The sequence below is a fragment of the Enterococcus sp. AAFC-DPL-5182 genome, from assembly GCF_058216605.1.
The window spans coordinates 2,652,884-2,710,554 of the sequence record NZ_CM177101.1 but is presented as its reverse complement, the minus strand read 5'-3'; the positions used below and the strand labels follow the sequence as shown (position 1 = coordinate 2,710,554).

Here is a 57,671-nt window from a genome sequence, read left to right as displayed (position 1 = left end):
CAGTTTTCGGGCAAATTTAAAGAAGTTCCGTTTGGAGAAGGGTGTGTTGATTTTTTAGGATGTCTTAAAACCTTAAAACGATTGGAATATAATGGACCATTCCTAATTGAGATGTGGAGTGAAAATAGCCAAACACCTGAAAAAGAAATTGAAAACGCAAAGTCATTTCTATTTCCTTACTTGAAGGAGGCGGGATATAATGATCAATAAATTGTTAATTAATGAAATGAAGGAACGAGTTTTTGCTGCAAATCTAGCCTTACCTGAAGCAGGATTAGTAAAACTTACTTGGGGAAATGTTAGTGAAATCAATCGAGAAGCAGGGTTGATTGTAATTAAACCAAGTGGTGTTCCTTACCAGACGATGAAGGCACAAGATATGGTGGTAACTGATTTAAATGGGGATGTGTTGGAAGAAGGAATGAAGCCTTCGTCTGATTTAGCGACACATGTTGAATTATACAAAGCCTTTAAGGAAATCAACTCAGTGGTACATACACATTCAAAACATGCCGTAATGTGGGCACAAGCAGGTAGAGAAATACCAGCATATGGTACGACTCATGCGGATACTTTTTATGGTGTTGTTCCCTGCACACGCCAATTAACATCGGAAGAAGTAACCTCTGCATATGAATTTGAGACAGGAAAAGTAATTATTGAAACGTTTAAAGATGGAGCTCTTGATCCTCTGGCTGTTCCTGGGATACTAGTATACGGTCATGGACCGTTTACGTGGGGGCAAACCCCTAAAAAAGCTGTAGAAAATAGTATTGTATTAGATGAAATAGCTGAAATGGCATGTGTAACGGAAGCTGTAAATGAAGCCGTCCGGCCAATTCCTCAATATCTTTTAGATAAACATTTTTTTAGAAAACATGGTACAAATGCATATTATGGGCAAATTTAAAAGAATAGTTTCGGTTAATGGTACAGATAGGTCTGATAAAGGCTTTATCTGTATTTTTTATTTTATGGAAATCTGTTCTGAACATTTATGAAATACTTGAATTTAAATTCAGAAAAGCTATACTAGAAAAATAACTTAAAAGAGAGAATGAGGAGAAGTATGAACGAGAATCGATTAAAGCGGGAAATTTCACTATTTGGTGCTTTTGCAACAGTGATGGGGACTGTTATTGGTGCAGGTGTTTTTTTTAAAACAGCAAGTGTGGTCAGTTTTGCTCAATCACCAAGCCTAACAATTTTTGCTTGGGTACTAGGTGGTATTTTAACTTTATGTGCAGGTTTGACAAGTGCTGAATTGGCTACGGCTATTCCAAAAACAGGAGGCGCAGTTAAGTACATCGAGTATACTTACGGTAAGTTACCAGGCTTTTTGTTAGGATGGGCGCAAAGTGTGATTTATTTTCCTGCTAATATTGCAGCATTATCGATTATCTTTAGTACGCAATTTATTCACTTATTTCATTTATCTACTGATTTTCTTATACCGATAGCACTAGGAACAGGTTTAAGTGTAACTATAGTTAATTTGCTAGGAACTAAGTTGGCAGCCAATTTACAATCCTTTACATTGATAATAAAAATGCTGCCTATTGCTTTGATTGTAGTAGTTGGTCTTTTGATGCCAACGAATGTAGAAGTTTCACTATTTCCTGTAAAAGCTGGTGGAGATAATAATTTTATTCAGGCACTTAGCGGGTCTTTATTGGCAACCATGTTTGCTTATGATGGGTGGTTAGGTGTTGGTGCTGTAGCAGGTGAAATGAAGCAGCCAGAAAAAGATTTGCCTAAGGCAATATTTTTTGGATTGACATTTATTACGATTGTTTATGTTTTAATCAATTTTGTTTTCCTTAAAACATTGCCAATCGAGCAACTTTCGGGAAATTTGAATGCAGCTTCAGAAGCTTCCAATCAAATATTTGGTTCAATGGGTGGTAAGTTAGTAACCATTGGGATATTGATTTCTGTTTATGGTGCTCTAAATGGCTACACGATGACGGGGATTAGAGTTCCTTATGCATTAGCTTTGGAAGAAATGATTCCTTTTAGTCAGCAGTTCCAGAAACTATCTAAAAAGTATGTTGTTCCTTATGTGTCGGGAATTTTTCAATTTAGCATCGCTGCGATCATGATGTTTGTGGGGAGTTTTGATTTGTTAACAGATATGTTAGTTTTTGTTATGTGGCTATTTAGTCTGTTGATTTTTTTGGGAGTATTGATTTTGAGAAAAAAAGAACCAGAACTGAGTCGCCCTTACAAAGTACCTTTTTATCCAGTAATCCCTATTATAGCAATTGTTGGAGGCCTGTTCATTTTGATCACGACATTATTCACACAAACACTATTAGCCAGTATTGGTATTGGGGTGACATTATTGGGAATCCCAGTTTATCTGCTCAACAAAAAAATGAACGAGTCAAAAATCTGATAAGGTTTATTTTTTGTCAAAAATTTATCACTTCGGACTAAGAGATTGAGAAAACTATCAAGAATAATTTGGTATAATGGTTTTGATCTAAGTCTTTGTCACTAGATAAAGCAGTGCTCCTGCCTAACCCTTTTAAGCAGGAGCTCCTTTTTCTCAAAAATTTTAATAAAATTAACAATTTCTGAAAGTTATTCCGGTCAATTTTTTAGTATAATAGGTATATCAAAACGATAAACTATTTTGGGGAAGATAGTGCATCAGAACTCTTGGTAAAGCTGTAAGTGTTGATATTTCAACATTTACAGCTTTATTTTTTACTGTAAAAGTTAAAAATAAGTGGAAATAAATGAGGTTCATTTACTTGTTTTCACTACTAAATAAGTAATTTTCAATAAATAATAAGCTAATATAAGTCAAATGCAGAATAGGAATTTGAAAATATACTTGATTAAATAAATAATTAACTCTTTATTTCATAAGCAAACCTAGGACAAAACTTAAAAAGTTTTGTTCTAGGTTTTTTTCAATAATTTTTTATTTAATTGCGTATATTACTATAAGGAGGGGAAAAAATGGATATTAAAGAGTTTTCACTGAAATTAATTGAATGGGGTGTAGCAGAGTGCATACAAGATATCTATGTTTTACCTATTGAGAATAAAATCCAAGTTTTTGCGAGGAAAGGGAAAAGTCGAATTATTTATAAAGAGTTAAATGAACATGAAGGAGAAAAATTAATTTTTCATTTTAAATTTATGGGAAGCATGGACGTTGGTGAAAGAAGGAAAGCACAGGTTGGAGCTGCGACGTACGCAATCAATCAAAAGGAAATACGATTAAGATTGTCAACAGTTGGTGATTTTAGACAAAGGGAGAGCTTAGTTATTCGCTTTTTGCATGTTTTTGGAAACAGTCAAGAGAATTATTTTTTGCCGCAGCAATTAACGATTGTTAGAAGGTATATCAGACGCCGCGGATTACATTTATTTTGTGGACCTGTGGGATCTGGTAAAACAACGTTGATGTATAAACTAGCGAAAGAAACAGATCAATTTCAGCAAGTAATCACAATAGAAGATCCAGTCGAAATCGAAGAAGAGACCTTTTTACAATTACAGACTAACACTAAAATTGATTTAACTTATGATGTGTTGATCAAGGCTTGCTTACGTCATCGTCCTGATATTTTGATTATTGGAGAAATTCGAGATGGTCTCACAGCGCAAGCAGCAATCAGAGCGGCACTTACTGGGCATACGGTATTTGCGACGATCCATGCAAGAAGTATTACTGGAGTGTATGAACGGTTAGCTGAATTAGGGGTTCAACAAAGAGAAATAATTGAATGTGTATCTGGGATCATCTATCAAAGATTGTTACCATTTCAGTCGACTAAGAAAGAAGAAATCAGCGGGCTGCTGATAGATTTTATATTTTCTAATAAAATGACATCTAAGTGGTCGAAAGATTTAAGAAAGGTTTGGGCATATGGATTTATCGACAATCAAACATTTGAGGAAGAAAAAGAGCATTAAACTATCTAAACAACAGCAACCATTGTTTATTCAATTACTGGCAGACTTATTAAGTAATGGATTTACAGTTCAAGAAAGTTTGATCTTTATGAAGAAATCGCGATCAATTTCAAAAATAACAATCGACTATTTGATTGACATTATGGAAGGAGGAGAGTCTCTCCATAATGGGTTAGCACAGATTGGGTTTAAGACAACGATCATTACCCAAATTGAGTTTGCCCAAACGCATGGAGATATAGCTGGGACACTAAATAAAATCAAAGAACACATGAAAATTGTGGATAAGCAACAGCAAAGTTTCTATAAAGTAATCAGTTATCCTGTACTATTATTACTTTTTTTGACAGTTGTTTTGATTAGTATTCGTCAAATTCTCTTGCCTCAATTGATGACAAATGGAACGATTCAAACAGATAATCTAGGGATTCGATTTATTCAGCAAAGTCCTTATTATATCCTGACTTTTTTATTCAGTTTAGCAATATCAACGGTTGCGTTTCGCTTTTATTTGAGTAAAAAAACTTTTTTGCAAAGAGCTATGTTTGTTGCTAAGGTACCTTTTTTAGGGAATTTTTATAAAGAATACAATTCAGCTTTTTTTGCACTTGAATGGGGAAAATTATTTTCTCAAGGTTTGGAAATCAAAATGATTATTCAATTGATGCAAACAACAGGTCAACAATCACTAATGAGCGAATTAGCGAAAATGATTGAGGAGCAATCGATATCAGGGCAAACATTTTACGAACAATTACCCAATTTTTCTTTCTTTTCCCCAGAGCTGTCTTTGATTATTCAACAAGGGCAAGTCAAAGGAAACTTAGGGAAAGAGCTGATTTTGTATAGTGAACTCTGCTGGCAACGTTTTTTTAAGCGAATGGAAAAAATGATTCAATGGATTCAACCAATTATTTTCTTAGTTGTTGCATTATTGGTTGTGAGTATTTATGCTGCAATGCTATTACCAATTTATGGTGGAATGGAGGAATTTTTGTGAAAAAGAAAAAGCAACGACTCAATTACAATGGGTTTACTTTACTAGAAATGCTCGTCGTACTTCTGATAATTTCTGTTTTGATTCTATTATTTGTTCCAAACCTTTCAAAACATAAAGAAGGCGTTGATAAAAAAGGAAACGATGCGATCGTTAAAATAGTCGAAACACAAATAGATCTGTATATTTTAGAAAAAAATCAAACTCCTACAGTCGATCAACTGCTGAAAGAAGAGTACATTACACAAGAACAATATGACAAATATCAAGAAAGCAAGAAATGATAATGAATAATATGAAAGGTTTTACTTTAATCGAATCTTTATTCGTTGTATTCATATGTTCGATTTTTATAATGTTACCAACACTTTCGATAAGAAACTGGCAACATATGTTAGAAGTTGAACATTTTTTATCTTCTTTTGAAAAAAAAATCTTGTTTACTCAGCAAATGGCTGTTGTAAATACAATGGATACACAAGTTTTATTTTACGAACATAGCCAGCAGTTTAATTTTTTGATTCCTAAAAATACTAACGCAATGGAGGAAAAATTAGTGGAGATCCCAACCAGACTAAAGGCTGTTGGGCCAGATAAGATTACCTTCAAGAACGGTTCTGGAAATAACGGGAAATTATCAAAATTTTCATTTTTATGGGCAGAAAAAAATCAATTGATTGAATTCCAATTTCAATTGGGGAGTGGTCGCTATGTTAAAAAAATCAAATCATTATAAAGGGTATATTTTGCTTGAAAGTCTTATTGCATTAAGTCTGATTTGTGTAGTGATCGGAAGTTATATTTCATTAAATACATTCTTATTAAAAAAGAATAAACAATCATCAGATCAATTAGTACTTTACAGGGTCTTATATGAAGAGATGAAATACTATGAAAATCATGGTGGACCTTTGATTCAAGAAAGATACTTAGATCATAGGAGTTATCAATTACGTTTCAATAAAGTCGGGACCAAGTTGATTGAGGTGGAGATTATAGATGGAAAAGAGAGGGTTACAATCAAGAAAGAGTGATCTGAAAAATAATTTTTTAGGATTTACGTTAATAGAATGTTTGCTCGCATTATTTTTACTATCAATTATATGTTTGCTTTTTTCGGCCTCACTCAAGAATGCTGCTGTGATAACAAAACATTTAAAAAATGAAGGGGAAAAAGAATGGCATATATTTGTGATTCAATTAGAAAATGAGTTGAAGCATTGCATTTATGAGAAAACACAAGCAAATAAAATTATTCTTAAAAATAAAAAGAATAACAAGACGGTTTGGATCGAGCATAAGTTAGGGAAAATTGTAAAGGTAGAAAATGGAGGCTATCATCCACTTCTGATGGGAGTAAGACAAGTAAATTTCATTGAGGAAGGGAAATCGATCATCGTAAACGTAACCTTTGAAAATAACTTGAAGGTTATGACTAAATGGATCATTACACAGGAGCATGAACATGAATAATAAGTATAAAGGCGGGGTTTTATTTACGGCATTACTATTTGTTTTTTTATTCAGTTTTATTTTTATGCTAGTTTTGGAGGACTTTCAATTGACACAACGATTTACTAAAAAGACTAGAGATTACTACGTAGCTAAAACAATGGTAAGTATGTTTCTTTCCGATGTTAAACAAGAACAGCGACCGCTTGAAAAAAGTTGTCAGTTGAGGTACTCAGTAGGTCTGTTACAGTATGAATATGATCAGTCAACAATAAATTTTTTAGTTCATGTAAATCAAACCACTTACAGATTTCAAGAAATTTATCGAAAAGAGACAACGGATTAATCATACACATGGATGCAGTTAGTGAAATAGCAAAAATAACGACCATTGAAAATTTGTGAAACGTGTATCAAACTGGAAATAAAAAAACTAATACAGAGGTTGATTTTTTACTCAGAATTTGATTACCTCGGTTTAGTATTCGAGTGGAAATAAGAGTTGTTCATTGATTTATAAATATTATTAGGAAATTGATTGATTATTGTCTGGTTTTTCGTTAAAATAGAACAGGTATGAAAATTGTTATATTATAGATGGAAATTGAGGTGTTTCTTTTGTTCCCTGAGAAAATAGAAAAGGCTTTCGGTTTAATGGAACAAGCTATAGGATTGCTTAAACGATCTTTAGATACTTCTTTTCTAGATGCATATACTGAAAATGGTGAAAATATCATTGATAATTACCAAGTACGTGTGTTGGATGGAGTACCAGATGAGCAAACGGTTCAAAAACTTAAAACCATTTATCAACAACTACAAGCAATCGAATTGGAACCAGAGGAAATGAGACGTTTATCTCAGTTGATTTTACTTAAAGGGAATAAAGCAGAGTCCTTACAGGCAAATCATCAACTAACACCAGATAGCATAGGTTTCTTGTTTGTTTATTTGATTGAACAACTATTCAGCCCAGAACAATCGTTAAAAATATTAGATATTGCAACAGGTATGGGCAATCTTTTGTTGACGACTGTCCTCAACTTGAACATTGCGAAGTATTCAGTTCAAGGTTTTGGTGTAGATATTGATGATACATTACTTTCAGTTTCAGCTACCAATAATGAGTGGACTAAGGCTGCAATACAACTATTCCATCAAGACGGATTGCAGGACTTACTTGTTGATCCTGTTGATGTAGCGATCAGTGACTTACCAATTGGGTACTATCCAAATGATGAGAAGGCCAAAGAATTTGATTCCGCGGCAGAAGAGGGTCATAGTTATGCTCATCATTTATTGATGGAGCAAGCGATGAAATTTGTTAAACCTGATGGCTATGGACTATTTCTGATACCAACCAATATTTTGGAAACAGAACAGAGTACGTATTTCAAGAATTGGCTGCAAAAGAATGTTTATCTGCAAGGGATGATTCAATTGCCAGACGAATTGTTTAAATCAGTACAATCAAGAAAGAGCATCTTATTTGTCCAAAATAAAGGTGAACATAGTGAACAAGCGAAAGAAGTACTTGTAGCAAAATTAGGTTCATTAAAAGATCCTGCTAAAATCACACAATTTTTTCAACAATTTGAGGCTTGGAAGTCTTCAAATTTAAAATAAAACAACTGATAAAGAGGAGAGTATTATGTCTAAAACAATTGCAATCAATGCTGGAAGTTCAAGTTTAAAATGGCAATTATATCAAATGCCAACTGAAGAAGTTATCGCTAAAGGAATCGTTGAACGTATTGGTTTGAATGATTCAATCTTTACAATCAAATATGGCAATGACGAAAAATATGAAGAAATCGTTGATATCAATGATCACGATGTTGCTGTAAAAATGTTATTGGATAAATTAACTGAATTGAACATTTTAGCATCTTTCGATGAAATTACAGGTGTTGGTCACCGTGTCGTTGCAGGTGGAGAAGACTTTAAAGATTCTGTTGTTATTGATGACGAAGTTTTAGCAAAAATCGAAAAATTAGCAGATCTTGCACCATTACACAATCCAGCGAATGCAATGGGAATCAAAGCATTCAAAAAAATCTTACCTAATATTATCAGCGTTGCTGTTTTTGATACTGCTTTCCACACAACAATGCCAAAACACAACTTTTTATATAGTATTCCGACTGAATACTATGACAAATATGCAGCTCGTAAATATGGTGCACACGGTACAAGCCACAAATATGTTGCAGATCGTGCAGCAGAAATGCTTGGTCGTCCAATCGAAGAGTTAAAAATCATTACTTGTCACTTAGGCAATGGTGCATCGATTACGGCAGTTGATGGTGGTAAATCAGTAGATACATCAATGGGCTTCACACCACTTGCTGGTGTAACTATGGGTACTCGTTCTGGGGATATCGATCCTTCTTTACTTGCTTACCTAATGGAAAAACTTGAATTGACAGATATCAAAGACATGATCGATATTTTAAATAAAAAATCAGGTCTACTTGGTTTGACTGGTATTTCTAGTGATATGCGTGATTTAGAAGCAAACATGGATAAGGAAGCCGTTCAAGTAGCTTACGACATCTTTACAGATCGTATCCGTAAATATATCGGTAGTTATGTAACTGTTTTAAACGGTGTGGATGCAATCGTCTTTACTGCTGGAATCGGTGAAAATGATTCACACGTTCGTAGTGAAGTAATCAAAGGCATGACTTGGTTTGGTTGTGAACTAGACGATGAGAAAAATAATGTTCGTGGAAAAGAATCAGTGATTTCAACAGAGGATTCTAAAGTTAAAGTATTATTGATTCCAACTGATGAAGAATTAATGATTGCTCGTGATGTTGAGCGTTTAAGAAAATAATAATCATAAGCAAAGAAGCAACTCGATTTTAGTCGAGTTGCTTCTTTTTATTGTCTATAAAGTTAGTCTTCATCTTGTGGAGCAGGTATTTTATTTTCTAAATCAGTACGAACGACTAATACATCACAAGCCGCATTACGGATAACATATTCAGAGACAGATCCAATAAACAATCGTTCAACAGCGTTTAAACCAGTTGCTCCTAACATGATTAAATCAACTTCTTGATCTTGTGGTAGTTGTTTTGCGATCAAGGGTTTTGGAGAACCATATTCAATGATGGTCGATACTCTTTCACAGCCATGTTCTTTAGCTTGTTTTTTGTAACCTTCAAGTGTTTGTTTTGCCATTTCTGTTGCTTGTTCTGCTAAGACACCGTCAAAGGAAGAAACTGATTGAAATGCTCGTGTATCAATAACATGAGCGAGTAATAATTCTGCATCATTTCTCATAGCGACATTCATTGCTTTTTGAAACGCTAGTTCTGCCTCAGATGATCCGTCAACAGCAACCATGATTTTACGATAATTTTGTAACATTGTGACCACTCCTTTTCAAATAGTTTAAAATAAATCGTTCTTGACAGTTTAATTGTAGAACAAAACAGTGAAAAAGGAAAATAAAAAAGAAGATACTGTTATAGAATCTTCTTGGCAAACATAACACTAAATACAGCAGAAATCACAAGCAAACTAAAAATGTAAAACAGTGAAAAAAACTTTAAATTAAAGAGACCAACCAAAATACCAATGGCAGCTAAAATAAGATAAAAAACACCAAATTGATGTAAAAACTGTTTGTTTTCATCTGGCTCGCCGTTGTGCATGATTGGTAGAAAGACAGTTGCTTTTTTTAATAAATAAATACCAATAATAACTAACAACGCTACAGAGACAAAAATAAGTACGCGAATCATGTGTTGAACCTCCATCAAATAAAAAACAATTTGCACTTCGCAAATTGTTCGATAATCTAAATAAAAATGGTAAAATCCGTCGATGCCGTTATTCGTCCTATAGTATTGAACCCGCAAACAAAGCAGGTGGGTTCCACGACTGACAGCTTCGAACTACCAAATGATAAGGCATGTTACCAGCTTAGGTACCAGAAGGATCCCTAGATATCAATAAAATGTTCGGTCAACACACAAAAAAGACAACGCGTACATCACAGATTTACCATCTTTATAATAGCACAACATGGAGCAAACAGCAACGAGGGTGCTTGAATTTGAAAGCGGATTATTTTTTGTTTTTCTTTCCCTTTTTCCAGTCTTGAATTCTCTGATATTGTTGGTGCAGTGCTTGTTCATATTTTCCTGTATCGATTGCTTCATAGTAATGGGCGTTTTTTATTTTATCTGGAAGGTACTGTTGATCGACCCAAGCATTTTCAAAGTTATGAGGATACTGATAACCGATTCCACGATTCAATTCTTTAGCGCCAGAATAATGACTATCACGTAAATGATCAGGAACCTCTCCAGCTTTTCCTTCACGAATATCGGCTAAGGCAGCATCGATTGCACTGATGGATGAGTTTGATTTTGGTGATAAACACAAATCGATAACCACACTTGCAAGCGGAATACGTGCCTCAGGAAAACCAAGTTTTTCAGCTGCCTGAACAGCTGTTATGGTACGAGCAGCAGCTGGTGGATTACCTAAACCAATATCTTCATAAGCGATGACCATCAAACGGCGACAAATAATCGGCAAGTCACCTGCTTCAACTAATCTAGCTAGATAGTGGAGTGCAGCATCCACGTCACTGCCACGAATCGATTTTTGAAATGCTGAAATTACATCATAATGTGCATCACCATTTTTATCATGAGTTAAGGCTTTACGTTGGACACATTCTTCAATGATTGAAAGTGTGATTTCAACTTTTTTATCGTCATTTTCAGGAGTTGATTTCACAGCTAATTCCAGTCCATTTAGGGCACTCCGCAAATCCCCATTTGTCGCACGAGATAAATGTTGCAGCGCTTTTTCTTCTAAGATAACTGGAAATTCACCTAAGCCTCGTTCTTTATCTGCTAACGCATCATTAATGGCTTTTTGAATGTCTAATTCAGTCAGTGGTTTGACTTCAAAAATTTGCGTCCGACTTCTAATCGCTGGATTGATTGTAATATAAGGGTTCTCAGTTGTTGCCCCGATCATAATGATCCGGCCGCTTTCAAGGTGAGGCAACAGAAAATCTTGTTTTGTTTTGTCTAAACGATGGACTTCATCTAATAATAAAATCACTGTACCACTCATTTTGGCTTCTTCTGCGACAATTTGCAAATCTTTTTTAGTGTCAGTTGCTGCATTCAACAGACGAAAGGCATAATTTGTAGAACCTGCGATCGCACTAGCAATACTTGTTTTACCAGTACCAGGGGGGCCATATAAAATCATGGATGAAAGCATCCGAGCTTCAACCATTCGACGAATGATTTTCCCTGGACCAACAAGATGTTGCTGACCAACGACTTCATCTAAATTACGTGGTCGCATGCGATAAGCTAATGGTTTTTGCATCGTTGAACCTCCTTATTTTAAAAGCGAAGCGGCCTCGTTTAGCCTTGACAGAAAAATAGGAAAATAAGAGTGGGGTGCTTTTTACCCCAGTCGTATTTTATCTTTTTTCCGAAAGGCAAGCCCGCGTAGCTAGATAATATAAAAGCGAAATGTGCTCGTTTAGCCTTGACAGAAAAATAGGAAAATAAGAGTGGGGTGCTTTTTACCTCAGTCGTATTTTATCTTTTTTCCGAAAGGCAAGCCCGCGTGGCTGAATAATAAATTCTGTATCCATACATTATACCACAAAGAACGTACGTTTGTATTTTCTGCATAACCTCCCAACAAAAGCAAGAAACAACAAGTATTTATCTTACTAATCGTTTGTTATTTCAATGGATAATGAACTTAGAATCGTGTATTATAGAAGGTGGTGAAAAATAATGAATGAAACGATAAAGTTTTTTAATACAAAATCAACAGAAGAAATCGCCCAATTTTTATTAGGCATGTACTTAGAACATGAAACGGAGTCGGGCATACTAGCAGGTTATATTGTGGATACAGAAGCATATCTAGGACCAGAAGATGAAGCAGCTCATAGTTTTGGCTTACGAGACACACCACGACTAAAAGCGATGTATGAGAAACCGGGAACGATTTATTTATATACAATGCATACTCATCTGATTTTAAATATGGTGACTCAAGAAAAAGGCAAACCTCAAGGAGTCATGATTCGCGCTATTGAACCTGTTGAAGGAATCGAAAAAATGGAAGCAAATCGCAAAGGACGAAAAGGAATTGAGCTATCTAATGGACCAGGCAAATTGGTAGCGGCGTTAGGTATTGATAGAGAATTATACGGACAATCGATCTTCGACAGTACATTGCGAATTGTTCCTAAAAAAAGAAAAACACCTAAGGAAATTATTTCACTTCCTAGAATTGGAATTCCTAATAAAGGAATCTGGACAGACTTACCATTACGTTATGTCGTTTCAGGAAATCCTTATATTTCTAAACAAAGAAGAAGTGATATCGATCAAAAGGCCTTTGGCTGGAAGGAAGAATAGAAATGAAAAAAGAAACAATGCTGACTTATTTAGATCAACAAATCACTAAAAAAATTACAGAGTACGATGTAGCTCTAGATTGGAACACAAGAAACCATTCAATCGAAGTCGTTTTCCGCTTGTTTGCTGAAAATACGGCTCACGAACAAATCGATGATGCTACAGGGACTGTTTCAGAAGAAGAAATTATTGAATTTGAAGATGGAATTTTATTTTATAACCCTGAAAAAACTAGTGTAGAGACAGAAGAGTATTTGGCTGTAATTCCTTATGAAGGAAAAAAAGGCCTCAAGCAATCTGTACTAGATGGTTTTGTTGAGTATTTAAATGAAGTTTTAACAGAAGGTCAAAGTGATCTATTAGATTTTTTAACGGATGAAGAACAAGAAGTATTTGAGCTGAAATGGTCTACTGAGGACTTTGAAGCAGCAGTACAAAAGTATCAAAAAGTAGATAGCGACGTGTATATCGCTTATCCTAGCTATTAGAAGAGGTGATCATATGAAGTGGACAGAAGTAAAAGTTGAAACAGCCAGTGAAGCAGTTGAAGCTATCTCAAATATTATGATGGAAGCAGGAGCCAGTGGTGTTGCTATCGAAGATTCTTTAGATGTAGAAAATTTTCAAAGTGATTTGTATGGCGAATTGCTGGATAAAGAACAATTTACTCATATCAAAGATGGGGCTTTAGTAATGGCTTATTTCCCTGAAACAACATTTTTACCAGAAATACTTCCTTTCATCGAAGAGAGTATCACTCGTTTACCAGAATTTGGACTTGAAATTGGTAAGAATGAAGTAAGTGTTAGTGAAGTAGCAGAAAGTGATTGGGCGACTGCATGGAAAAAATATTATCATCCAGTTCGTGTAACTCGCTTTTTGACAATCGTTCCAAGTTGGGAGAAATATGAGGCGCAAGATGCCGTTGAAAAAATAATCACTTTAGATCCAGGAATGGCTTTTGGAACAGGTACGCATCCTACAACACGTTTAACATTACAAGCATTGGAAACTGTTTTGCGAGGCGGTGAAACGCTGCTTGATGTTGGAACTGGATCGGGTGTGCTAAGTATTGCCAGTAAATATTTAGGTGCAAAAGAAGTTTATGCTTATGATTTAGATGAAGTGGCTGTGAGTGCGGCTAAAGAAAATATGGACATGAATCCGATCGCAAGTGAGGTTCATGTTTCTGCAAATGATTTGCTAAAAGGGGTAACAATCGAAGCGGATGTCATTGTGGCAAATATTTTAGCTGATATTATCACATTAATGATTGAAGATGCTTGGCGTTTATTGAAAAACGACGGAACATTGATTGTTTCTGGAATTATTCATGAGAAGAAAGCCATGATCGTGGAAAAAATGACAGAGGCAGGTTTTCTTGTGGATCAGGTTTTCCAACAAGGAGATTGGTATGCGATCATCTTAAAGAAAACAGAGGAAGAGTAAAATGCAACGTTACTTTTTAACGGAACCTTATGAAACTAAAGAACAATATATCGTCACAGGAGAAATCTATCATCATATTGTACGGGTGATGAGGATGGAACCGAAACAGCAAGTTTTCTTAGCTTTTAGTGATCGATTGGCCATCATTGCTGAAATTACTGAAATTACTGAAGACGCGGTTTATTTAAAAGAACTTAGTAAAGAACTGGCTGAAAAAGAATTACCAATCAATGTCACCATCGCCTGCGGCTATCCTAAAGGCGATAAATTTGAATGGGTCGTTCAAAAAGGAACAGAGCTTGGCAGTCATAAATTTATTGGGTTTCCGGCTAAATCATCTGTTGTGAAATGGGACCGCAAAAAGTTGGCGAAAAAGACGGAGCGATTGAAAAAAATTGCAATAGAAGCTGCTGAGCAATCTCATCGTCAGTTTGCACCAGATATTGTATTATTAGAGAAAGAACAAGCGTTGATCGATGTTTTTTCTAATTATGACAAAGTGTTGATCGCATACGAAGAGTCTGCCAAAGTTGGGGAACGCAGCCGCTTTGCAACAGCACTTTCAGAGTTAACTGCTGGAGAATCGATTCTGATTATTTTTGGTCCAGAAGGTGGTTTTGCACCAGATGAAATAGCCGTTTTTCAAGAGCACAACGGTATCATTTGTGGATTAGGTCCGCGTATTTTACGTGCAGAAACGGCGCCTTTGTATGTATTGAGTGCCATTAGTTATCAATTTGAATTAGTGTAAGGTTTAGGGGGTTATTTATGGAGTTAGAGTTACAAAGACTTTCAATAATGTTGATGGATCCAACATTTACAGATCAACAGTTCACAGAAGAAATTCTTTTTTTAAAAGAATTTCCTATTCGTTCAATTTTTGTTTTACCTTATAATGTTGCAAGGGCAAAACAGTTATTAACTGGAACGATGATCCAAGTGGGGAGTTTCGTTGATTTTCCGCTTGGTGGAGGGACTTTAGCAAAAAAAGCGTTTGAGACAGGACAGTTATATAGAGATGGTGCGTCAGATGTTTTTGTGACTATGGCGCCTGAGCAATTGAACCTTTATGGAAATCAGAGTTATGAGGCATTAGAGCAGTTGTCGTTTGGAAGAAATGCTCTAGGGTTCTTTATAGATAGCAGCCATTTAACAGAGAATCAAAAGCAGATACTAACAATGGATCTTGCAGAGTTGAATGTTAGTGCTATTTCCTTAGGAGTGAACTTGACCATGGAGCAAGCGATTTATGATATGAGTATTTTCCGAAGCGGTCGAAAAAAACGAATGACCTTTCAAGTAAATGTTAAAGCGCCGACTTTACTTGAAATTGAACTTCTTTTTCAAGCTGGAGCATCGTATATTGGGATTAGCAATGGTCGAGAAATTTTGCCGTTGATTTCGAAATGGAATTAACAATTTGAGGAATTGAAAATCCAGAAAAATGTTAGTATAATAAAAGATGTTGGAAGTGCTACTGTTTCAAGTGGTGCTTTTCTTTTTTTAAATAATTTAAGTATTTACATAAACATAAGGGACATTGTCATAAATTACGAAGTGGAAAGTATTTTGACGATACGCCATACAAACAGTTAAAAAGATAAGAAACTTCCTGTAGGCTTTAAGCGATTAAAGCAAGAATAGCGGGAAATTAGACCCATAAGTAAAAGGAGTGAGAATCATGCCAAAAGAGGAAATCATGACAGGTCCAGGAGTTATTAAACTCGTGTCAAAATATATGGCGCCTCAACATGTTGCTTTCGTTCAAAAAGCATGTGATTATGCTGAAAAAGCGCATGAAGGTCAAATCAGACAATCAGGTGAGCCCTATTTTATCCATCCGATCCAAGTGGCAGGAATTTTAGCTGAATTACGGATGGACCCACATACAGTTGCAACAGGTTTTCTACACGATGTAGTAGAAGACACAGATGTAACGCTCGAAGATTTATCAAATGAATTTGGTGCGGATGTCGCAATGTTAGTTGACGGCGTGACAAAGCTTGGAAAAATAAAATATAAATCTCACGAAGAACAACTAGCTGAAAATCACCGTAAAATGTTATTAGCAATGGCTCAAGATCTACGTGTAATCATGGTGAAATTGGCTGACCGTTTGCATAATATGCGTACCTTAAAGCATTTACGCGAAGATAAACAGCGACGAATCGCACAAGAAACAATTGAAATTTATGCGCCGCTTGCTCATCGCTTAGGGATTAGCCGCATTAAATGGGAGTTGGAAGATACGGCATTGCGCTATATCAATCCAAATCAGTATTATCGAATCGTTAATTTGATGCAAAGTAAGCGGGATGAGCGAGAAGCATACGTTGAAGAAGCTGTTGAAGACATTCGTTTGGCTACAGAAGATTTAGATATTTACGCCGAAATTTATGGTCGTCCTAAACATATCTACTCCATCTATCGCAAAATGAAAGATCAAAAAAAACAATTTAATGAAATTTATGATTTATTGGCTATTCGTGTGATCGTAGATTCTATTAAGGACTGTTATGCTGTATTAGGTGCGATCCATACAAAATGGACACCGATGCCTGGACGATTTAAAGATTACATTGCGATGCCTAAAGCAAATATGTATCAGTCTATTCATACGACTGTTATCGGGCCTAAAGGCAATCCAGTAGAAGTACAGATTAGAACGCATGAAATGCATCAAATTGCTGAGTTCGGGGTTGCTGCTCACTGGGCATATAAAGAAGGTAAGACAGAAAAAGTCGATGAAGATAATGATACAAAACAATTAAGCTGGTTTCGTGAAATACTTGAACTACAAGATGAAAGTTATGATGCCTCTGAATTTATGGAAAGCGTCAAAGGCGATATTTTCAGTGATAAAGTGTATGTTTTCACTCCGACTGGTGAAGTAACAGAATTACCTAAAGGTTCGGGCCCTCTAGATTTTGCATATAGTGTGCATACTGAAATCGGCAATAAAACAACTGGGGCTAAAGTCAATGGGAAAATGGTTCAGTTGGATTATACACTGAAAAATGGCGATATCATCGAAGTTTTGACTTCACCAAATTCTTTTGGACCAAGTCGAGACTGGTTGAAAATGGTTGCCACAAGCAAAGCACGAAATAAAATCAAACGATTCTTTAAAGTTCAAGATCGTGAAGTCAATATTATCAAAGGCCATGATGCAATTAGTAAATATTTGAGTGAACATGGTTTTGCAACAAAGGAATTTTTAGGTAAAACCAAAATGGCTGAAGTGTTGGATCGTTTTAATTTCCAAACAGAAGATGATTTGTATGCAGCTGTTGGTTATGGTGAAATCAGTGCTCAAGTTGTCTTTAATCGTCTGACTGAAAAAGAACGTAAAGAACAAGAAATTGAACGCCAAAAACAAGAAGCAGAAGAATTGATGACACAACCTGTCAAAAAAGAATCAGATAAAATGAAAGTTCGTCATGAAGGCGGAATCGTGATTCAAGGCGTTGAAAACTTACTTGTCCGTATCAGCCGTTGCTGTAATCCAGTACCAGGAGATGAAATCGTCGGTTATATCACGAAAGGGCGCGGTGTATCAATTCATAGGGCAGATTGTCCTAATGTTCAGCACCAAGAAGAGCTTGCTCAACGTTTGATTGAAGTTGAATGGGAAGATACGGATAATTCAAATAAAGAATACGATGCTGATTTAGAAATTTACGGCTATAATCGCAGTGGCTTATTGAATGATGTCCTGCAAGTTATTAGTTCTATGACTAAAAATTTAGTCAGTGTAGAAGCTAAGCCGACAAAAAATAAAATGGCGATGATTCATGTTACTGTAAAAATCCAAAATCTAGCCCATTTAAAAACAATCGTAGATAAAATCAAAAATATACCGGACGTTTATAATGTCCGTCGAACCAACGGCTAGGAGGGGTAGTTATGAGAGCAGTCATCCAACGAGTCAGTCAAGCTGAAGTCAAGATCGACCAAAAAAGTGTTGGAAAAATAGAGCAAGGATTTATGATTTTACTAGGAATCCATCAAACAGACAGTATAGAAGATGTTGCCTATTTAGTCCGTAAAATTAGTAAACTTCGAGTATTTGAAGATGGTGATGGTAAAATGAATCTGAGCATTCAAGAAATTAAAGGAAGCATTTTGAGTGTTTCTCAATTTACATTGTATGCAGATACTAAAAAGGGGAACCGCCCTAGTTTTATAGAAGCAGCAAGACCTGAGGTAGCCATCCCTTTATATGAACAATTCAATGAACAGCTTAAAGAACTGGCTATTCCTGTAGAAACTGGGGAATTCGGTGCGGATATGGCTGTTTCCTTGATCAATGATGGTCCAGTAACAATCATTATTGATACAAAAGATAAATAGTCAAAAACATCATTCTTACAATGTATAGCAGTAAGAATGATGTTTTTTTATAAGTTACTGAAAAAACACATAGGAAGAGCAAATAATTGGTATAATAAATGTAAAGTGATTGTTGAGGTGTAAGATGGAAAAATATAAAGAAGAATTATTACCAAAACTAAAGAAATTACCTGTACCAGAATTACACGAAACCCTTGTTGCATTAAGTGAGTGGCTAAGACCATTGGTTACATTAGAAGAATTAAAAGACTTTCAAAAAAGAGCCATAGCATTTAGCGTATCGGATGGTATATTATTGCAAAAAGATTTGGTAGCGCATGCAAAAAATAGAACTGGAAGCTGGCTAGCACCCTTTTGGGAAGAGAGCTATTTAGAAAATCGCGGCTATTTACAAAGTGACTCAAACTTTGCCTTGATCATTGATGAAAGTTATTATGATCAAATTGAATCGAAAGAAATGCGAGCAGCTCAGCTGATTTATCAAATGACCAATCGTTATCTGAGTTTAGTGAATGGAACATATCCAATCGAATATACAAAAAAGAATCGAAATGTCGATATGTCATTTTATTTGAATTTCTTCAAAAGTTGCAGAATACCTGGAAATGAACGAGATTCTTTTTACAGAGGGGAAATAACAACTGCTGGAAACTACATTGTGATTTTTATAAACGGACTCTATTTCCGCTTAGATGTGACAAATGATTTAGGAGAAATCTATTCTGTGACGCAAATACTGGAAAATTTGAACTATTTATTATCTATAGACACTAGTCCCACACAAGGGGAGCATCTAATTCCATATCTGACAGGCGTTGAAAGAGAACAGTCGAATTTGCTTTATCAACAGCTCAAAAAAGAGGAACGGAACAATCAAAATTTCAAGGAAATCGAAGAAGCATTATTTATTTTGAGTTTTTCTGATGGGGAAGATCAATCAAAAGAAGAACGAATCACAGATGTTTTATTGAATACAAATCATCAATTTCTAACAAAAACGACACAAGCAATTATCACGAAAAACGGTCATATCGGTTTTAATATGGAGCATACCGCAATCGATGGTGTGCCAACATTAAACCTACTGACTAAAATTTTTGAACCTTTTAATGACTTCAAGCAAGAAGAAATTAAAAAACGTTCTTCTGATTTGGTTCAAAAATTTGACTGGGTATTGGATAGTCACATGATCGATAGCTTAGAAGAGGCTAAACGGCTGGTAGACACTGAGAATAATTCATATACTATTAAACACCGAGTTGTTTCAGAAATTGGTAAAGAACGGATGAAAAAAGCAAAAGTAAGTCCGGATGCTTATTTTCATATTGCGTTGACAATGGCGCAGCAAAAGGTTTTTGGCTCATTAAAATCTGTTTATGAGCCAGTTGCTATGCGGATGTATTATGAAGGTCGAACCGAATCAGCACGTTCAGTAAGCCAAGAGAAAAAACAGTTTGCAGAAGCCTTTTATAATAAAACAAAGCCAATGTCTAAGGCGAAATTAAGAGAACTGTTCGTAGAAGCTGCGGAGGCTCATTCTGATCGGATCGTCCAATGTCAAAATGGTAAAGGATTAGAACGCCATTTGTTTGGCTTACAAAAAATGGCACTTAATCCAGAAGAAGGGGCGAAATTCTTTTCAGCGAAAGCACTTAGCTTATTAGGTGAGGATTTTATCTCTACCACAGGACTTCCATATGAGTTAATAGAATCATTTAGTTTTGGGCCCGTCAATAAAGAGGGGTTTGGGATTTATTATGGTATTCTAGATGAAAAAGTAATTTTGACTCTCTCCGTAAAAACAACATATGATAATAACGCAACTCAACTACTTGAAGCAATTTCAGAAGCACTGATTTCATTAACTGACCTTTTAGGCATTTAGTAAAAAAATAATACTGCACATAATAAGTAGGGGGATTTTCGTGTCCGATCATTATGTGTAGTTTTTATATTTCTACTGAAAGAATTAGATAATTGAACAACTTATTATAAGAGTGATTTATTCGGTTCTGATATTGTTCATGATATGTTGTACCATCAGTAAACATAGAAAAAGTGATTGGGAGATAACTCTATGAGTTATCTCCCAATCACTTGGAATCTGTTCCACTTAACTTAACTAAACAGTCTGTCAATTCGTTGATAATCCTCTGTGGTCAAATGAACCTCTAAGGCTTTTGCATTGTTGATGACTTGTTCTGGTTTTTTCGCACCTGGAATAACAACGTCGACAAAAGGGTTCTTGATATACCAAGCGAGTACGATTTCTGCCACACTCGCATTATAGTCAGCGGCAATCAATTTAAGATGGCTGACTTTTTCTATAATGGCTTTAAAGCGTTCACCTTGAAAATCTGGTTTTTTACTACGCAAATCTTCTGGTGAAAAAGTTACGCTACTTTCATATTTACCAGTCAATAAGCCAGATGCTAATGGGAAATAAGGCACAAAAGAAATCTGATTTTCTCTAAGATAAGGCAGCAGTTCATGTTCTGCTGCCCGATGAATCAAGCTGTATTCATCCTCAACAATATCTACATAACCATCTTGATTTGCTTCTTTAATTTGGTCTAAACTAAAATTAGAAACGCCGATTGCTCTGATTTTTCCGGCTTCTTTTAACTTTTTTAAGGCAGCTGTTGCTTCATTTTTAGGTGTTGCTTCATCTGGGAAATGAATATAAAAAATATCGATATAATCTGTTTGCAGTCGTTTTAGCGCTTCCTCAACAGAACGAGTTAAAAATTCAGGTGTATTATTATATGAGCCAGCTTTAGCGGGGGCATGAGCAGCTTTTGTGGCGATTACCACTTTACTGCGATCAAAATCTTTCAAAACTTCTCCAATCAATTCTTCAGAACGTCCCATTCCATAAGCAAAAGCTGTATCCAGTAAGGTGATGCCATTAGTTAATGCTGTTCGGACGATTTCTTTTCCTATCTCATCATTTAAATTTGGAAACAAGTTATGACCGCCAACAGCATTTGTCCCTAAACCTAAAGGGGTTGAATAAACTTCAGTTTTTCCAATTTGTATCGTTTCTGTCATTATGATTCCTCCTGACTTTCTATTACTAGTGTAGTTGATTAAAGATAAAGAAGAAAGTTTTTCCGCTTACTTCTAGAATTTATTTTAACAAAATGACGTAAAAAGCAAGAATCTAAAGTTTTCAGCCATTTCTATAGTATAATGATTGCAACTGAATTTTTCAGCAAGAAAATGGATAAAGGATGGGAGCAAATTGGGGAAAATTAGAATCAATAACATGAAGTTTTACACTAAAAATGGAGTCTTACCAGAAGAACGAATTTTAGGGCAGCAATTGGAAGTTGATGTCGAATTAAGGTTAGCTTTAGATCAGGCTGGTAAAACCGACGATGTAAATGATACAGTCAGTTATGCTGAAGTCAATGATCAAATTGCTGAACGTTTAGCAACTCATTCTTACAACTTAATAGAAGCTGTGGCTTCAGCTATTTTAGATGATATTGAAACAGAACATGGCAAAAAGTTGGAAAGTGCTCTTGTTCGAGTTCGAAAATATAGTGTACCGATGCCAGGAGTATTTGATAATATTGAAATCGAAATGGAAAGAGATTTCATATGACGATTAGTTATTTAGCTTTGGGCAGTAATTTGGGAGATCGTTTAGAGACGCTGCAAAAGGCAGTTGAATTGCTGGATCAAGAAAACGATATTCAAGTAATGAAGAAATCAAAACTTTACGAAACATTACCTTATGGAGACGTTCCACAAGAAAATTATTATAATGCTGTGATTCAAATCAGCACAACTTGTGAACCTCTTCAATTACTCGAAAAAACCCAAGCAATTGAAAAAGCTCTTGGTAGAGAGCGTTTGATTCATTGGGGGCCGCGAACGCTGGATATCGATATTTTATTGATGGGTGCTGAACAAGTAGCAACAGAACGTTTGACTATTCCGCATAAGGAAATGCTTAAGCGGTCATTTGTGCTAGTTCCATTAAAAGATATCTATCCAGAAGCTACCTTCCAAGGAAAGTCTTTTGATGAGCTGATTACAAGTACAGGGAATCAAGCTGAGGTTTGGCTTAGTAAAGAAAGTTGGTAAAAATATGGATGAAAAACAACTAGAAGCAATCGAGCAGGCAGTTAAACAAATTCTAAATGCGATCGGCGAAGACCCCGATCGAGCGGGTGTTAAAGATACGCCAAAACGTGTAGCCAAAATGTATAACGAAGTATTTTCTTCTTTAAGAGCGCCAGAATTTGATGATTATGCTCTATTTGATAGTCTGAATGAAGACGATATGGTGTTAGTCAAAGATATTCAATTTTATTCTATGTGTGAGCATCACCTATTACCATTTTATGGGAAAGCGCATATCGCTTATATTCCTGATGAAAGCAAAGTATTAGGCTTAAGTAAGTTACCACGATTGGTAGAATATTGTGCCAAACGTCCAAGTGTTCAGGAAGATTTAACGATAATGATCGCAAACAAACTTGTCGAACATGTACCTGTTAAAGGTGTGGCAGTTGCAATTGAGGCGGAGCATATGTGCATGACGATGCGTGGTGTAAAATCACCGCACAGTTTAACGAAAACCTTCCATTATCAAGGGGTTTTCAAAACGAATCGAGAGTGTAAGGATGACTTTTTAAGAGCGATTGAAGCGTAAAGGATGAATGGAATGGATATTATTGTCGGCACAAATAATCAAGGGAAGCTACAAGAAATACAATCTGCCTATCCTAAAGAGGAAATCACATTTGTTCCATACACGAACTACACACAAAAAAGCTATGATGTAGCAGAAACAGGCAAAACATATACAGATAATGCGCTGATCAAAGCGCAATTTTATGCTAAAATGCTTGGAAAGCCAGTATTGGCAGATGATGGTGGTTTAGAAATTGAAGCTTTTCCTGATCTTTTGGGAGTTGAGACTGCGCGATTTTTTAAACCGAATATGACAGATTCAGAAAAGAACCACCAGCTGTTTACATTATTTGAAGGACACGAATCATTCACACGAGGGATCAGTCTGCATGCTGTAGTAGTCTATGCTTGGCCAAATGGGGAGTATCTTATTTCAGAACAAGAACTTAAAGGAGAACTAACAACAAAAGAAGTCGGCGAAATGGGTTATGGTTTTGATAAAATTTTTTATTTACCGGAAAAACATAAAACTCTTGCTCAACTACCTAAAGTGCAACGGAATCATTTAAGCCCAAGAGTATCGGCTTTAAAACAATTAATTGAAACATTAAAGGAGCAACAAAGAGGATGAAAGAGGGATATTTTACTAATAAAACAACTCAAATCATGGGGATTTTAAACGTGACACCAGATTCATTTTCAGATGGCGGGTATTTTAATCAGCTAGATAAAGCACTAGCCCATTGTGAAGAAATGTTGGAGGCAGGCGTTGACATCATCGATATCGGCGGACAATCCACACGTCCGAACTATCAAGAAATTTCAGCGGAAGAAGAAAAAGAGCGGATCTTGCCAATAGTAGAAGCTATCAGAAAAAGAACAGACAAACCTATTTCTATTGATACGTATTTTCCAGAAGTTGCAGATGCGGCATTAGCAAAAGGCGCCAGTATCATCAATGACATCAAAGGGTTGGATACAAAAGGAATGATCGAAGTTGCGCAAAAATACCCAGATAGCGGCTTAGTGATCATGCACTCACGTAAAAGACGTAGTGAGCTGTCAGTAGTCGCGGATATTCAACAGTTTTATCAAGAAAAAATCGATCTCTGTCAAAAGGTCGGGATTGATTCGACACGGATTTGTTTTGACCCGGGGATTGGTTTTGGCAAATCACAGGAAGAAAATATTGAGATTTTAAAATATCCTGAAGTGTTTCGCTATAAAGAGTATCCCTTGTTGTATGGTGTATCTAGAAAAAGAACGATCGCTGCATTGACGAATGAAAAAGATCCATTAGAGCGGGACTTTGGTTCAATTTCCGCTTCATTATTTGCTGCCAATAAAGGTGTAGAAATTGTTCGAGTTCACAATGTTGAAGGAATGCGGGATGCGTTAACTGTTTGGGAAACCTTGAGTAGTCAGTAATAATTGTTACTTGCTTTACATTGTTTATTGTAAACTAAACTGAAATTCTGCTTGACTTTATATACAATCTCTAGTAATTTATAGATACTATAAAAAAATCGATGAAAGAACGAGTAGATTTTTAACTGATCGTAGAAGAGAAAGTTGCCAAGGCTGAAAGCAACTTCGTTAGATAAATCGAAAGACATTCTGGAGATGAACGGAGGAAAAGCCGTTCCGTTGCGAGCGTTAATCGTTGGAGGAAAGAGCAATCTTTCGAACTTAGGTGGTACCGCGTGTGTCTATTCACTCGCCCTTGTATTTATACAAGGGCGAGTTTTTGTTGTGAATCACCACGATTGGCTCCGCCAGAGTGGATGATGAACAATACTTGGCGAACGAAGTGAGAGAAGTTCCCGTACTAGAGAATCACCAAACGCTTAAGCTAGAATAAGAAGCGGTGATGACTATTTAAGTTGTTTATTAGGTCTTGAAGTACCACGATTGGCTCCGCCAGAGTGGATGATGAACAATACTTGGCGAACGAAGTGAGAGAAGTTCCCGTACTAGAGAATCACCAAACGCTTAAGCTAGAATAAGAAGCGGTGATGACTATTTAAGTTGTTTATTAGGTCTTGAAGTACTACGATTGGCTCCGCCAGAGTGGATGATGAACAATACTTGGCGAACAAAGTGAGAGAAGTCACCGTACTAGAGAATCACCCAACGCTTAAGGCAGAAAAAGAAGCGGTGAGAGCTATTTAAGTTGTTTATTAGGTCTTGAAGTACTACGATTGGCTTCGCCAGAGTGGATGATGAACAATACAAGGCGTTCAAAGTGAGAGAAGTCACCGTACTAGAGAATCACCAAACGTTATAATCCAAACCAAACATTGAGTCGATCAATTAAAAAGCGCTACCTACTCTTTCAAGTAAGCATAGAGTAATCAAATTCTTAACCGATCTTTACCAAAATAGAATACAAACAATGAACAATAATTAGGAGATGAAAAAAATGAGTTATCAAAAACCAAAAGGAACCAATGACTTATTACCAGGAACTTCAGAAAAGTGGCAATTTGTTGAAGAAACAGCTCGTTTGATTTTTCGCGATTATCAATATGAAGAAATCCGTACGCCGATTTTTGAACATTATGAAGTCATTTCTCGTAGTGTAGGAGATACGACAGATATCGTTTCAAAAGAAATGTATGATTTTTACGATAAAGGAGATCGTCACGTAACACTTCGCCCAGAAGGAACAGCGCCGATCGTTCGTTCGTTTGTTGAAAACAAATTGTTTGGACCTGAATTTGCAAAACCGTATAAAACATATTATATGGGACCGATGTTTCGTTATGAACGCCCTCAAGCTGGACGTTTAAGACAATTTCACCAAATCGGAGCAGAAGCTTTTGGTAGTGTAAATCCAGCCGTGGATGTTGAAAGCATGGCAATGGCTCTAGACTTTTTCAAACAATTGGGAATCAATCAAATTCGATTAGTGATCAATTCTTTAGGAGATAAAGCAACTAGATCAGCTTATCGTCAAGCTTTGATCGATTATTTAGAACCGAGATCAGCTGAACTGAGTGAAGATTCAAAACGACGTTTGCATGAAAATCCTTTACGAGTTTTAGATAGTAAAGATAAAAAAGATCAAGCAATCGTAGCTGATGCACCCTCGATTTTGGATTACTTAAGTGCTGAGTCAAAAGAGCACTTTGAAACAGTTCAAACGATGTTGAATGAATTGAATATTCCATTTGAAGTGGATAGCAATATGGTTCGTGGATTAGATTATTATACGAACACGATTTTTGAAGTCATGAGTGAAGCACCAGGAATGGGCGCTCAAGCTACGATTTGTGCGGGTGGACGTTATGATGGTTTAGTAGAAGAATTAGGTGGACCTGCAACTCCTGGTTTTGGTTTTGCAATGGGGATCGAGCGTGTCTTGATTACGATGGAAGCAGAAGGTGTTGTCGTTCCAGTCATCAATGAAATCGATGCTTATGTGGTTGGAATCGGTGAACAAACGAATATCGAATCGCTAAAATTGGTTCAAGCAATCCGTAACTTTGGTTTTTCAGCGGATCGTGATTTTATGGATCGTAAAGCAAAAGCGCAATTTAAAACAGCTGCTAAATTAAATGCTAAACTTGCCCTCACTTTAGGTGAAACAGAATTAGCAGAAGGCATTGTCAATGTAAAATCAATGGCTAATCGTAATGAAAAAGCATTTCCACTTTCAGATATTTATGAAAGATTTGATGAAGTCTATGATGAAATGATGACAGTGATGTTTGATTAATAATAAGCAAAAAATGAAGAGGAGCAAAGGCTAATGACAAAAAGAACAGTATACTGCGGGGAAGTCTCAGCAGATTTAGTAGGTCAGGTAATCACATTAAAAGGGTGGGTCCAAAAACGTCGTGACCTAGGCGGAGTTATTTTTATCGACCTACGTGATCGTGAAGGAATCGCACAAGTTGTGTTCAACCCGGCACATTCAAAAGAAGCGTGGGAAATTGCGGATAAATGCCGTAGTGAGTATGTGATTGAAATTACTGGAGAGTTGACTTATCGTGATAAAGAAGCAATCAACCCTAAAATGAAAACCGGTGAATTTGAAGTGATGGCAACGGCTATCACGATTTTAAATACAGCGAAAACACCGCCATTTTTAATTGAAGATGAAAATAATGTCGGCGATGAAATTCGTATGAAATATCGCTATTTAGATTTACGTCGTCCGCAAATGACAGCAAATCTAAAATTACGTCACGAAATCACAAAATCGATTCGTCACTATTTAGATGACACTGATTTTATTGATATCGAAACACCTTATTTTGGTAAATCAACACCAGAAGGCGCTCGTGACTATTTAGTTCCTTCACGTGTGCATGCAGGACACTTTTACGCATTACCGCAATCACCGCAAATTTTCAAACAGTTATTGATGAACGCTGGTTTTGATCGTTATTACCAAATCGTTCGCTGTTTCCGTGATGAAGATTTACGTGGGGACCGTCAACCAGAATTTACTCAAGTGGACTTAGAAACAACCTTCTTGTCACCAGAAGAAATTCAAACAATGACTGAAGAGATGCTAGCAAAAGTGATGCGTGAAACAAAAGGTATCGAAGTTACATTGCCATTCCCACGTATTAGCTATGATGAAGCAATGGCTCGTTATGGTAGTGATAAGCCAGATACTCGTTTTGATATGGAATTGATCGATATCGCTGATGTAGTAAAAGATGTTGATTTCAAAGTCTTCCAAATGGCTTTAGAAAATGGCGGACACGTGAAAGCTTTGAATGCTAAAGGTGCTGCAGATAAATATTCAAGAAAAGATATGGATAACTTAGGTACTTATGTAAGCCAATTTGGTGCCAAAGGATTAGCTTGGTTAAAAGTGGAAGAAGATGGTCTAAAAGGCCCAATCGCAAAATTCTTAACAGAGGTTTCTGACGAGTTGATCAAAGCAACGAATGCTGAGGTCGGTGACATTTTGATGTTTGGTGCAGATAAACCAGAAATCGTTGCCGCAGCATTAGGTGCCGTGCGTTCTCGTTTAGGGAAAGAACTAGGCTTGATCGACGAGTCTAAATTCAACTTCTTGTGGGTCGTTGACTGGCCATTGTTTGAATATGATGAAGAAGCAGGTCGTTATGTTTCTGCTCACCATCCATTCACGCAACCTAAAGAATCTGATATTGAATTACTTTCAACAGACCCAGCGAAAGTTTATGCTGAAGCATACGATATCGTTTTAAATGGTTATGAATTAGGTGGCGGTTCATTACGTATCCACAAACGTGAGTTACAAGAAAAAATGTTTGAAACATTAGGGTTCACTAAAGAGTCAGCCCAAGAACAATTTGGTTTCTTATTAGATGCTTTAGATTATGGTTTCCCTCCACATGGCGGAATTGCGTTAGGTTTAGATCGTTTAGTGATGTTGTTAGCTGGTGAAAACAATATCCGCGAAGTGATTGCCTTCCCTAAAAATGGGAAAGCAGCCGACCCAATGACAAGTGCTCCAAGTGTGGTTTCACCATTACAATTATTTGAATTGAACATCGATGTAACAGCGATTGATGAGTAGAGAGTAGAAACAGTAAAGCGAGGTTGGGAAGAAAGCGCCTAGCTCAAATAATTTAAGAAGGATCTGTTTTTTACCACCGTTTAGTCGGATTTTAAGGGGCTGAGATATAACTCGAAGAGTTATATCTCAGCCCCACTTTTTTTATTTTCCATGCTTGTTTATGAAATGATAATAAGCGCCAATCAAGTTGGCATCATTACCTAATGAACTTAAAACGACATTTGGAGCAATGATACTAGCAAGTGGGCCAATATTTAGACTAGTCACGTTTTTTTGCAGACTCTGCTTAATATAATCCAATAGAATCGCTTGACTACTGATACCGCCTCCAATCACGATTTTTTCTGGATCCAAAATGGCTTGTAGATTCCAAATTTGCACAGCTAATGAATCACAATAGTCTTGTAAAATAATTTGTGCAGCGGGCTCTTCATTTTTGATTGATTCAAAAAAAGCTTCGCCACTAACTTTATCCACTGGTTTATTCAGCATTTTAGCGAAGGGTTTTAATAAACTATAGACACTATTTTTTACAGCGAATAAATCAGTAAGGCGCATAGCTGAATCTGTTTGAACTAAGGAGAGCTCTCCAGCTGCTTGATGGAAACCTTTAACTAGCTGACCATTCACGATCAAGCTTCCACCAACACCTGTACCTAAAACAATCATAGCGGCATTTTCAATTCCTGTTAGTTGACCTTGATTCATTTCCCCGAGGATTCCACTGCGTGCATCATTTTCCACTGCAACGGTGCAATCAAAAATGGTTTCGTAAAATGTGCGAATATCCATCTGTCGAACAAATTCAAGTGAACCACCATGAACAGCAAAACCATTTTCAGCATCAATAATTCCTGGCATGCAAATTGAAACACCGTCAAAAGGCTCTGGAAATTCCTTTTTTATCCTATTTAAACAAACGTTAAAAGCATCCATAGTTTTAGGGGTCGCTTGTTTTTTTACCTGTTCTAATTGACCAGATACAACCAGTCCATATTTAATAAATGTCCCACCTATATCCAAAACAAGAATTTTTTTCATCAGAATCGATCTCCTTCATTTTTAAATTTGCGTAATATGAATTTGGTTCCTTTACTTATATCAGTGGCTCCACTATAATGTACACATAAATTTTAACGTAAGTAGGTTAAGCCAATGCTAGAAAAAATCTCAGCAGTCAAGAATTTATCTGATGCCGACGAAGTGCTGCAAAATTATATTTTTAGAAATTTAGAAACGATCTTTACTCTTTCTGCTCGTGAAATCGCGACTCAAATTCCTTGTTCTCCTTCCACTGTAACACGATTCGTAAGAAAATGCGGGTTTGATTCTTACCACGATTTTCAGCGCTATGTTAAAAATGAAGTGAGTAAACTTGCAGGTAAAGGGATAACCGACACCATTTCACTTGAGCAAATCTTTGTCAATCAAGTATTTGCTGAGAATGTTATTGAGCAAGTAGAAATAGTGAGTAGTCTCTTGAAGCAATCAAGTTTCATTTATTGTGTAGGAATGGGTTCATCTGGAATCATGGCTAGTTATGCTGCTAGAAAATTTAACACGATCGGTTTTAAAGCAATGCATTCAAATGAACCGTATGCGCCATTTCTTTCTACTCAAATGAAAGAAGATAACAGCGTCATCCTTATATTCTCTAGTTCAGGTGAAACAGCTGAAATTATTGAGATGGTTCAACTTTTGAAATCAAGTAGTAGGCAAATTATCAGTATTACAAATACACATGACAATACCTTAGCCAAGCTTTCTACGATCAACATTCCATACTACATTGAAAATCAACGGCTACCGTATAACTTTGATTTATCCTCTCAGATTCCAACTGTGGCTTTAATTGAATATTTAGTGGCTTTTTGTTTTAACAAGCAATAATCATCCTTACGTTTTCTAAGGAAAAGTGTGTTTATAGTTTGTTTATATTTATGTCTTATACTGAATATAAATAAAACTAAAGGAGGATGCTTATGCGTAGGAAAAAAAATTTGCTAAAGATATCATTACTGATATCACTGGTCCTTATTTTTTCGGCGTGCCAATCTAAAAAAGCGAATCTAAACCAACCAATAAAGGAGAGTACAAGGATGACGACTGATAAAAGTAGTACAAAACAATCAAGTGAAGCGAAAGATGAACAGGCAATGAACGCAACCGAATCATCAACTCCACCTTTTCCAGCAGGTTCTTTGATTCAAGCAGTAACGGATAATGATGCTGCAAAAGTGCAAGCGATATTGGCAGATAAAAACTATACGATCGATGAAGTCAACGCTCAAGGTGAAACGCCACTTTTAGTTGCAACGCATCAAAACTTCGTTGCTATTGCAAAGATGTTGATCGATGCAGGAGCCGATATTAACTTACAAGATCACATTTCCGATAGTCCATACTTGTACGCCGGAGCTCAAGGAAAAACAGAAATTCTGGCTCATATGCTAGAAAAACAAGTACCAGATCAGCAAAAAGTGAATCGCTTTGGCGGGAATGCCTTGATTCCAGCAGCTGAAAAAGGCCATCTTGAAAATGTTAAATTGCTGTTAAAAGATGGAAGAGCAGCTATCGATCATCAAAATAATTATGGCTATACCGCTTTGATCGAAGCCGTTGCGTTAAGAGACGGATCTGAAATCTATCAACAAATCGTCAAAGTTCTGTTAGAAGGCGGCGCAGATAAGACATTGAAAGACAATACTGGACGAACAGCTGAAGATTATGCTAGAAGTTTAGGTTATTCTGAAATGTTAAATACACTTAACGCTTATTAATAGCGGCAAAACAGCAGGGGATTAAACCTCTGCTGTTTTTGCGTTTTCTTGTTCTAACAGATACTCTTTTTTATCTGCCATTTTAAAGAATGGATACCACACAAGTACATTCACGATCAATAAAACAATGAAGATCAATAGGTAATTAAATCCACCTTTCAAGGCCATCGCAATTGGTGCTGGTGTTGTCCAAGGTAGAGCGATCAATGGATTGTATTTGGAAAAGTCTAAAATCGATAACATACCCCAAGCAATGCCGCCCATTAATAAAGGAGAAGCGACCATTGGTACAAAGAAGAATGGGTTTAGCATCAACGGCATACCGAAAATCAACGGCTCATTCACGTTAAAGATAACTGGCGGACCTGCTAATTTAAACAACGATTTGTATCGCTCTGATTTTGCAGTAAACATGGAAATTACTAAGCCATACGTACTTCCTTGACCACCAAAAGAGTTTCCGCAAACATAAGAAACAACGGCCATGGCAAGATACGGTAGTTCTTGGTGTTGTTGGTACGCAGTCATATTTGCCAGCATATTGGCTGTCATCACAGGCATCACCACACCATAAACCATATTTGGATGAATCCCGAAAAACCACAACATATTTGCTAACGTAAAAATAAGGATGATGGCGATTGGAGAGCCTGTCAATGATTGCAATGGTGCTTGGATCAAGGTAGTAATGAATGCGAAAATACTACCGAATGGTGTAAAGGAGAAAACGACTCTAACAATGAAGAAGAAAGCTAGAATCACGCCAGATAGGATAGCAGGACTTAAAGATTCTGAAACATTTGAAGGCACTGTATCAGGCATTTTGATCGTTAGATTTTTTCTGATTAAAAATCCATATAAAACAGCAGTGAAGTAGCCAACAATAATAGCTACGAAAAGTCCAGTTCCACCAGTATATTGACTAGCAAAAGCTTCCACATTATTGCTTGCAGTTACAACCGTTTGAGCTGGGAATTCTGTAACAGCTTTTTCAAGTGTATACGTTTGGATCATTTGCGGCATTAGGATGAAAAACGAACCAATTGCCAAAAGTCCAGCAGGCAGTGGATCGTATCCTTCTTTTTTAGAATAAATATAAGCAAAGTTGAAGGTCACGTAAACTGAAAGTAAATTGATCGTAGCACCTAATGCGGCATTAAAGTGAGCAGTCATACCTGTTTTAGCTAAAAATTCGATCCATTGAGGGATTGGGAAATTCCCAATGATCATGAGCAAAGCGACACCTAATGTAATTGGTGTTGTTCGCATAAATGCTTCGGCTAATGCACTGAAAAATTTACTACCATTCATTTTTTGAGCAATCGGACCAATAAATTTATTCAGAAATTTTTCTAAAGCTTCCATCATTTGTTCCCCATTTCATTTAAGTATTCACCGTTTGTTTCAATCACTTTTTGATACCAATAAAAACTCTCTTTTTTGTAACGATTTAAAGTACGCTCAGAACGTTCATCCCGATCAATATAAACAAAACCATACCGTTTTTGATAGCCATTCAACCAACTAAGCAGATCAGTAAAACTCCAAGTGCAATAGCCTAACACTTGAACTCCGTCTGTGATTGCTTCTTGGATCTCATGTAAATGTTTTTGTAAGTATTCGATACGGTAAGGATCATGGATTTCGCCGTTTTCTAATTTGTCGTATTCTCCTAAACCATTTTCTGTGATCAGAACGGGTAGCTGATAACGACTTTCGATCGTTCTTAAGGCCACTCGAATGCCGACAGGATCAATCGTCCAATCCCAATTTGTTTGTTCTAGATAAGGATTTTTGACAAATTTACTCACTCTAGGAATTTCCATTTCTGTACTGGTTCCTTTTTTACCAGAGTTATTCATTTTAATTTCTCCTGAGAAGGAATCTGTGGTACTAGCTTTGACTGTTGCAGTTTGATAATAATTTAAACCGATGAAATCTGGAATACCGCATGCTAGCAATTCTTGATCGGATTCGGTAATAATGGGCGCTAGCTGTAATTTTTCTAATTGCTTGATAACGGTTCTTGGATATTTGCCTGTTGCATAAACATCTAGCCAGAAAAATCCCATCAGTTCTTCCGTATCAATTTTAGCTAAAACATTCAGTGGATTACTATCAAAAGCATAAGCAGGACCATAATTGAAACTTGGGCCGATCTGTCCTTTATAACCACCGTTTTTAAACGCTTTGATCACAGACGCATTAGCAAGATTGGCAATATGATTGGCCGCAAACATTCGTTTAACATCACGAACAGCAGGTGGATGAGTACCCAGTAAATAACCATGAGTGATAAAAACATTCTGTTCATTCAAACTTACCCAATAGTTTACTCGATCAGAAAAGGCATCAAATAATACCTTGGCATAATTGGTAAAATCTTCAATAATTTGTCGGGATTCCCAGCCCCCATACTCATCTTGCAGTGCTTGAGGGAGATCCCAGTGGTAAATTGTTACGATCGGTTCAATGTTGTATTTCAAAAGCTCATCGATCAACTGATTGTAAAAATCAAGACCTGCTTGATTGGGCTCGCCTTTACCGTTTGGAAAAATACGTGACCATGCTATGGAAAAACGATAAGCTTTCAAACCAATCTCCGCCATTAAAGCGACATCTTCTTTAAAGCGATGATAGTGATCGACTGCAACATCTCCATTCGTATCTTGGAAGGTCGTACCAGGTTGTTTCACAAAAGTATCCCAAACAGAAATACCTTTACCAGCTTCTTGATAAGCTCCTTCAACTTGATATGCGGCAGAGGCACTACCCCATAAAAAATGTTTAGGAAATTGATCTAATTCTGTGTGGCGCATAATCATTCCTCATTTCAATAAAATTTGTATAAGTCGATCATAGCGGAAAAACATTTTTTTTGTAAGCGTTTTTCTTCAACGTGCAACACGTTGCAAGATTATGAAACACACAGATACAAATGAAAAAAAGAAAATACTTTTCCTCTATTTAAACGATTGTGCTTTTTTTCCTACTCTAAAGCACGTATAATGGAAACCAAATGAATCAAGTAAAGTGAGGCTGCTTCTACATGAAAAAATTCTTTGAAAGTTTACCTGTCCATGATTACACGACAAAACTTTCAGTGTCGATCGTTTATGCGATCTTGGCATCTGTTGCGATGAACTTCTTTTATCAACCAGGAAATATTTATTCTAGCGGGATTACAGGCCTCGCTCAAATTCTAACGACCTTATCAACAAAGGTTGTAGGGTTTAAAGTACCTGTTTCGATTACGTTATATGCCTTGAATATTCCCTTGTTTTTTGTGGCTTGGCGTAAAATCGGGAAAAAATTTACGGTCTTTACTTTTCTGACTGTTACACTGACTTCTATTTTTATGCAGATCGTGCCGCAAACAAGTCTTTCTAATGATCCAATTATCTGTGCGATTTTTGGTGGAGCAGTGATGGGTTTAGGTATTGGTTTTGCTTTGAAAAATGGTCTTTCTTCAGGTGGACTAGATATTTTTAGTATCACGATCCGTAAAAAAACAGGGCGTTCTGTTGGATCGATATCCATGTATTTTAATGGTTTGATTATTTTCGTGGCAGGGTATTTATTTGGCTGGCAGTATATGTTTTACAGTGCTTTGTCTATTTTTGTGAGTGGAAAAGTGACGGATGCAGTTTATACAAAACAAAAGAAGATGCAAGTCATGATCATTACGAAAAATCCAGATGCTGTGATCGATGGAATCCAACAGAAAATGAGACGGGGAATTACGATTATTCATGAAGCAGAAGGGGCCTATCGTCATGATAAGCAAACATTATTATTGACGGTTGTGACTCGTTTTGAATTACCATCATTAGAAGCGGCTATGAAAGAATCTGATCCGTCTGCTTTTGTAAGTATTTCAGATAACGTCAAAATTCTTGGACGTTTTTATGAAGAGGATTTATAAGATATGAAGAAGATTTATAAGATATGAAGAGGATTTATAAGATAAGAAACACACGAAAAATCCAGATGTTAGGTCTGGATTTTTTTATTCGATTGTCGCTTTGAATGAAATTTTTAGTATACAAAGGATTTTAATGAGACACAACAAATAATAAATCTCAAAGAAAAGACTGTTAATTTCAAAAAAATAATCTCTTTTTCTTGAAAAGAAAGATGAAAACTGTTAAACTATGTATGTAAGATTGAGGGACGCTTTTAAGACTGTTAATAGAATTTAACAATGCGAAAGAAGAACGTCAATCCTATTTTTTTAAAGTTCATAGGTCGTTTTAAGTCTTACTTGGACGTTTTTAGACCAACGAAGGAGCGCATCATGCTAGATGAATTGAAAATGATTGAAGCAGTTGCTCCAGATTTGCTCGATGTAATGCAGGAAAGGTTTCATATTCTTCGTAATATTTACTGGATGCAGCCTATTGGACGTAGAAGTCTATCTGATAGTATGGGAATTACAGAACGGGTCTTGAGAACAGAGACTGACTTTCTGAAAAATCTGCAACTGATAGAAACTTCTAAAAGTGGAATGACATTAACTGAAAAAGGTTTAGACGTTTACCAAGGGTTAGAGACAGTGATGAATCAATTACTTGGCATGCATCAAATCGAAAAAGAAATCAGTCAGTATTTCGGAATCAAGCGTTGTATCGTTGTCGCTGGCAATAGTGACAATCAAGAGAAAGTTTTGTATGAGTTTGGGGATGTTTTGACTGACTCACTAGACTTACTTTTACCTGAAGGCAATAATATTATTGCAGTTATGGGTGGTACGACAATGGCGATGACAGCTGAGCATATGGGGACTTTAGAAACGGAAAAAAGACATAATCTTTTTGTTCCAGCTAGAGGCGGAATTGGTGAAGCAATGACGGTCCAAGCCAATTCAGTAAGTGCTGTAATGGCAAGCAAAACTGGTGGACACCATAGAGCATTATATGTTCCAGAGCAATTAAGCTTAGAAACATATAACTCATTGTTGCAAGAACCCTCGATTCAAGAAGTTTTGACACTGATCGAGCAAAGTAATTGTGTGGTTCATAGTATTGGACGCGCATTACACATGGCAGCACGTCGCAAAATGTCTGACGATGAAATGGTTATGCTAAAGCAAAACAATGCTGTAGCAGAATCTTTCGGCTATTTCTTTGATGAAGAAGGGGAAGTTGTTTATAAAATCCCACGAATCGGACTTCAGTTGAAAGATGTACAAAAAATTCCGAATGTCGTTGCGATTGCAGGCGGTAAGACAAAAGCTAAAGCAATCCACGCATATATGAAGAACGCACCAAAACAAACGTGGCTCATCACAGATGAAGCTGCTGCAAATGAGATTTTAAAAGGGGCAACCCTTTAAAATAAAAAAATTTTTGATTTTCATAAGGAGGAAATCTTTAATGACAGTTAAAGTAGGTATTAATGGATTTGGACGTATCGGACGCTTAGCATTCCGTCGTATCCAAGATGTAGCAGGAATCGAAGTAGTAGCAATCAACGATTTAACAGATGCTAAAATGTTGGCTCACTTGTTAAAATATGACACAACTCAAGGTCGTTTCAACGGAACTGTTGAAGTTCATGATGGATCTTTCAACGTTAACGGTAAAGAAGTTAAAGTTCTTGCTAACCGCAACCCAGAAGAATTACCATGGGGCGAATTAGGTGTAGACATCGTTCTTGAATGTACTGGATTCTTCACTTCAAAAGAAAAAGCTGAATTACACTTAAAAGCTGGTGCTAAACGTGTTGTTATCTCTGCTCCAGGCGGAAATGACGTACCAACAATCGTTTATAACACTAACCACGATATCTTAACAGGTAAAGAAACAGTTATCTCAGGTGCTTCATGTACGACTAACTGTTTAGCTCCTATGGCTAAAGCTTTACAAGACAACTTTGGTGTTGTTGAAGGTCTTATGACTACAATCCACGCTTACACAGGTGACCAAATGACTCTTGATGGACCTCACCCAGGTGGAGACTTCCGTCGTGCACGCGCTGCAGCAGAAAACATCGTACCTAACACAACTGGTGCTGCTAAAGCAATCGGTCTAGTTATCCCTGAATTAAATGGTAAATTAGACGGAGCTGCTCAACGTGTTCCTGTAGCAACTGGTTCATTAACTGAATTAGTAACAGTTCTTGACAAAAAAGTAACGGTTGAAGAAGTAAACGAAGTTATGGCTAAAGCTGCTAACGAATCTTACGGATATAACACAGACGAAATCGTTTCTTCTGATATCGTAGGTATGACTTTCGGTTCATTATTCGATGCTACTCAAACTAAAGTAATGACTGTTGGCGATCAACAATTAGTGAAAACTGTTGCTTGGTATGACAACGAAATGTCTTATACTGCACAATTAGTTCGTACTTTAGAGTACTTCGCTAACTTATAAGAATAACTCTTATCATTAGTGAAATTTGAACAACTGTGAAATAATAAGCGGGGAAGCAACGCGCTTCCCCGCTTTTTTTATAAGTTTAAGAAAAATCATTCTTTTCAAAATCAAAAAAATAGATAGGGGTAACTTTTAATGGCTAAAAAGACTATCAAAGATGTAGACTTAAAAGACAAAAAAGTTCTTGTACGTGTTGACTTTAACGTGCCTTTGAAAGATGGCGTGATTACGAACGATAACCGTATCGTAGCAGCACTTCCAACAATCAAATACGTGATCGACAATGGCGGAAAAGCAATTTTATTCTCTCACTTAGGTCGCGTTAAAACAGAAGAAGATAAAGCTGGTAAATCATTAAAACCAGTAGCAGAGCGTTTGGGTGAATTACTGGGTAAACCAGTAACATTCGTTCCTGAAACTCGCGGTACTGAATTAGAAACAGCTGTTAACAACATGAAAGACGGCGACGTTTTAGTGTTTGAAAACACTCGTTTTGAAGATATCGATGGTAAAAAAGAAAGCGGAAATGACGCTGAATTAGGTAAATACTGGGCTTCTTTAGGTGACGTATTTGTAAATGATGCATTTGGTACGGCTCACCGTGCTCACGCTTCTAACGTAGGCATTGCTTCAACTGGTATTCCAACAGTTGCTGGATTCTTAATGGAAAAAGAAATCAAATTCGTCGGCGAAGCAGTAACTGCACCAAAACGTCCTTTTGTAGCTATCTTAGGTGGCGCAAAAGTTTCTGACAAAATCGGTGTTATTGAAAACTTGATTTCTAAAGCAGATAAAATCCTTATCGGTGGCGGAATGACTTACACATTCTACAAAGCGAAAGGGATCGAAATCGGTAACTCACTTGTTGAAGAAGATAAAGTTGCTTTAGCAAAAGAATTGATCGAAAAAGCTGGTGATAAACTAGTATTACCAATCGATTCAGTATGTGCTAATGAGTTCAGCAATGATGTTGAAACTGTTATCACTGATGGTGAAGCTGTACCAGAAGGCTACATGGGCTTAGACATTGGACCTAAATCAATCGAATTATTCTCTAAAGAGTTAGCAGGCGCTAAAACAGTTGTCTGGAACGGACCAATGGGCGTATTCGAAATGAGCAACTTTGCTAAAGGTACAATCGGTGTATGTGAAGCAATCGCTAACTTAGAAGATGCAACAACGATCATCGGTGGCGGAGACTCTGCTGCTGCTGCAATTCAATTAGGCTTTGCTGACAAATTCACTCACATTTCAACTGGTGGAGGCGCAAGCTTAGAATTGCTAGAAGGTAAAGAATTACCAGGATTAGCGGCAATTAACGATAAATAAAGAGGTTGTCTTTTGAACACCGTTTAACCAATCCATACCATAATAAGAAAAGGATGTGCTTTTCCATGCGTAAACCAATCATCGCTGGTAACTGGAAAATGAACAAAACTTTAGCAGAAGCGCAAAGCTTTGCTGAAGCAGTAAAAAATGCTGTTCCATCAAAAGATGTCGTTGATTCAGTAATCGGATCTCCAGCATTATTCTTAGCACCACTTGCTTGGAGTCTAAAAGATTCTGACGTTCAATTATCTGCACAAAACTGCTACTGGGAAAACTCAGGCGCATTTACAGGTGAAAACTCACCAGCTGCTATTGCAGATTTAGGTATCCAATATGTAATTATTGGTCACTCTGAACGTCGTGAGTATTTCCACGAAACAGACGAAGACATCAACAAAAAAGCAAAAGCAATCTTTGCTAACAATATGACACCAATCTTCTGTTGTGGCGAATCTTTAGAAACATATGAAGCAGGTAAAACTGCTGAGTGGATCGAAGGACAAATCACAAACGGTTTAGTTGGTTTATCAAATGAGCAAGTATCTTCAATGGTTATTGCTTATGAACCAATCTGGGCAATCGGAACCGGTAAATCTGCTGATGCAAACATTGCGGATGAAATCTGCGGCGTTGTACGTGCAACTGTAGAAAAATTATACGGTAAAGAAGTATCAGAAGCTGTACGTATCCAATACGGCGGTTCTGTAAAACCAGAAAACATTGCTGAATATATGGCGAAAGAAAACGTTGATGGAGCTTTAGTAGGCGGAGCAAGCCTTGAAGCCGATTCATTCTTAGCCTTGTTAGAAGCTGTTAAATAAGACACGCTTATAACAATATACGCAATAAATAGAAAAATCATTGAATAATCTATGAATTATGCAAAAAATGTTTGCATAGCACGCGTTTATTCACTACAATCATAATTAAGGGAATCGAATCCCCTTAGTATAAAACAAACTCAAAGGAGAGACAAAACATGTCAATTATTACTGATGTTTACGCACGCGAAGTCTTAGACTCACGCGGTAACCCAACAATCGAAGTAGAAGTATACACTGAAAGCGGTGCTTTTGGTCGTGGAATGGTTCCATCTGGCGCTTCAACTGGTGAATACGAAGCCGTTGAATTACGTGATGGTGACAAAGCTCGTTACTTAGGTAAAGGGGTTGTTAAAGCAGTTGACAACGTGAATAACATCATCGCTGAAGCTATCATTGGCTACGATGTACGTGACCAAATGGCAATTGATAAAGCAATGATCGATTTAGATGGAACTCCTAACAAAGGTAAATTAGGCGCAAACGCTATTCTTGGTGTTTCAATCGCTGTAGCTCGTGCTGCTGCTGATTACCTAGAAGTACCTTTATACCACTACTTAGGCGGATTCAATACAAAAGTATTGCCAACACCAATGATGAACATCATCAATGGCGGATCTCATGCTGATAACAGTATCGACTTCCAAGAATTCATGATCATGCCTGTAGGCGCTCCTACATTCAAAGAAGCTTTACGTTATGGTGCTGAAGTATTCCACGCATTAGCTGGAATCTTAAAAGCTCGTGGCTTAGCTACTTCTGTAGGTGACGAAGGTGGTTTCGCTCCTAACCTTGGTTCAAACGAAGAAGGTTTTGAAGTAATCATCGAAGCAATCGAAAAAGCTGGCTATGTACCTGGTAAAGATATCGTTCTTGCTATGGATGCTGCTTCTTCTGAATTCTACGACAAAGAAAAAGGCGTTTACGTTTTAGCTGATTCAGGCGAAGGCGAAAAAACTACTGAAGAAATGATCGCATTCTACGAAGAATTATGTGCGAAATACCCAATCATCTCAATCGAAGATGGATTAGATGAAAATGACTGGGATGGTTTCAAAAAATTAACAGTTGCTTTAGGCGACAAAGTTCAATTAGTTGGTGACGATTTATTCGTTACAAACACAACTAAATTAGCTGAAGGTATTGAAAAAGGAATCGCTAACTCAATCCTTATCAAAGTGAACCAAATCGGTACTTTAACTGAAACATTCGAAGCTATCGAAATGGCTAAAGAAGCTGGCTACACTGCAGTTGTATCTCACCGTTCAGGTGAAACAGAAGATTCAACAATCTCTGATATCGCTGTTGCAACAAACGCTGGTCAAATCAAAACTGGTTCATTAAGCCGTACAGACCGTATTGCTAAATACAACCAATTATTAAGAATTGAAGACCAATTAGGCGAAGTTGCTGAATACAAAGGTTTGAAATCTTTCTACAACTTAAAAAACAAATAAGAATTTTCTTATAGTAGTAGATAGGGTCTAAAGATTATAGCGATAAGTAGTTAGGCATTAAAATAAATTGATCTATTGTCTGGTTAAAGTTTCTTCTAATTTAACTGTATAGAATGTTTAGATAATGCGAACAGTATCTAGTAATAAATGTTTAAATAGCATCTTTTCTTTCATTAGAGAGAAAAGATGCTATTTTTGTTCTATAGGTAGAGATCTATAATTTCCTTTAGGAAAAAAATGAAGAAGTGGGGGAGAAGGATATTTTTTATAGATACATAAAAAAGAGTAAACTAACGGTTAAGTTAGTTCACTCTTTTAAAAATATTTAGTGTTAGAAGTTGAATAATAGTAACGAGGAATGCGTTCCTCTTTCTATTTCAATCGGTATTTCAATAGACCTGAAACAAATAATAATACAGTTCCTAAAATCAGCAAAAACATATTTTCTACGTAATTCGAACTAGTATTAGGTAATTTTTTTTGTTTATCAAGTGTCAGAACGCCTTTTTCTTTGTGATTGGTTGTATCCTTGCTGACTGTATCTAATGTATCATGCATTACAGACGCATCTTTTTTCTGATTTTCGTTTGTATCGGTAGTATCATTGCCTGATATGTTGTCATTATTTGAGTTGCCATCTCCAGTCTCTTTGTCGTTTAATTTTTCATAAACATATACGACATTTTGCGCGACATCTGTAAACTGACCTAAGGCATTTTCTGGTGTTGAGTACAAGGTATATCCTTGAATTTGTTTTGGCTCCGTTACATATGCTGCCCCTATCTTTCCTTGTAATAGTTCTGAAGTAGCAAGTTCTTGACCGTCCTTGTCCACGTATTCAACTTTTACGGGCTGTCCAGTTTGTTTTTCCCAAACATACGTATCTGAATCTTTATTGCCATCATAATTTTTCATAAATTCATCAGCTGTCCATATAGTGAAGCCTTTAGGATCAGTCGCTGTTCCTGTACCTATATTTATCCATTTGCCAGTGTATTCATTATCTATTGTTGGTTGTGTTAATTTAGCATTATAAAAGTTAATATTATCATAACTGATTTCAACAAATTTAAATTGTGAACCTAAGACTAATTCTTTTAGCATATTGGAATCATTAAACATGAAACTCATATCAATGACAGCTGAGGTATTAAAATTACTTAGATCAAGACTCATTAAATGACCTAATCCAGCAAACATGTAGTTCATCTCTAACACACTTGACGTATCAAAAGAAGTTAGATCAAGATCTGTCAGTAAGTCATTCCATGCAAACATATAGCTCATATTAGTCACATTGGAAGTGTTAAAACTCCTTAGATCTAAATATGATAAACTATCTGCATGGCGGAACATACTATTCATGTCAGTTACGTGTGATGTATCAAAATGACTAAGATCGAGTTGGGTCAAATTCTCTAACTGCTCAAACATTGAACTCATGGTTATCACATGAGACGTGTCAAAGTTACTTATATTGAGATTTACTAGGTTATTTGCCCCAGCAAACATCGAATTCATGTCAGTCACATTAATAGTGTGAAAGTGACTAAGATCAAGACTTGTTAAACTAGTCATCCATGCGAACATCGCACTCATGTTTATTACAATCGACGTATCAAATGTCGCTAAATCAAGACTTGTTAAACTACGTAAATCTGAAAACATCGCACTCATATCAGTTACATTTGATGTATCAAATGCTGTTACATCAAGACTGGTCAGTAAACTATCTAAAGCAAACATATAGCTCATGTTTGTCACATTTGATGTGTTGACCGTCTCTAATCCTTCAATAGATAGTAAATTTGTATAATTTGCAAATAAATAGCTAGAATCGTTAGGGAAACTACTCCCTTCTTCTAAGACAATTTTTTTTACAAGAGATTTATCCATATTAATCGTTTGTGTAAAGAGACCGCCATGGACAGTTAGAGTGCTGGTTAATACATCGAAAGAAATATTTTTTGCTAATACTATCTGGCGCTCTTGTTTTTCCAGTGATGGTGTAACGTTTGCTAGGGGAGAAGTAATTTTATCTTTTGGTATTTCATCAAGTTTTTCCGTCTCATTTGTGTCAAAAGAAGTAGTTTCTGTATCCATCGGTTCTGACGGGATTTGTGAATCGATAGAGTTTGAGTAACTCGTGGAGTTACTTGTTTGTTCAGGTATTTTAACCTGTGTCTGTTTTTCTTCATTACTGTATTCTTCAGCATTTACATACATTGTTAGTGTATTTGGAATAAAAACAGTGATAGTAGCAGCTAGTTTAAGCGCAGTGTGTAATGCTTTTTTCATTTTTTTCTCCATTCTAAATTCTATTACTAGTGATATAAAAAATAATTTTTTGATTAAAATAAAAAAATTAAAAAAAATACAAATACCAAAGCATTTTATTCTAGATTGGGATGCAAGTCAATAGTTTATCTATATTTTCCTCAATTTCTATGCTTTTCGGTACATAGGGCTGACTTTTTCAAATCAAATCTTTTTAAGATATTTAATAAACCAATTTATTCAACTATAATAAATCAAACAGGGATATTCAGCTAAAGGAGAGTGTGATAAATGAAAAAATATCTAAAGATTGTTTTTTTTTAACAGTGGTCATTTTAGCTTCTTGTGTTGTTAAAAAAGGAACAAACAATAAACTAAATAGAGGGATTGATGAAACGTTGGTCCATATATTAACTGGTTCTTGGGTAGCAGATAGTTATGATCATGTAAACTATCAAATAAGTTATGATGAACAAACGTTGACCTTCAATTCAATAGCATTGGAAATCGAGTATACTGAGGGCAATAGAATTTTTACCCACGAAAAAAAAGATAAAGCGTTCCGCTATATTTTTGAAGTAAAGGATGAAGAGATTGTTGTTTTTCCTAGTTATGACGTGAAGCAAAGTGGAGATGAATTAGCTGTAGGTGGGGATTTAGCACCTATTGAGTTGAAAAAGACACGAATACTATCTAAAGAAAGTATTTTAGGAAACTGGTACTCGACAGAGTCGGATTTTCCTGGGTTCATTCAAGTGAGAGCCGCGTTTGTATCTAATGAGGTAGACTTAATCATCAAGAAAAGTGAAGATGCTGAGGAATTTGAAACAATTCCACTAACCTTTGAAAGTGGAGGATCTGAGTTGATCTACGTAAATAAAGAGAGAACAATAAGATATAGTTTTTCTCATTATGAAGGAACTAAAATGCTTCTTACTTCTTCTTCAACTCGGGAGGGAGCTGAAGGAAGCGCACCACCATGGATTCTAGAAAGAGGAAATCATTGAAAACATATGAAATCAAGCTTCCATTATTCAAAAGAAAAAATCGGTGCTATACTAAAAATAAAAAGAGGAGGATGCAATATGAATCAGTCTGATCTCCAAGCCATCATCAAAAAACAACATCTTTTTTTCAATACAAACCAAACAAAATTAATAGCCTTCAGAAAAAAGCAACTTGAACGACTATTAATAAACGTACAAAAACACGAAGAAGATTTCTATTGGGCGTTTGAAAAAGACCTTAAAAAACCTAAAGTAGAAGTCTATGCAACCGAATTAGGGCTTGTTTTATCGGCAATTAAAGACATGCTAAAAAATATCGATAGATGGACGAAGCCCGCAAATAAGCCAAGAGCGATTTCTTCTTTGTTAAACAAGAATACAGTCTTTTTAGAACCTTATGGAACGGTTTATATTATTGGTCCCTTTAACTATCCACTTCAATTGACCTTAGTTCCTTTGATTGGCGCACTTGCAGCTGGTAATTGTGCAATTGTAAAACCATCATCTAAAACACCAAATGTAGCTGCAGTGATCGGTGCTGTTCTTGGTGAAACGTTCGATGAAGAATACGTCAAAGTGCTTTCACCTAATTCAATTGATAATGCCACCGTTTTAAAAGAGCGTATGGACTTTATTTTTTTTACAGGAAGTACCAAAGTTGGAAGAATTGTGATGGAAGCAGCTGCTAAACATTTAACGCCGGTTGTCCTAGAACTTGGAGGTAAGAGCCCTGCTATTGTTACGGAACAAGCTGATATTGAGTTAGCTGCTGAACGAATTATCTGGAGTAAACTACTTAATACGGGGCAAACTTGCATTGCAACAGATTATGTTTTAGTAGATGAAAAAGTAAAAGGGCAACTAATCATCTCGTTGAAAGAAAAAATCCGCGAATTTTATGGAAAAGAGATCCAAGAAAATCCTGATTATGGTCGTATTGTTCAAGGTGACGCTACCAATAAGTTTAGTCAATTGATCAACGAAAATCGTCAATTTCTGATATATGGTGGAGAATATGATTTAGAGACAAGATTTGTAGCGCCTAGTCTTTTTGATATTGGCTTAAGCCGAGAGAATAGTTTGATGAAAGAAGAATTATTCGGACCGCTGTTGCCAATCTGTACATATCAACACTTGGACGAAGCGATTAACTTTGTTAAAGACGGTGAAAAACCGTTAGCATTGTATCTATTTTCCGATGATAGAGAGGTTCAAAAAAAGATTTTACATGAAATATCTTTCGGTGGTGGTGGAATCAATCAAACGATCCTTCATGTAGCCAATGACGACTTACCTTTTGGCGGAGTTGGAGCGTCCGGGATGGGGAATTATCATGGGAGATATAGTATTGAAACCTTTTCTCACGAAAAATCAGTTGTTTATGGTAGAAAAGACACTATGGCAAAATTGATCTATCCTCCTTATGATCAGAAGAAATTTGATTGGTTAAAACGACTATTATAAAACAAGTCCAGTATGTAACCTAATTGTTTTCAGTAGCGTTAAAACATGCTAAAAATAGAGAAGAAGCTTATCGATTGATGAGCTTCTTCTCTATTTTCTTAAGTTCCCACTAGACAAATCAAGTTCATGTTACTATTTTTTTGAGCGAAAGCTATCATTAATAAACTTGATACCCGTAACTAAAAAGACAATCATGCCAGCAAAAATAAATAGAAATCCTATCGGCAAAAGATAAAAATTTTCATGTAAAGTACCTGATGCATCAACATACTCTACTGAATTTGCTTTGATAAAGATACAAGCAAACCCAAAAATCAGTAAGAATGCCCCAATCAATGTTGTAACCATATTCAGCTTTGCCCGCCTTGTTTTACTACCATCTTTTATTAATTTTTCGGTCATGTTGTTCACGTTATTTCCCCCTAGAATTAATTCATCAAGCGAAATATGAAAAATAGTAGAAATTAGGATCAATAGTTCGAGGTCTGGAAGATTACGATTATTTTCCCAGTTAGAGACTGCTTGTCTTGTTACATTTAAACGAATCGCAAATTTTTCCTGTGTCAGTTTATTTTTTGTTCGTAGTTCTTTAATCTTGTCTCCAAATTCCATAGTATAAATTCCTTTCGTTGATGTATCTCAAGCATAGAGGGATATCTTGTTAATCACAAGAAAGCATTCCTTGCACACGCCTAAAATAAAGGGAAAGCAATCCTTGCTTAGTGGTTTTCTTCATAGAATACTGCGTTTTGTTCGCGGTTAAATTATAGCATCTATACATGATAAACAGAAATTTGACAGACTTCTCTTGTTTTTTATGTTACAAGTTTAATAATAAAATTGATTCCTTTATTGAAGAGTTCTCCATAAACGCATATGTTTTTTTCAAAAACTATTTATTTGTTATACTGAATGTAACAAATTGAAAGGAGGAAATTTTATGAAAACAAGAGCTGAATTAAAAAATGAAGCGAAAGACGTTTTACGTGGACGTTGGAAAGACAGTGTATTGATGTGTTTGGTACCAACATTGATTTCCATTGCAATTGGACTACTTGTATTTTTTCTACTATTATTACCAACTATTACTTTTGTTCAAAATAACCCTGATTTTGTAAGTGGTACTACAAGCTATGAAGGGAGTTCTGGCAGTGGCGGAAGTGGCTTCTTTGGTGGTGTTATAGGTGCGTTATTTAGTGCCGGTATTTCTTGGACATTTCTAGATCTTTTAAGAGGAAAAAGAAAAGAAATCAATCCCTTTTCAGATGCATTCCGCGGTTTTGCTGGACCTGTGATTTTAGGCGTGATTTGTATTAGTTTATTAACACTTGTCTTTGTTACGCTATGGTCATTACTATTGATTATCCCAGGAATTATCAAAGGTTATTCTTATTCACAAGCATATTTTGTTTATTATGATGGTTATGAAGAAACTGGTGTACGTCCAGGCTTTTTAGACTCGATCACTCGCAGCAGAAAGCTTATGAATGGCTATAAAGGTCAATTATTTTTATTAGATCTAAGTTTTATCGGTTGGCATATCTTAGCGATGTTAACGTTAGGAATCGGTTATCTATGGTTAACACCATACATCACTGCCACAAAAGCTGCATTCTATGAAAATTTACCGAAAACGATAACTGCTTAAAAAATCAAAAGCCCGAAACAAAACGGATTGTTCGTTTTTGTTTCGGGCTTTTTAATCTGACTAATTATTTAAGTAAAATGATGAGCGAATTGAATTGTTTATAATTTGTTTATTTTCTTGTTAGCACCTGTTTACATTGGCTCTTTATAATAAAGGTAAGCAATAAGAAGATTTACCTAATTATAGGAGGGAGCAAGAAATCATGAACAATAAAAAAATCATCGTAGGCGTTTCAAGTTTAGTTTTACTATTAGCAGGTTGTAGTGTTGGAACTCAGGAATCTATGGGGGCAAAAGGAAGTAGTCAACCGCAAACGGAACAATCAAAAAATAGTCAGAACAAAAATAAAGGGGACAAATTAACTAAAACTTTAGGTAAAACTAATTGGCAAGGCACAAAAGTTTACGACAAAGACAACAATGATTTAACAGCAGAAAATGCCAATTTTATCGGTTTAGCAAAATATGATGCTGAAACAGGACGCTATGAGTTTTTCGATGCTAAAACAGGTGAGAGCCGTGGCGATCGCGGCACATTTTTCATTACAAATGATGGAACAAAACGGATTTTGATTTCTGAAACGATGAATTATCAAGCGGTTGTCGGTTTGACTGAGCTGACTAATAAAAAATTCACCTACACAAGAAAAGGCAAAGACAAAGCTGGAAATGAAGTAGATGTATTTGTTGAACATATCCCGTATAATAAAACTAAGTTAGCTTTTACAGAGAAAGAAAAACCATTGGATACAACAACAGGTAAAATCGAGACGAAGAAACCTGGTGCTGAAATCTTAGGACAAACCTTATGGAACGGCACAAAAGTATTAGATGAAGCTGGCAATGATGTAACGGAGTTTAATAAAAACTTTATCAGTTTAGCTAAATTTGCGGCTGATACAAATAAATATGAATTTTTCAACTTAGAAACAGGCGTTAGCCGAGGTGATTTTGGTTACTTTGATGTATTGAATCATAATAAAATCCGAGCACATGTATCAATTGGTCAAAATAAATACGGAGCAGCGTTAGAATTAACCGAGCTGAATAACAAAAAATTTACGTACAAACGCATGGGGAAAGATCAAGCGGGCAATGATATCACAGTATTTGTAGAACACGAACCTTATACTGGTGACTTTAAACCTGAATTCAGTTTCTAAGCTGTTCTGACTAAACGCAATTGATCCCCTAATAAATGAACCAAAGGAGAACGAAATGACAATAAAAAAACGATTTCTCATTTCATATATTGGGGGCATTGCGATTGCGTGCCTTTCGCTTTTTTCAATCATTTGTATAGTGTTTTATGTGACAACAGGAAGAATTCCTAGTCCGAGTACTTTATATAAAACCTTTACAGAGCAACGCTCGTTGAGTCCAGAAGAAGAGTTAGCCTATATCAAATTACGTGGAATAGCGAAAACTGATCCAGATCAGCTACTTGCACCACAGGAAGAATTAAAGAAAACCATCAGTCAATTTGAAAGTGAATCTCTAGGTGTTGTTGTACGCAAACAAGAAAATATTGCCTATTATTCACAAGATTTGGTAGAGAAATCATTGATCGTTCATTTTCCTAAATTCGATGACAATAATCTTGAAACAAAAGGCACCATCGATAATGCAGGTCGTTTGTATCGCTATATGAAATTTGATTTTTATTTTAGTGATCAAGTACCAGGCAGTCTATTGGTCTTGAAAAAAGAAAATAATTTTTTAGAGTTTATGACAAAATGGGGCGTATTAGTTATTGTAACGATTTTACTTGTGGCACTTAGCGGCTTACTTTTTCTCAATCATTTATTGAAAAAAACGATTATTAGTCCTTTAGAAAACCTAGGTGTAGGAATGTCTGCGATAAGCAATGGTCAATTAGAAGTGTCGATGACAAAACCTGTTAAACAAACAGCAATGGAAGTAAAGCAGTTGACGGATGATTTTGAAAAAATGCGGGAAGCGTTGATCTACTCAACTGAAGAACAAGCAAAACTTGAAAATAACCGTAAAGAACTAGTTGCAAGCATTTCTCATGATCTAAAAACGCCGATCACTTCAATTATTGGCTACGTTGAAGGCTTACTGGATGGAGTAGCTGACTCTCCTGAGAAACAGGATAAATATCTGCAAACGATCCATACAAAAGCTATTTCATTGAATGAGTTGATCGAAGAACTATTTTTATATTCTAAATTAGATGCAGCAGCCATTCCTTTTCACTTTGAACGAATCAATATCAATGAATTCTTGAAACATATCATTGAAGAATTTCAGTTGCAAGATAACCAAGTTTCGTTCCAATTATCTAATCAGCAAACGACCGCAAGTTATGTTTTAGCGGATCGAATGCAGTTAAACCGAGTTTTTATCAATTTAATCGAAAATAGTCTAAAATTTAAAGCAATGAACCGCCCACTTTTGATTGAAATCGGCATCTCTGAAAGTGCTGGAATAGTGAAAGTCAGCGTATCTGACAACGGACAAGGGATCTCTGCGGAACAATTACCGTTTGTTTTTGATCATTTTTATCGGGGCGAAGAAGCGCGGCCAACAAATACTGGCGGTAGTGGCTTAGGCCTTGCCATCGTCAAGCAAATTATCGATATGCATGACGGTCAAGTCGAGATTGAAAGTCAATTACATCATGGAACGACTGTCACGATTATATTAAAAAAAGCCTGAGGAGGACAGCCAAATGTCAAACGAAGTATCACGCGTTTTATTGATCGAAGACGATGCAAGTATTGCAGAATTACAAAAGGATTATTTAGAAATCAATCATATAGAAGCAGAGATCGCAAGCGATGGATTGGTTGGGCTAAATCGGGCATTAAATGAATCCTTTGATTTGATCGTGATCGATATCATGTTGCCGTCAATGGATGGCTTTGAGATTTGCCGTCGTATTAGAGAAAAGAAAAATATTCCACTGATGATCGTTTCAGCTAAAAAAGAAGATATCGATAAAGTCAGAGGCCTAGGGCTGGGTGCGGATGATTATATGACCAAACCCTTTAGTCCGAGTGAATTAGTTGCTCGGGTCCAAGCACATATTAAACGTTATCAGTTATTGACTAAAACAGATCAAGTGAACGACACGATAGAAATTGGTCAAATTAGGATTGATAAGAGTGCCCGTAGAGTATTTGTGTTAGGGGAAGAAATCATTTTTACAACGAAAGAATTTGATTTACTCCTATTTTTCATGGAACATCCAAATCGAGTTTGGATGAAAGAGCAATTATTTCGTCAAGTTTGGGATATGGATGATCTTGATAGTGATATCTATACGGTCGTTGTTCATGTTGGGCGCATCAGAGAAAAGCTCAAAAAAGGCAAATTATCAGAAATTCCAATAGAAACAATTTGGGGTAGCGGTTATCGCTTCAATACCTAGTGAAAAATTAAAAGGAGAAAATTTATGAAAAAAAGCTATCTACTTGCTGTTTTCATTTTATGTAGTATCGTAGGTCTTTCTGCCTGTAAACCAGATCAAAGAAAAGATGCAGACAAATCCAATACGCCATTAAGGGCACCGTTGGTTAACTCCTCTTCATCGGAGACCATTCCATCAAGTGAAGAGACAAAAGAAAAAGGCGTGAATGATTTATCTTTTGAGAATACTTCTTATAATTATGACGTTGTGACCGGTGCCACTCAAACAACCTTTGGCTCAAATCCAAAACCTCTTTATACTTATGAAGAGAAACTCGAGAAAATGTTTTGGTCAAATCAGCCTCCGTTAGGCTTGATGGAAGGCAATTATTATACGAATGATGGCTATTTTGATGTTGGCAATAAAGGCATTGTTGAGATCGTTACCGATGATACGCATAAAATCATCAACGTTGAATTTAACGAATACGGCGCTGAAAATTATTATGCTTCAAAATATGCAGGAGCTAATAAACGTCTTTCTGATTATGCTTTCTTTCAAGCACAAAATCCAAGAACGGATACTACTTTAGTAACGGTCGTTAACGGAATCACGTTTGTAGAAAGACAAATGCGGGAGGAAAATCGGATAACAGGGAATTTTGAAACAGTCAAAGGCTCCTCAACAACGGCAAGAGAAGGGTTAATGGCGATTGCTGCCGATTTAGCAGATGAAATCAAACAACCATCAAAAACGAAATATATCGGCTACGCTGAAGATTTTGGTAATGGCTTAATCGGCAGAATACAATTGACTGTGACGGATGGAAAAATCGACAGTGCACGTTATGATGAATATTTTGCAGATCAGCCTGAAAAAATTGTGGCAGATAATCTGAAAAAATATTATCGGCAGTCAAAGTATTTCTCTTTAGAATATAAGGAAGAAACAAACGATGATTTTGTTTCTTTTGCGGATAGTTTGACTAAAGCAATCATTGAGCAACAGAAGCTAGTGCTTGAAAACAGTGAACTCGCAAAGTATCCTTCATTTGACTCTTATCAAAAATTGATCCAGCATATTGAACTTTAAACAGAATTCGCTAATTTTTCGACACACTTTTGACATATTTTTATTTTATACTAAATAAAAATACGTTAGGAGCGATTATAGATGGGTTATTGTTCAAGTTTTTTCAATGGAGGACGTGGCATGATGCGAGGAGGGATGTTTGGTATGGGACTTTTTGGGTGGATCTTGATAATCATTGTGATTATTGGCGCTGTTTATTTTATGAGAAATAAAACGAATCAACAGGAAAATATAAGCAATAGAACACAACCAGAGGTACCACATCAACCAGTTCGTCCTTCAGCATTTGATGTGCTAGATGAAGAATTCGCGAAAGGAAATATCACGGAAGAAGAGTATTTGCATAAAAAAGAAGTCTTGAAGAACTGAAAAGAAACAAAAAGCTGACGATTATCATCAAGTCAGCTTTTTGTTTCTTTTATATCTAATTTTCTATTATTTCAATAAAAGTAAAATAGGAAAATGAAAAATATTTTTCGCAGTCTCGCTTTTTCATTCCTAAACGTGTTGGGTACGGCATTGGGATCAATATGCATAATAGTTTGGGATTTCATATCATTAGCTTCATAACTTTTTTTATTAATTGTAAATTCATAATATTCTCATTTATCTCTTCATTTTAAAGGAATTATAGATTATACTTAACTAATAGCATTTATTTTGTTTATAAGATAAAAGGATTGATGTCATTGATGGGGAGCAGTATCTCGGAAAAAGATAAACTATAAATGAGGTAAAGACCACCTCAGTTATAGTTTCCTATTTTTCTATCAAGGCTAGATGAGCCTGCTCCGCTTTTAAATTAAGGAGGACGTATGGAAAATAATGGATCAAAGAAAACTGGGTTGTTATTAATTGCACTGTTTTTAGGTTACACAATGGTTTACATCGATAAGCTTTCAGTAGGGTATTCGCTGATTCCGATTTCGACAGAATTTGGATTGGAACCTGCAGCTAAAGGGATGATCATGAGTTCTTTTTTCTTAGGATACGCAATTATGCAGATTCCAATGGGACTAGTCATCAATAAAGTAGGTTCACGAATTGTATTGATCGGTTCAGTCATTGGGATGGGCATATTTTCATTCTTATTTGGCTTTGGTACATCATTGATCATGTTTATGTCGTTACGATTTTTGACAGGATTGTTGGCACATTCAGGTTATGCATCATCAGCGAGTAAGGAAGTTACGATGAATTTCCCGCCGGAGAAGCGCACATTTGCTCAAGGTATTTTGCTGTCATCTTCTGGGGTAGCGGGTTTTATTGGACCGTTGGCATTATCACCAATTATCACAAATGCTGGTTGGAAGAACGCCTATATGATTTTAACTGGAGTGGCTGTTGCAATTGCAATTTTTCTGATTATTGCTATTCCTAGAAATGAAAAAACGAAAGAAAAAGCAGATGCGGTCGCAACAAAAACGGATAAGATTTCGATTTTAGTGATTTGGTCGGATATTCGGGTTTGGATTTTATTTCTAAGTTCATTTTTCATCAACTGCTTGTTATACGGACTTTCAAGCTGGGTGCCTAGTTTCCTAACGGGTGAGCGTGGCTTGGACCTAAATGGTGCAGCTGTGATCAGTAGTGTAGGCGGTTTATTTATGTTGGTCGGTTCGATTGGCGGTAGTTATGTTGTAGGGAAATTTTTCCAACATAAAGAAAAAGCAGTCGTTGCGATCACTGCTATTTTAGGTGCACTATCAGCATTTGGTTCTTATTACATTGGTAATCTGGTTTTATTATCGATCGTGATGGGCTTAGCGAATTTCTTTTTGATCATCTCATTTGTTACAATGATGAGCATTCCACTGAGAATTTTTGAAGGGGCAAAATTTGCGCCAAGTTATGGAACACTGGCAACTGGGGGGATTCTTGGTGGCTTTGTTTCACCGACACTTATCGGAAAATTAGTGGAGCTGTCAAATGGACAGTATATTTCGACCTTTATATTCTTTCTAGTTGTTGGCTTATTGACAGCTGGGACAATCATGTTTATTAAACAAAAATAGAGAAAAATAGTTTTAAACTAAAAGGAGGAACTACAATGACAACGATTCAAGAAAAAATGCCGCAAGCAGATATGGTGAAATGGAGAAGACATTTACATCGTCATCCGGAATTATCTTTTCATGAAGTAGAAACTGCTAAATATATTCAAAAAGTATTAGCTGATTTTCCTAATTTAGAGGTTAGCTCGTTGACTGAAAATAGTGTGATTGCTATTTTAAAAGGCGCTAAACCAGGAAAAACTATTGCATTAAGAGCGGATATCGATGCATTGCCGATAGTGGAAGAATCAGATGTTGATTTCCCATCTGAAAATCCTGGTGTGATGCATGCTTGTGGTCATGATACGCATACTGCTATGCTTTTGGGAGCAGTTAAAGTATTGAGTGAAATGCAGGATAAAATTGCTGGCACAGTCAAATTTATTTTTCAACCAGCAGAAGAAGAACCGCCAGGTGGCGCAAAATTATTAGTTGAAGCAGGTGTGATGGATGATGTAGACATGGTTTTTGGTCTACATATCGCTCCGAATATTCCCGTTGGGATGGTAGGAACAAGAAAAGGCCCTGCTAGTGCGGCATCAGATGTATTCACCTTGAAAATCCAAGGGAAAGGTTCACATGGTTCTACACCGGATCTTTCTGTCGATCCAATCATGATCGGAGTAGAAATCATCAATAATTTGAACAATATTGTGTCAAGAAATATTAGCCCATTCGATAATGCGGTTATTTCGATCGGTGAATTTAACGCAGGTAAAACGGCGAATGTCATTCCTGATACGGCGCAAATCCAAGGAACGGTTCGGACGAATGATAAAGAAGTTCGGATGTTCATCAAAAAACGGATTGAAGGAATCATTGATGGTATTTGTAAGATGTATGATGCGACTTACGATTTAGATTACTTATTAGGCTATAGTGAGGTCAATAACGACAGTGATGCAACGGATATCGTCGTGGCAGCAGCTGAAAAAGTTGTTGGTAAAGAACGGATGTTTGAAGCACCTAAAATGATGGGTGGCGAAGATTTCTCTGCCTATACAGATGTTAAGCCAGGATCATTCTTTATTTTAGGTGGCGGAACAGCGGCTGAAGGTTGCGGCTATATGAATCATCATCCAAAATTCAAAATCATGGAAGAATGTTTCCCCGTCGGATCTGGCATGCATGCACAAATCATTTTAGATATTTTAGGACAAGACTAGAAGGTAGAAGAAGAACTTTAACATCACTGTTGAGGTTCTTTTTTATTTTTAGAAAAGGTATACTATGATAATAGAAAAACGCAATATCAACTAGCTTAGATTTGTTCAAAAATATGGGGTAAAGAATGAAACTGAAACATTAAAATGTAACAATTAGCAAAATAAAGTTATAATAAGACAAAATACCCAATAAAGGATGAGATAAAATGGAAGCGAAAAAACCAAGAATATTTACAATGTCTTTTGCTAGTGTCTACCCGTTATATATCAAAAAAGTAGAGAGAAAAGGTCGGACTAAGGCAGAAGTGGATGAAGTCATTACTTGGCTGACAGGCTACGATGAAACGGGTCTACAAAAACAAATAGATAAAGAAGTTAATTTTGAAACATTTTTTGCAGAAGCGCCAGAACTAAATCCTAATGTTTCATTAATCAAAGGGATGATCTGTGGCTATCGTGTGGAAGAGATAGAAGATGAATTGATGCAGAAAATTCGCTATATGGACAAGCTAGTTGATGAATTAGCGAAGGGCAAAGCAATGGAGAAGATACTAAGAAAATAACCGTAATAAAGTGGACCTATCAATTTAAGCTAGCTATCCTCTAGTTTAAAATGATAGGTCCCTTAGTCATTTTATCGCTAATAGCTTAAATAACATTCAAAAGAAATCTTCTCAAAAAAGCGTTTCTCAATCACGTGTTCTATTGACTGTAAAAATCATCGAGTAAGAAAAATAAGACAAATAATCCTGTAAAATTGCTTATAATCTATGAATATCCAACAATGTAACATCAAAATTGCTTTTTTAATTCGCCTGATTATGTGATATTTAAGATAACACGGTCAGGAGGAAGAATCATGAAGGAATACTTTTTTTTATGATTATCGAGGAAATGCTTTTTTGATGAAAGAAATGTTTCAACAGAGCAACTTGTAAGAGTAGGAGTGAGCAAAATAATTACGTAGTTCTATCTATGAAGTCTTGAGAGAATGTCATAGATAAAAAACGTTTTGAAGGTAGGATGACATTTTATGGAGATTGGAAAATTGCTGAAAATTCGCAGAGAGCAAAAAAATTTAACACAGCAGCAAGTTGCTGATAAATTTCATGTAACGAGACAAACCGTCTCACGTTGGGAAAATGAAAAATCTTATCCTAATATAGATACATTAGTTGAGCTAAGTTTCTTTTTTGACTTTTCACTTGATGAAATTTTAAAAGGAGAGGATTTGAATGATTAAAAAGATAGTTGCGAGAGTTTAAGATAGTATGAACATAAATGTGCTGATGGAACAACCAATTCAAAAAATAGTGGTCAGACATTGGTCGGAAACTATTCAGGAGAAATGGCGCTATCGAGTAGAGGGAATTATCGTGTAATTTGCAAAATCGAGAATGGTCAGTGGATGATACTAGCGTTAGAAGTGGGGACATAGACAGGAAGTTTATAAATAAGTATATTGTTGTCCTTAGGAAAAAGAGAGAGGACATGTAAGTTGTTGATTTTACATGTCCTCTCTCTTTTGCTTTCAAACTATCTAGCAGTCATTTTCATAACCATCCGGATGATTGATATGCCATTTCCATGCACTATCGATGATGGCATCTAAATCAGTATAGTGAGGTTTCCAACCTAGAACAGCTTCAATTTTTTTACTTGAAGCAATCAAAGAATGAGGATCACCTTCTCTACGGCTGCCATATCTTACAGGAATTTTTTTCCCCGTGTATTCTTCGACTTTATTAATAATCTCCAATGTTGAAAAACCAGTTGAACTGCCGATATTGAAAACAGTACTTTCTTTTCCCTCAAGTAAATAATCCATCGCCAACAAATGCGCTGTAGCTAAATCCACCACATGAACATAGTCACGTACTGTTGTGCCATCTTTTGTATCGTAATCATTACCAAAAATAGTAATAAATTCTCTTTTTTCTAAGGGAACCTGCAATACAATTGGAATCAAATGGGTTTCTGGTCGATGATCTTCCCCGATTATTCCAGCTAAATCAGCACCTGCTACGTTAAAGTAACGCAA

Annotated in this window: 56 protein-coding genes, 1 other RNA gene, 1 pseudogene and 1 other annotated feature (2 of these 59 running past the window's edge); of the genes and pseudogenes, 47 read left to right on the top strand and 11 right to left on the bottom strand. The window is 36.2% G+C overall.

What is annotated here, in order from left to right:
• The 12 genes from AC4BB7_RS12685 to AC4BB7_RS12630 all read left to right on the top strand — a co-directional run.
• Window positions 1-210 carry the 3' portion of an L-ribulose-5-phosphate 3-epimerase gene (locus AC4BB7_RS12685; protein WP_490483282.1) on the top strand. The gene continues 651 nt to the left of window position 1, outside the view, so 210 of the gene's 861 nt are visible here — the last part of the coding sequence; its start codon lies off the left edge, out of view; it ends in the stop codon at window positions 208-210.
• Window positions 200-910: an L-ribulose-5-phosphate 4-epimerase gene (locus tag AC4BB7_RS12680; RefSeq protein WP_490483281.1), complete on the top strand. Its 711-nt coding sequence runs from the start codon at window positions 200-202 to the stop codon at window positions 908-910. Before AC4BB7_RS12685 ends, AC4BB7_RS12680 begins: the two co-directional genes overlap by 11 nt.
• 159 nt (window positions 911-1,069) lie before the next feature.
• The gene (locus tag AC4BB7_RS12675) at window positions 1,070-2,398 is read left to right on the top strand and encodes an APC family permease (RefSeq protein WP_490483280.1); all 1,329 of its coding nucleotides are present in this window, start codon (window positions 1,070-1,072) and stop codon (window positions 2,396-2,398) included.
• A gap of 572 nt (window positions 2,399-2,970) precedes the next feature.
• Entirely contained in the window at window positions 2,971-3,933 is a 963-nt protein-coding gene (gene comGA, locus AC4BB7_RS12670; RefSeq protein ID WP_490483279.1) for a competence type IV pilus ATPase ComGA, read from the top strand.
• Window positions 3,887-4,933 carry a competence type IV pilus assembly protein ComGB gene (gene comGB / locus AC4BB7_RS12665; RefSeq protein WP_490483278.1) on the top strand — a complete coding sequence of 349 codons (1,047 nt, stop codon included), beginning with the start codon at window positions 3,887-3,889 and terminating at the stop codon, window positions 4,931-4,933. Before comGA ends, comGB begins: the two co-directional genes overlap by 47 nt.
• A complete protein-coding gene (gene comGC, locus AC4BB7_RS12660) occupies window positions 4,930-5,214 on the top strand; it encodes a competence type IV pilus major pilin ComGC (protein ID WP_086313842.1) in 285 nt (94 codons plus the stop codon). Before comGB ends, comGC begins: the two co-directional genes overlap by 4 nt.
• Window positions 5,215-5,216: 2 nt before the next feature.
• Window positions 5,217-5,666: a competence type IV pilus minor pilin ComGD gene (gene comGD, locus AC4BB7_RS12655; RefSeq protein WP_490483277.1), complete on the top strand. Its 450-nt coding sequence runs from the start codon at window positions 5,217-5,219 to the stop codon at window positions 5,664-5,666.
• Window positions 5,641-5,964, top strand: coding sequence for a competence type IV pilus minor pilin ComGE (comGE, locus tag AC4BB7_RS12650; RefSeq protein WP_490483276.1), 324 nt, complete (start codon window positions 5,641-5,643; stop codon window positions 5,962-5,964). Before comGD ends, comGE begins: the two co-directional genes overlap by 26 nt.
• Complete coding sequence (gene comGF / locus AC4BB7_RS12645; protein ID WP_490483275.1) at window positions 5,930-6,403, top strand: competence type IV pilus minor pilin ComGF; 474 nt, start codon at window positions 5,930-5,932, stop codon at window positions 6,401-6,403. Before comGE ends, comGF begins: the two co-directional genes overlap by 35 nt.
• Window positions 6,396-6,728: a competence type IV pilus minor pilin ComGG gene (gene comGG / locus AC4BB7_RS12640; RefSeq protein ID WP_490483274.1), complete on the top strand. Its 333-nt coding sequence runs from the start codon at window positions 6,396-6,398 to the stop codon at window positions 6,726-6,728. The genes comGF and comGG overlap by 8 nt, the downstream gene beginning before the upstream one ends.
• 272 nt (window positions 6,729-7,000) lie before the next feature.
• Complete coding sequence (locus tag AC4BB7_RS12635; RefSeq protein ID WP_086313837.1) at window positions 7,001-8,008, top strand: class I SAM-dependent methyltransferase; 1,008 nt, start codon at window positions 7,001-7,003, stop codon at window positions 8,006-8,008.
• Window positions 8,009-8,033: 25 nt separating this feature from the next.
• On the top strand, window positions 8,034-9,221 hold the full coding sequence (locus AC4BB7_RS12630; RefSeq protein ID WP_086313836.1) for an acetate kinase: 1,188 nt from the start codon (window positions 8,034-8,036) through the stop codon (window positions 9,219-9,221).
• A 62-nt stretch (window positions 9,222-9,283) separates the two neighbouring features.
• Here AC4BB7_RS12630 and AC4BB7_RS12625 read toward each other — a convergent pair whose 3' ends face one another.
• The 4 genes from AC4BB7_RS12625 to AC4BB7_RS12610 all read right to left on the bottom strand — a co-directional run bounded on the left by AC4BB7_RS12625 (window position 9,284) and on the right by AC4BB7_RS12610 (window position 11,752).
• A complete protein-coding gene (locus tag AC4BB7_RS12625) occupies window positions 9,284-9,760 on the bottom strand; it encodes a universal stress protein (protein WP_086313835.1) in 477 nt (158 codons plus the stop codon).
• Window positions 9,761-9,858: 98 nt separating this feature from the next.
• On the bottom strand, window positions 9,859-10,137 hold the full coding sequence (locus AC4BB7_RS12620; RefSeq protein WP_086313834.1) for a hypothetical protein: 279 nt from the start codon (window positions 10,135-10,137) through the stop codon (window positions 9,859-9,861).
• Window positions 10,138-10,206: 69 nt separating this feature from the next.
• Window positions 10,207-10,400: non-coding RNA, 6S RNA (gene ssrS / locus AC4BB7_RS12615), on the bottom strand.
• A 62-nt stretch (window positions 10,401-10,462) separates the two neighbouring features.
• Window positions 10,463-11,752, bottom strand: coding sequence for a replication-associated recombination protein A (locus AC4BB7_RS12610; RefSeq protein ID WP_490483273.1), 1,290 nt, complete (start codon window positions 11,750-11,752; stop codon window positions 10,463-10,465).
• A 422-nt stretch (window positions 11,753-12,174) separates the two neighbouring features.
• Between AC4BB7_RS12610 and AC4BB7_RS12605 the strand changes: the two are divergent.
• The 8 genes and pseudogenes from AC4BB7_RS12605 to AC4BB7_RS12570 all read left to right on the top strand — a co-directional run bounded on the left by AC4BB7_RS12605 (window position 12,175) and on the right by AC4BB7_RS12570 (window position 20,494).
• Window positions 12,175-12,856, top strand: a pseudogene (locus tag AC4BB7_RS12605) (DNA-3-methyladenine glycosylase).
• Window positions 12,810-13,295 carry a DUF3013 family protein gene (locus tag AC4BB7_RS12600; protein WP_490483272.1) on the top strand — a complete coding sequence of 162 codons (486 nt, stop codon included), beginning with the start codon at window positions 12,810-12,812 and terminating at the stop codon, window positions 13,293-13,295. Before AC4BB7_RS12605 ends, AC4BB7_RS12600 begins: the two are co-directional and overlap by 47 nt.
• A gap of 13 nt (window positions 13,296-13,308) precedes the next feature.
• Window positions 13,309-14,256, top strand: a complete 948-nt coding sequence (prmA, locus tag AC4BB7_RS12595) for a 50S ribosomal protein L11 methyltransferase (protein WP_086313830.1) — start codon at window positions 13,309-13,311, stop codon at window positions 14,254-14,256.
• Window position 14,257: 1 nt separating this feature from the next.
• The gene (locus AC4BB7_RS12590; protein ID WP_490483271.1) at window positions 14,258-15,007 is read left to right on the top strand and encodes a 16S rRNA (uracil(1498)-N(3))-methyltransferase; all 750 of its coding nucleotides are present in this window, start codon (window positions 14,258-14,260) and stop codon (window positions 15,005-15,007) included.
• Window positions 15,008-15,024: 17 nt separating this feature from the next.
• Window positions 15,025-15,672, top strand: coding sequence for a beta/alpha barrel domain-containing protein (locus AC4BB7_RS12585; protein WP_086313828.1), 648 nt, complete (start codon window positions 15,025-15,027; stop codon window positions 15,670-15,672).
• Window positions 15,673-15,937: 265 nt separating this feature from the next.
• Complete coding sequence (locus tag AC4BB7_RS12580) at window positions 15,938-18,151, top strand: RelA/SpoT family protein (RefSeq protein ID WP_490483270.1); 2,214 nt, start codon at window positions 15,938-15,940, stop codon at window positions 18,149-18,151.
• Window positions 18,152-18,162: 11 nt separating this feature from the next.
• On the top strand, window positions 18,163-18,609 hold the full coding sequence (dtd, locus tag AC4BB7_RS12575; RefSeq protein ID WP_490483269.1) for a D-aminoacyl-tRNA deacylase: 447 nt from the start codon (window positions 18,163-18,165) through the stop codon (window positions 18,607-18,609).
• Window positions 18,610-18,733: 124 nt separating this feature from the next.
• Window positions 18,734-20,494: a choline/carnitine O-acyltransferase gene (locus AC4BB7_RS12570; protein WP_490483268.1), complete on the top strand. Its 1,761-nt coding sequence runs from the start codon at window positions 18,734-18,736 to the stop codon at window positions 20,492-20,494.
• Between the two features lie 233 nt (window positions 20,495-20,727).
• On the opposite strand, the gene AC4BB7_RS12565 is transcribed toward AC4BB7_RS12570, so the two are convergent.
• The gene (locus tag AC4BB7_RS12565; protein ID WP_490483267.1) at window positions 20,728-21,660 is read right to left on the bottom strand and encodes an aldo/keto reductase; all 933 of its coding nucleotides are present in this window, start codon (window positions 21,658-21,660) and stop codon (window positions 20,728-20,730) included.
• A 193-nt stretch (window positions 21,661-21,853) separates the two neighbouring features.
• Here AC4BB7_RS12565 and folB point away from each other — a divergent pair, with 193 nt between their 5' ends.
• The 7 genes from folB (at window position 21,854) to aspS (ending at window position 28,780) form a co-directional block, all read left to right on the top strand.
• Complete coding sequence (gene folB, locus AC4BB7_RS12560; protein ID WP_490483266.1) at window positions 21,854-22,219, top strand: dihydroneopterin aldolase; 366 nt, start codon at window positions 21,854-21,856, stop codon at window positions 22,217-22,219.
• On the top strand, window positions 22,216-22,704 hold the full coding sequence (gene folK / locus AC4BB7_RS12555) for a 2-amino-4-hydroxy-6-hydroxymethyldihydropteridine diphosphokinase (protein WP_490483265.1): 489 nt from the start codon (window positions 22,216-22,218) through the stop codon (window positions 22,702-22,704). Before folB ends, folK begins: the two co-directional genes overlap by 4 nt.
• A 4-nt stretch (window positions 22,705-22,708) precedes the next feature.
• A complete protein-coding gene (folE, locus tag AC4BB7_RS12550) occupies window positions 22,709-23,275 on the top strand; it encodes a GTP cyclohydrolase I FolE (protein WP_490483264.1) in 567 nt (188 codons plus the stop codon).
• A 3-nt stretch (window positions 23,276-23,278) separates the two neighbouring features.
• Window positions 23,279-23,887: a non-canonical purine NTP pyrophosphatase gene (locus AC4BB7_RS12545; RefSeq protein ID WP_490483263.1), complete on the top strand. Its 609-nt coding sequence runs from the start codon at window positions 23,279-23,281 to the stop codon at window positions 23,885-23,887.
• The gene (folP, locus tag AC4BB7_RS12540) at window positions 23,884-24,684 is read left to right on the top strand and encodes a dihydropteroate synthase (protein WP_490483262.1); all 801 of its coding nucleotides are present in this window, start codon (window positions 23,884-23,886) and stop codon (window positions 24,682-24,684) included. The genes AC4BB7_RS12545 and folP overlap by 4 nt, the downstream gene beginning before the upstream one ends.
• A gap of 92 nt (window positions 24,685-24,776) precedes the next feature.
• Window positions 24,777-24,984 (top strand) — a binding site (T-box leader).
• A 694-nt stretch (window positions 24,985-25,678) separates the two neighbouring features.
• On the top strand, window positions 25,679-26,977 hold the full coding sequence (hisS, locus tag AC4BB7_RS12535; RefSeq protein ID WP_490483261.1) for a histidine--tRNA ligase: 1,299 nt from the start codon (window positions 25,679-25,681) through the stop codon (window positions 26,975-26,977).
• 33 nt (window positions 26,978-27,010) lie between these two features.
• The gene (aspS, locus tag AC4BB7_RS12530) at window positions 27,011-28,780 is read left to right on the top strand and encodes an aspartate--tRNA ligase (protein WP_010771422.1); all 1,770 of its coding nucleotides are present in this window, start codon (window positions 27,011-27,013) and stop codon (window positions 28,778-28,780) included.
• A 141-nt stretch (window positions 28,781-28,921) separates the two neighbouring features.
• Here aspS and AC4BB7_RS12525 read toward each other — a convergent pair whose 3' ends face one another.
• Entirely contained in the window at window positions 28,922-29,821 is a 900-nt protein-coding gene (locus tag AC4BB7_RS12525) for an ROK family protein (protein ID WP_490483260.1), read from the bottom strand.
• A gap of 114 nt (window positions 29,822-29,935) precedes the next feature.
• On the opposite strand from AC4BB7_RS12525, the gene AC4BB7_RS12520 reads away from it, so the two are divergent.
• Together AC4BB7_RS12520 and AC4BB7_RS12515 are read left to right on the top strand one after the other, a co-directional pair.
• Window positions 29,936-30,670: a MurR/RpiR family transcriptional regulator gene (locus AC4BB7_RS12520; RefSeq protein ID WP_086313814.1), complete on the top strand. Its 735-nt coding sequence runs from the start codon at window positions 29,936-29,938 to the stop codon at window positions 30,668-30,670.
• Between the two features lie 92 nt (window positions 30,671-30,762).
• Complete coding sequence (locus AC4BB7_RS12515; protein WP_490483259.1) at window positions 30,763-31,560, top strand: ankyrin repeat domain-containing protein; 798 nt, start codon at window positions 30,763-30,765, stop codon at window positions 31,558-31,560.
• Window positions 31,561-31,581: 21 nt separating this feature from the next.
• Here AC4BB7_RS12515 and AC4BB7_RS12510 read toward each other — a convergent pair whose 3' ends face one another.
• On the bottom strand, window positions 31,582-32,925 hold the full coding sequence (locus AC4BB7_RS12510; RefSeq protein WP_086313812.1) for a PTS sugar transporter subunit IIC: 1,344 nt from the start codon (window positions 32,923-32,925) through the stop codon (window positions 31,582-31,584).
• Window positions 32,925-34,379: a glycoside hydrolase family 1 protein gene (locus AC4BB7_RS12505; protein WP_490483258.1), complete on the bottom strand. Its 1,455-nt coding sequence runs from the start codon at window positions 34,377-34,379 to the stop codon at window positions 32,925-32,927. Before AC4BB7_RS12505 ends, AC4BB7_RS12510 begins: the two co-directional genes overlap by 1 nt.
• 230 nt (window positions 34,380-34,609) lie before the next feature.
• On the opposite strand from AC4BB7_RS12505, the gene AC4BB7_RS12500 reads away from it, so the two are divergent.
• From AC4BB7_RS12500 to eno, 6 genes are all read left to right on the top strand, one after another.
• Window positions 34,610-35,485 (top strand): YitT family protein, encoded by an 876-nt coding sequence (locus AC4BB7_RS12500; protein WP_490483257.1) that lies wholly within the window; start codon window positions 34,610-34,612, stop codon window positions 35,483-35,485.
• A gap of 372 nt (window positions 35,486-35,857) precedes the next feature.
• Window positions 35,858-36,895 (top strand): sugar-binding transcriptional regulator, encoded by a 1,038-nt coding sequence (locus AC4BB7_RS12495; RefSeq protein WP_086313809.1) that lies wholly within the window; start codon window positions 35,858-35,860, stop codon window positions 36,893-36,895.
• A 40-nt stretch (window positions 36,896-36,935) separates the two neighbouring features.
• Window positions 36,936-37,937 carry a type I glyceraldehyde-3-phosphate dehydrogenase gene (gap, locus tag AC4BB7_RS12490; RefSeq protein WP_069634608.1) on the top strand — a complete coding sequence of 334 codons (1,002 nt, stop codon included), beginning with the start codon at window positions 36,936-36,938 and terminating at the stop codon, window positions 37,935-37,937.
• 138 nt (window positions 37,938-38,075) lie between these two features.
• Window positions 38,076-39,269, top strand: a complete 1,194-nt coding sequence (locus AC4BB7_RS12485; RefSeq protein ID WP_086313808.1) for a phosphoglycerate kinase — start codon at window positions 38,076-38,078, stop codon at window positions 39,267-39,269.
• A gap of 65 nt (window positions 39,270-39,334) precedes the next feature.
• The gene (tpiA, locus tag AC4BB7_RS12480) at window positions 39,335-40,090 is read left to right on the top strand and encodes a triose-phosphate isomerase (protein WP_086313807.1); all 756 of its coding nucleotides are present in this window, start codon (window positions 39,335-39,337) and stop codon (window positions 40,088-40,090) included.
• A 158-nt stretch (window positions 40,091-40,248) separates the two neighbouring features.
• Window positions 40,249-41,547, top strand: a complete 1,299-nt coding sequence (gene eno, locus AC4BB7_RS12475; RefSeq protein ID WP_010771434.1) for a phosphopyruvate hydratase — start codon at window positions 40,249-40,251, stop codon at window positions 41,545-41,547.
• A gap of 372 nt (window positions 41,548-41,919) precedes the next feature.
• On the opposite strand, the gene AC4BB7_RS12470 is transcribed toward eno, so the two are convergent.
• Entirely contained in the window at window positions 41,920-43,845 is a 1,926-nt protein-coding gene (locus AC4BB7_RS12470; RefSeq protein ID WP_490483256.1) for a BspA family leucine-rich repeat surface protein, read from the bottom strand.
• Between the two features lie 263 nt (window positions 43,846-44,108).
• Between AC4BB7_RS12470 and AC4BB7_RS12465 the strand changes: the two genes are divergently transcribed.
• Together AC4BB7_RS12465 and AC4BB7_RS12460 are read left to right on the top strand one after the other, a co-directional pair.
• Window positions 44,109-44,831: a hypothetical protein gene (locus AC4BB7_RS12465; protein ID WP_490483255.1), complete on the top strand. Its 723-nt coding sequence runs from the start codon at window positions 44,109-44,111 to the stop codon at window positions 44,829-44,831.
• 78 nt (window positions 44,832-44,909) lie between these two features.
• On the top strand, window positions 44,910-46,295 hold the full coding sequence (locus AC4BB7_RS12460) for an aldehyde dehydrogenase family protein (RefSeq protein WP_490483254.1): 1,386 nt from the start codon (window positions 44,910-44,912) through the stop codon (window positions 46,293-46,295).
• A 132-nt stretch (window positions 46,296-46,427) separates the two neighbouring features.
• Here AC4BB7_RS12460 and AC4BB7_RS12455 read toward each other — a convergent pair whose 3' ends face one another.
• Window positions 46,428-46,907: a DUF3955 domain-containing protein gene (locus AC4BB7_RS12455; protein WP_490483253.1), complete on the bottom strand. Its 480-nt coding sequence runs from the start codon at window positions 46,905-46,907 to the stop codon at window positions 46,428-46,430.
• 328 nt (window positions 46,908-47,235) lie between these two features.
• Between AC4BB7_RS12455 and AC4BB7_RS12450 the strand changes: the two genes are divergently transcribed.
• The 10 genes from AC4BB7_RS12450 to AC4BB7_RS12405 all read left to right on the top strand — a co-directional run bounded on the left by AC4BB7_RS12450 (window position 47,236) and on the right by AC4BB7_RS12405 (window position 56,873).
• Window positions 47,236-47,943, top strand: coding sequence for a DUF975 family protein (locus AC4BB7_RS12450; protein WP_086313803.1), 708 nt, complete (start codon window positions 47,236-47,238; stop codon window positions 47,941-47,943).
• Between the two features lie 202 nt (window positions 47,944-48,145).
• Window positions 48,146-49,105 carry a DUF4822 domain-containing protein gene (locus AC4BB7_RS12445; protein ID WP_086313802.1) on the top strand — a complete coding sequence of 320 codons (960 nt, stop codon included), beginning with the start codon at window positions 48,146-48,148 and terminating at the stop codon, window positions 49,103-49,105.
• A 55-nt stretch (window positions 49,106-49,160) separates the two neighbouring features.
• Window positions 49,161-50,624 (top strand): sensor histidine kinase, encoded by a 1,464-nt coding sequence (locus AC4BB7_RS12440; RefSeq protein ID WP_490483252.1) that lies wholly within the window; start codon window positions 49,161-49,163, stop codon window positions 50,622-50,624.
• 13 nt (window positions 50,625-50,637) lie between these two features.
• Window positions 50,638-51,339, top strand: coding sequence for a response regulator transcription factor (locus AC4BB7_RS12435; RefSeq protein ID WP_086313800.1), 702 nt, complete (start codon window positions 50,638-50,640; stop codon window positions 51,337-51,339).
• Window positions 51,340-51,363: 24 nt separating this feature from the next.
• Window positions 51,364-52,410 carry a hypothetical protein gene (locus tag AC4BB7_RS12430; RefSeq protein WP_490483251.1) on the top strand — a complete coding sequence of 349 codons (1,047 nt, stop codon included), beginning with the start codon at window positions 51,364-51,366 and terminating at the stop codon, window positions 52,408-52,410.
• 120 nt (window positions 52,411-52,530) lie between these two features.
• On the top strand, window positions 52,531-52,779 hold the full coding sequence (locus AC4BB7_RS12425; protein ID WP_490483250.1) for an SHOCT domain-containing protein: 249 nt from the start codon (window positions 52,531-52,533) through the stop codon (window positions 52,777-52,779).
• A 446-nt stretch (window positions 52,780-53,225) separates the two neighbouring features.
• Window positions 53,226-54,425, top strand: coding sequence for an MFS transporter (locus tag AC4BB7_RS12420; RefSeq protein ID WP_490483249.1), 1,200 nt, complete (start codon window positions 53,226-53,228; stop codon window positions 54,423-54,425).
• 35 nt (window positions 54,426-54,460) lie between these two features.
• Window positions 54,461-55,630, top strand: coding sequence for an amidohydrolase (locus AC4BB7_RS12415; RefSeq protein WP_490483248.1), 1,170 nt, complete (start codon window positions 54,461-54,463; stop codon window positions 55,628-55,630).
• Window positions 55,631-55,836: 206 nt separating this feature from the next.
• A complete protein-coding gene (locus AC4BB7_RS12410; RefSeq protein WP_086313795.1) occupies window positions 55,837-56,193 on the top strand; it encodes a DUF2200 domain-containing protein in 357 nt (118 codons plus the stop codon).
• A 470-nt stretch (window positions 56,194-56,663) separates the two neighbouring features.
• Complete coding sequence (locus AC4BB7_RS12405; protein ID WP_490483247.1) at window positions 56,664-56,873, top strand: helix-turn-helix transcriptional regulator; 210 nt, start codon at window positions 56,664-56,666, stop codon at window positions 56,871-56,873.
• A 297-nt stretch (window positions 56,874-57,170) separates the two neighbouring features.
• Here the strand turns inward: AC4BB7_RS12405 and galE are convergent, their stop codons facing one another.
• A protein-coding gene (gene galE / locus AC4BB7_RS12400; RefSeq protein WP_490483246.1) for a UDP-glucose 4-epimerase GalE crosses the window boundary here: on the bottom strand, window positions 57,171-57,671 show its 3' portion. It continues 495 nt past the right edge of the window; only the last 501 of its 996 coding nucleotides appear in the window; its start codon lies beyond the right edge, outside the window; the stop codon is at window positions 57,171-57,173.

What these genes read in the sequence shown, in the direction of transcription:
- AC4BB7_RS12515 (WP_490483259.1), top strand. Translation starts at nt 30,763, where the DNA reads ATGCGTAGGAAAAAAAATTTGCTAAAGATATCATTACTGATATCACTG.
- AC4BB7_RS12410 (WP_086313795.1), top strand. Translation starts at nt 55,837, where the DNA reads ATGGAAGCGAAAAAACCAAGAATATTTACAATGTCTTTTGCTAGTGTC.
- AC4BB7_RS12585 (WP_086313828.1), top strand. Translation starts at nt 15,025, where the DNA reads ATGGAGTTAGAGTTACAAAGACTTTCAATAATGTTGATGGATCCAACA.
- AC4BB7_RS12460 (WP_490483254.1), top strand. Translation starts at nt 44,910, where the DNA reads ATGAATCAGTCTGATCTCCAAGCCATCATCAAAAAACAACATCTTTTT.
- AC4BB7_RS12630 (WP_086313836.1), top strand. Translation starts at nt 8,034, where the DNA reads ATGTCTAAAACAATTGCAATCAATGCTGGAAGTTCAAGTTTAAAATGG.
- AC4BB7_RS12525 (WP_490483260.1), bottom strand. Translation starts at nt 29,821, where the DNA reads ATGAAAAAAATTCTTGTTTTGGATATAGGTGGGACATTTATTAAATAT.
- AC4BB7_RS12450 (WP_086313803.1), top strand. Translation starts at nt 47,236, where the DNA reads ATGAAAACAAGAGCTGAATTAAAAAATGAAGCGAAAGACGTTTTACGT.
- AC4BB7_RS12440 (WP_490483252.1), top strand. Translation starts at nt 49,161, where the DNA reads ATGACAATAAAAAAACGATTTCTCATTTCATATATTGGGGGCATTGCG.
- AC4BB7_RS12565 (WP_490483267.1), bottom strand. Translation starts at nt 21,660, where the DNA reads ATGACAGAAACGATACAAATTGGAAAAACTGAAGTTTATTCAACCCCT.
- AC4BB7_RS12570 (WP_490483268.1), top strand. Translation starts at nt 18,734, where the DNA reads ATGGAAAAATATAAAGAAGAATTATTACCAAAACTAAAGAAATTACCT.
- AC4BB7_RS12680 (WP_490483281.1), top strand. Translation starts at nt 200, where the DNA reads ATGATCAATAAATTGTTAATTAATGAAATGAAGGAACGAGTTTTTGCT.
- AC4BB7_RS12405 (WP_490483247.1), top strand. Translation starts at nt 56,664, where the DNA reads ATGGAGATTGGAAAATTGCTGAAAATTCGCAGAGAGCAAAAAAATTTA.
- aspS (WP_010771422.1), top strand. Translation starts at nt 27,011, where the DNA reads ATGACAAAAAGAACAGTATACTGCGGGGAAGTCTCAGCAGATTTAGTA.
- AC4BB7_RS12580 (WP_490483270.1), top strand. Translation starts at nt 15,938, where the DNA reads ATGCCAAAAGAGGAAATCATGACAGGTCCAGGAGTTATTAAACTCGTG.
- folP (WP_490483262.1), top strand. Translation starts at nt 23,884, where the DNA reads ATGAAAGAGGGATATTTTACTAATAAAACAACTCAAATCATGGGGATT.
- AC4BB7_RS12500 (WP_490483257.1), top strand. Translation starts at nt 34,610, where the DNA reads ATGAAAAAATTCTTTGAAAGTTTACCTGTCCATGATTACACGACAAAA.
- comGF (WP_490483275.1), top strand. Translation starts at nt 5,930, where the DNA reads ATGGAAAAGAGAGGGTTACAATCAAGAAAGAGTGATCTGAAAAATAAT.
- AC4BB7_RS12470 (WP_490483256.1), bottom strand. Translation starts at nt 43,845, where the DNA reads ATGAAAAAAGCATTACACACTGCGCTTAAACTAGCTGCTACTATCACT.
- AC4BB7_RS12425 (WP_490483250.1), top strand. Translation starts at nt 52,531, where the DNA reads ATGATGCGAGGAGGGATGTTTGGTATGGGACTTTTTGGGTGGATCTTG.
- AC4BB7_RS12620 (WP_086313834.1), bottom strand. Translation starts at nt 10,137, where the DNA reads ATGATTCGCGTACTTATTTTTGTCTCTGTAGCGTTGTTAGTTATTATT.
- AC4BB7_RS12415 (WP_490483248.1), top strand. Translation starts at nt 54,461, where the DNA reads ATGACAACGATTCAAGAAAAAATGCCGCAAGCAGATATGGTGAAATGG.
- prmA (WP_086313830.1), top strand. Translation starts at nt 13,309, where the DNA reads ATGAAGTGGACAGAAGTAAAAGTTGAAACAGCCAGTGAAGCAGTTGAA.
- AC4BB7_RS12675 (WP_490483280.1), top strand. Translation starts at nt 1,070, where the DNA reads ATGAACGAGAATCGATTAAAGCGGGAAATTTCACTATTTGGTGCTTTT.
- AC4BB7_RS12420 (WP_490483249.1), top strand. Translation starts at nt 53,226, where the DNA reads ATGGAAAATAATGGATCAAAGAAAACTGGGTTGTTATTAATTGCACTG.
- AC4BB7_RS12510 (WP_086313812.1), bottom strand. Translation starts at nt 32,925, where the DNA reads ATGGAAGCTTTAGAAAAATTTCTGAATAAATTTATTGGTCCGATTGCT.
- AC4BB7_RS12495 (WP_086313809.1), top strand. Translation starts at nt 35,858, where the DNA reads ATGCTAGATGAATTGAAAATGATTGAAGCAGTTGCTCCAGATTTGCTC.
- AC4BB7_RS12485 (WP_086313808.1), top strand. Translation starts at nt 38,076, where the DNA reads ATGGCTAAAAAGACTATCAAAGATGTAGACTTAAAAGACAAAAAAGTT.
- comGA (WP_490483279.1), top strand. Translation starts at nt 2,971, where the DNA reads ATGGATATTAAAGAGTTTTCACTGAAATTAATTGAATGGGGTGTAGCA.
- dtd (WP_490483269.1), top strand. Translation starts at nt 18,163, where the DNA reads ATGAGAGCAGTCATCCAACGAGTCAGTCAAGCTGAAGTCAAGATCGAC.
- tpiA (WP_086313807.1), top strand. Translation starts at nt 39,335, where the DNA reads ATGCGTAAACCAATCATCGCTGGTAACTGGAAAATGAACAAAACTTTA.
- folK (WP_490483265.1), top strand. Translation starts at nt 22,216, where the DNA reads ATGACGATTAGTTATTTAGCTTTGGGCAGTAATTTGGGAGATCGTTTA.
- comGB (WP_490483278.1), top strand. Translation starts at nt 3,887, where the DNA reads ATGGATTTATCGACAATCAAACATTTGAGGAAGAAAAAGAGCATTAAA.
- AC4BB7_RS12625 (WP_086313835.1), bottom strand. Translation starts at nt 9,760, where the DNA reads ATGTTACAAAATTATCGTAAAATCATGGTTGCTGTTGACGGATCATCT.
- comGE (WP_490483276.1), top strand. Translation starts at nt 5,641, where the DNA reads ATGTTAAAAAAATCAAATCATTATAAAGGGTATATTTTGCTTGAAAGT.
- AC4BB7_RS12600 (WP_490483272.1), top strand. Translation starts at nt 12,810, where the DNA reads ATGAAAAAAGAAACAATGCTGACTTATTTAGATCAACAAATCACTAAA.
- AC4BB7_RS12610 (WP_490483273.1), bottom strand. Translation starts at nt 11,752, where the DNA reads ATGCAAAAACCATTAGCTTATCGCATGCGACCACGTAATTTAGATGAA.
- gap (WP_069634608.1), top strand. Translation starts at nt 36,936, where the DNA reads ATGACAGTTAAAGTAGGTATTAATGGATTTGGACGTATCGGACGCTTA.
- hisS (WP_490483261.1), top strand. Translation starts at nt 25,679, where the DNA reads ATGAGTTATCAAAAACCAAAAGGAACCAATGACTTATTACCAGGAACT.
- AC4BB7_RS12545 (WP_490483263.1), top strand. Translation starts at nt 23,279, where the DNA reads ATGAATGGAATGGATATTATTGTCGGCACAAATAATCAAGGGAAGCTA.
- AC4BB7_RS12430 (WP_490483251.1), top strand. Translation starts at nt 51,364, where the DNA reads ATGAAAAAAAGCTATCTACTTGCTGTTTTCATTTTATGTAGTATCGTA.
- AC4BB7_RS12455 (WP_490483253.1), bottom strand. Translation starts at nt 46,907, where the DNA reads ATGGAATTTGGAGACAAGATTAAAGAACTACGAACAAAAAATAAACTG.
- AC4BB7_RS12520 (WP_086313814.1), top strand. Translation starts at nt 29,936, where the DNA reads ATGCTAGAAAAAATCTCAGCAGTCAAGAATTTATCTGATGCCGACGAA.
- comGG (WP_490483274.1), top strand. Translation starts at nt 6,396, where the DNA reads ATGAATAATAAGTATAAAGGCGGGGTTTTATTTACGGCATTACTATTT.
- AC4BB7_RS12590 (WP_490483271.1), top strand. Translation starts at nt 14,258, where the DNA reads ATGCAACGTTACTTTTTAACGGAACCTTATGAAACTAAAGAACAATAT.
- eno (WP_010771434.1), top strand. Translation starts at nt 40,249, where the DNA reads ATGTCAATTATTACTGATGTTTACGCACGCGAAGTCTTAGACTCACGC.
- AC4BB7_RS12505 (WP_490483258.1), bottom strand. Translation starts at nt 34,379, where the DNA reads ATGCGCCACACAGAATTAGATCAATTTCCTAAACATTTTTTATGGGGT.
- AC4BB7_RS12435 (WP_086313800.1), top strand. Translation starts at nt 50,638, where the DNA reads ATGTCAAACGAAGTATCACGCGTTTTATTGATCGAAGACGATGCAAGT.
- comGD (WP_490483277.1), top strand. Translation starts at nt 5,217, where the DNA reads ATGAATAATATGAAAGGTTTTACTTTAATCGAATCTTTATTCGTTGTA.
- AC4BB7_RS12445 (WP_086313802.1), top strand. Translation starts at nt 48,146, where the DNA reads ATGAACAATAAAAAAATCATCGTAGGCGTTTCAAGTTTAGTTTTACTA.
- folE (WP_490483264.1), top strand. Translation starts at nt 22,709, where the DNA reads ATGGATGAAAAACAACTAGAAGCAATCGAGCAGGCAGTTAAACAAATT.